The sequence below is a fragment of the Maricaulis sp. W15 genome, from assembly GCF_001924955.1.
GTDB classification, from domain to species: domain Bacteria; phylum Pseudomonadota; class Alphaproteobacteria; order Caulobacterales; family Maricaulaceae; genus Maricaulis; species Maricaulis maris.
Map to the genome: position 1 here is coordinate 1 of NZ_LQXG01000018.1, position 55,712 is coordinate 55,712.

General features: G+C 63.0%; 58 protein-coding genes (1 of these 58 running past the window's edge). 21 read left to right on the forward strand and 37 right to left on the reverse strand.

Going from position 1 to position 55,712, the window contains the following annotated elements:
• Positions 1–390: 390 nt before the first annotated feature.
• Both AWH62_RS11260 and AWH62_RS11265 read left to right on the forward strand, forming a co-directional pair.
• Positions 391–717, forward strand: a complete 327-nt coding sequence (locus AWH62_RS11260) for a hypothetical protein (protein WP_075190607.1) — start codon at positions 391–393, stop codon at positions 715–717.
• Positions 718–848: 131 nt separating this feature from the next.
• Positions 849–1,994: a PLP-dependent aspartate aminotransferase family protein gene (locus AWH62_RS11265; protein WP_075190608.1), complete on the forward strand. Its 1,146-nt coding sequence runs from the start codon at positions 849–851 to the stop codon at positions 1,992–1,994.
• Positions 1,995–2,021: 27 nt separating this feature from the next.
• On the opposite strand, the gene AWH62_RS11270 is transcribed toward AWH62_RS11265, so the two are convergent.
• From AWH62_RS11270 to AWH62_RS11280, 3 genes are read right to left on the reverse strand one after another with little or no spacing between them, the layout of a single operon-like run.
• A complete protein-coding gene (locus AWH62_RS11270; protein ID WP_075190609.1) occupies positions 2,022–2,651 on the reverse strand; it encodes a trimeric intracellular cation channel family protein in 630 nt (209 codons plus the stop codon).
• Positions 2,648–3,175, reverse strand: coding sequence for a hypothetical protein (locus AWH62_RS11275; RefSeq protein WP_075190610.1), 528 nt, complete (start codon positions 3,173–3,175; stop codon positions 2,648–2,650). Before AWH62_RS11275 ends, AWH62_RS11270 begins: the two co-directional genes overlap by 4 nt.
• Positions 3,172–4,050, reverse strand: coding sequence for an NAD(P)-dependent oxidoreductase (locus AWH62_RS11280; RefSeq protein ID WP_075190611.1), 879 nt, complete (start codon positions 4,048–4,050; stop codon positions 3,172–3,174). Before AWH62_RS11280 ends, AWH62_RS11275 begins: the two co-directional genes overlap by 4 nt.
• A gap of 61 nt (positions 4,051–4,111) precedes the next feature.
• On the opposite strand from AWH62_RS11280, the gene AWH62_RS11285 reads away from it, so the two are divergent.
• Positions 4,112–6,436: a penicillin acylase family protein gene (locus AWH62_RS11285; protein WP_083635161.1), complete on the forward strand. Its 2,325-nt coding sequence runs from the start codon at positions 4,112–4,114 to the stop codon at positions 6,434–6,436.
• Here AWH62_RS11285 and AWH62_RS11290 read toward each other — a convergent pair.
• Complete coding sequence (locus AWH62_RS11290) at positions 6,418–6,882, reverse strand: flavin reductase family protein (RefSeq protein WP_075190612.1); 465 nt, start codon at positions 6,880–6,882, stop codon at positions 6,418–6,420. The two genes, AWH62_RS11285 and AWH62_RS11290, sit on opposite strands and share 19 nt — an antisense overlap.
• Positions 6,883–6,982: 100 nt before the next feature.
• Here AWH62_RS11290 and AWH62_RS11295 point away from each other — a divergent pair, with 100 nt between their 5' ends.
• Positions 6,983–7,906, forward strand: coding sequence for a flagellar motor protein MotB (locus AWH62_RS11295; protein ID WP_075190613.1), 924 nt, complete (start codon positions 6,983–6,985; stop codon positions 7,904–7,906).
• On the opposite strand, the gene AWH62_RS11300 is transcribed toward AWH62_RS11295, so the two are convergent.
• Together AWH62_RS11300 and AWH62_RS11305 are read right to left on the reverse strand one after the other, a co-directional pair.
• Positions 7,903–8,385, reverse strand: coding sequence for an SRPBCC domain-containing protein (locus tag AWH62_RS11300; protein WP_075190614.1), 483 nt, complete (start codon positions 8,383–8,385; stop codon positions 7,903–7,905). The genes AWH62_RS11295 and AWH62_RS11300 overlap by 4 nt on opposite strands.
• Positions 8,378–8,716, reverse strand: coding sequence for a helix-turn-helix transcriptional regulator (locus AWH62_RS11305; protein WP_075190615.1), 339 nt, complete (start codon positions 8,714–8,716; stop codon positions 8,378–8,380). The genes AWH62_RS11300 and AWH62_RS11305 overlap by 8 nt, the downstream gene beginning before the upstream one ends.
• Before the next feature lie 256 nt (positions 8,717–8,972).
• On the opposite strand from AWH62_RS11305, the gene AWH62_RS11310 reads away from it, so the two are divergent.
• From AWH62_RS11310 to AWH62_RS11335, 6 genes are read left to right on the forward strand one after another with little or no spacing between them, the layout of a single operon-like run.
• A complete protein-coding gene (locus AWH62_RS11310; protein ID WP_233128311.1) occupies positions 8,973–10,781 on the forward strand; it encodes an SLC13 family permease in 1,809 nt (602 codons plus the stop codon).
• A 38-nt stretch (positions 10,782–10,819) separates the two neighbouring features.
• Positions 10,820–11,584, forward strand: coding sequence for an arginyltransferase (locus AWH62_RS11315; protein WP_075190617.1), 765 nt, complete (start codon positions 10,820–10,822; stop codon positions 11,582–11,584).
• Positions 11,585–11,620: 36 nt separating this feature from the next.
• On the forward strand, positions 11,621–12,742 hold the full coding sequence (locus AWH62_RS11320) for a TRAP transporter substrate-binding protein (RefSeq protein ID WP_075190618.1): 1,122 nt from the start codon (positions 11,621–11,623) through the stop codon (positions 12,740–12,742).
• Positions 12,743–12,744: 2 nt separating this feature from the next.
• A complete protein-coding gene (locus AWH62_RS11325) occupies positions 12,745–13,524 on the forward strand; it encodes a TRAP transporter small permease subunit (protein WP_075190619.1) in 780 nt (259 codons plus the stop codon).
• Positions 13,525–13,527: 3 nt separating this feature from the next.
• On the forward strand, positions 13,528–15,120 hold the full coding sequence (locus AWH62_RS11330; protein WP_075190620.1) for a TRAP transporter large permease subunit: 1,593 nt from the start codon (positions 13,528–13,530) through the stop codon (positions 15,118–15,120).
• Positions 15,121–15,130: 10 nt separating this feature from the next.
• Entirely contained in the window at positions 15,131–16,297 is a 1,167-nt protein-coding gene (locus AWH62_RS11335; protein ID WP_075190621.1) for an AI-2E family transporter, read from the forward strand.
• A 4-nt stretch (positions 16,298–16,301) separates the two neighbouring features.
• Here the strand turns inward: AWH62_RS11335 and AWH62_RS11340 are convergent, their stop codons facing one another.
• The 5 genes from AWH62_RS11340 to AWH62_RS11360 all read right to left on the reverse strand — a co-directional run bounded on the left by AWH62_RS11340 (position 16,302) and on the right by AWH62_RS11360 (position 22,167).
• Positions 16,302–17,120, reverse strand: a complete 819-nt coding sequence (locus tag AWH62_RS11340; protein ID WP_075190622.1) for a hypothetical protein — start codon at positions 17,118–17,120, stop codon at positions 16,302–16,304.
• A gap of 337 nt (positions 17,121–17,457) precedes the next feature.
• Complete coding sequence (locus AWH62_RS11345; RefSeq protein WP_075190623.1) at positions 17,458–18,477, reverse strand: M48 family metallopeptidase; 1,020 nt, start codon at positions 18,475–18,477, stop codon at positions 17,458–17,460.
• A gap of 3 nt (positions 18,478–18,480) precedes the next feature.
• Positions 18,481–19,032, reverse strand: a complete 552-nt coding sequence (locus AWH62_RS11350; protein ID WP_075190624.1) for a LemA family protein — start codon at positions 19,030–19,032, stop codon at positions 18,481–18,483.
• A gap of 75 nt (positions 19,033–19,107) precedes the next feature.
• Positions 19,108–21,384: a DNA topoisomerase IV subunit A gene (gene parC, locus AWH62_RS11355; RefSeq protein ID WP_075190625.1), complete on the reverse strand. Its 2,277-nt coding sequence runs from the start codon at positions 21,382–21,384 to the stop codon at positions 19,108–19,110.
• Positions 21,385–21,477: 93 nt separating this feature from the next.
• The gene (locus AWH62_RS11360) at positions 21,478–22,167 is read right to left on the reverse strand and encodes a glutathione S-transferase family protein (RefSeq protein ID WP_075190626.1); all 690 of its coding nucleotides are present in this window, start codon (positions 22,165–22,167) and stop codon (positions 21,478–21,480) included.
• A gap of 60 nt (positions 22,168–22,227) precedes the next feature.
• On the opposite strand from AWH62_RS11360, the gene AWH62_RS11365 reads away from it, so the two are divergent.
• On the forward strand, positions 22,228–22,668 hold the full coding sequence (locus AWH62_RS11365; RefSeq protein ID WP_075190627.1) for a MarR family winged helix-turn-helix transcriptional regulator: 441 nt from the start codon (positions 22,228–22,230) through the stop codon (positions 22,666–22,668).
• 74 nt (positions 22,669–22,742) lie between these two features.
• Here the strand turns inward: AWH62_RS11365 and AWH62_RS11370 are convergent, their stop codons facing one another.
• The 12 genes from AWH62_RS11370 to folK form a co-directional block, all read right to left on the reverse strand.
• The gene (locus AWH62_RS11370; protein WP_075190628.1) at positions 22,743–23,495 is read right to left on the reverse strand and encodes an SDR family oxidoreductase; all 753 of its coding nucleotides are present in this window, start codon (positions 23,493–23,495) and stop codon (positions 22,743–22,745) included.
• Between the two features lie 182 nt (positions 23,496–23,677).
• Entirely contained in the window at positions 23,678–24,370 is a 693-nt protein-coding gene (locus tag AWH62_RS11375) for a nucleotidyl transferase AbiEii/AbiGii toxin family protein (protein ID WP_075190629.1), read from the reverse strand.
• Positions 24,363–24,665: a hypothetical protein gene (locus tag AWH62_RS11380; RefSeq protein ID WP_233128312.1), complete on the reverse strand. Its 303-nt coding sequence runs from the start codon at positions 24,663–24,665 to the stop codon at positions 24,363–24,365. The genes AWH62_RS11375 and AWH62_RS11380 overlap by 8 nt, the downstream gene beginning before the upstream one ends.
• Before the next feature lie 19 nt (positions 24,666–24,684).
• Entirely contained in the window at positions 24,685–25,413 is a 729-nt protein-coding gene (recO, locus tag AWH62_RS11385; protein WP_075190630.1) for a DNA repair protein RecO, read from the reverse strand.
• Positions 25,414–25,566: 153 nt separating this feature from the next.
• Positions 25,567–26,511, reverse strand: coding sequence for a GTPase Era (gene era, locus AWH62_RS11390; protein ID WP_075190631.1), 945 nt, complete (start codon positions 26,509–26,511; stop codon positions 25,567–25,569).
• Complete coding sequence (gene rnc, locus AWH62_RS11395; RefSeq protein ID WP_075190632.1) at positions 26,504–27,190, reverse strand: ribonuclease III; 687 nt, start codon at positions 27,188–27,190, stop codon at positions 26,504–26,506. Before rnc ends, era begins: the two co-directional genes overlap by 8 nt.
• Positions 27,183–27,611 (reverse strand): holo-ACP synthase, encoded by a 429-nt coding sequence (acpS, locus tag AWH62_RS11400; RefSeq protein WP_075190633.1) that lies wholly within the window; start codon positions 27,609–27,611, stop codon positions 27,183–27,185. Before acpS ends, rnc begins: the two co-directional genes overlap by 8 nt.
• Positions 27,608–28,348 (reverse strand): pyridoxine 5'-phosphate synthase, encoded by a 741-nt coding sequence (locus AWH62_RS11405; protein ID WP_075190634.1) that lies wholly within the window; start codon positions 28,346–28,348, stop codon positions 27,608–27,610. Before AWH62_RS11405 ends, acpS begins: the two co-directional genes overlap by 4 nt.
• A 28-nt stretch (positions 28,349–28,376) precedes the next feature.
• Positions 28,377–28,961 carry an orotate phosphoribosyltransferase gene (gene pyrE / locus AWH62_RS11410; protein ID WP_075190635.1) on the reverse strand — a complete coding sequence of 195 codons (585 nt, stop codon included), beginning with the start codon at positions 28,959–28,961 and terminating at the stop codon, positions 28,377–28,379.
• Entirely contained in the window at positions 28,961–31,189 is a 2,229-nt protein-coding gene (locus tag AWH62_RS11415) for a bifunctional (p)ppGpp synthetase/guanosine-3',5'-bis(diphosphate) 3'-pyrophosphohydrolase (RefSeq protein WP_075190636.1), read from the reverse strand. Before AWH62_RS11415 ends, pyrE begins: the two co-directional genes overlap by 1 nt.
• A gap of 6 nt (positions 31,190–31,195) precedes the next feature.
• Entirely contained in the window at positions 31,196–31,567 is a 372-nt protein-coding gene (gene rpoZ / locus AWH62_RS11420) for a DNA-directed RNA polymerase subunit omega (RefSeq protein WP_075190637.1), read from the reverse strand.
• Between the two features lie 48 nt (positions 31,568–31,615).
• Complete coding sequence (gene folK / locus AWH62_RS11425; RefSeq protein WP_075190879.1) at positions 31,616–32,176, reverse strand: 2-amino-4-hydroxy-6-hydroxymethyldihydropteridine diphosphokinase; 561 nt, start codon at positions 32,174–32,176, stop codon at positions 31,616–31,618.
• Positions 32,177–32,209: 33 nt separating this feature from the next.
• On the opposite strand from folK, the gene AWH62_RS11430 reads away from it, so the two are divergent.
• Complete coding sequence (locus AWH62_RS11430; RefSeq protein WP_075190638.1) at positions 32,210–32,749, forward strand: NYN domain-containing protein; 540 nt, start codon at positions 32,210–32,212, stop codon at positions 32,747–32,749.
• Complete coding sequence (locus AWH62_RS11435; protein WP_075190639.1) at positions 32,746–33,408, forward strand: uracil-DNA glycosylase; 663 nt, start codon at positions 32,746–32,748, stop codon at positions 33,406–33,408. Before AWH62_RS11430 ends, AWH62_RS11435 begins: the two co-directional genes overlap by 4 nt.
• Before the next feature lie 41 nt (positions 33,409–33,449).
• On the opposite strand, the gene AWH62_RS17260 is transcribed toward AWH62_RS11435, so the two are convergent.
• Positions 33,450–33,683, reverse strand: coding sequence for a glutathione S-transferase (locus AWH62_RS17260; protein WP_075190640.1), 234 nt, complete (start codon positions 33,681–33,683; stop codon positions 33,450–33,452).
• Between the two features lie 73 nt (positions 33,684–33,756).
• Here AWH62_RS17260 and AWH62_RS11445 point away from each other — a divergent pair, with 73 nt between their 5' ends.
• Positions 33,757–34,764, forward strand: coding sequence for a GlxA family transcriptional regulator (locus AWH62_RS11445; RefSeq protein ID WP_075190641.1), 1,008 nt, complete (start codon positions 33,757–33,759; stop codon positions 34,762–34,764).
• Between the two features lie 14 nt (positions 34,765–34,778).
• Here the strand turns inward: AWH62_RS11445 and smpB are convergent, their stop codons facing one another.
• Together smpB and dapA are read right to left on the reverse strand one after the other, a co-directional pair.
• The gene (gene smpB, locus AWH62_RS11450; RefSeq protein ID WP_075190642.1) at positions 34,779–35,249 is read right to left on the reverse strand and encodes an SsrA-binding protein SmpB; all 471 of its coding nucleotides are present in this window, start codon (positions 35,247–35,249) and stop codon (positions 34,779–34,781) included.
• 11 nt (positions 35,250–35,260) lie between these two features.
• Positions 35,261–36,142 (reverse strand): 4-hydroxy-tetrahydrodipicolinate synthase, encoded by an 882-nt coding sequence (dapA, locus tag AWH62_RS11455; RefSeq protein ID WP_075190643.1) that lies wholly within the window; start codon positions 36,140–36,142, stop codon positions 35,261–35,263.
• Between the two features lie 145 nt (positions 36,143–36,287).
• Here dapA and AWH62_RS11460 point away from each other — a divergent pair, with 145 nt between their 5' ends.
• The gene (locus AWH62_RS11460) at positions 36,288–38,348 is read left to right on the forward strand and encodes a lytic transglycosylase domain-containing protein (protein WP_075190644.1); all 2,061 of its coding nucleotides are present in this window, start codon (positions 36,288–36,290) and stop codon (positions 38,346–38,348) included.
• 16 nt (positions 38,349–38,364) lie between these two features.
• On the opposite strand, the gene AWH62_RS11465 is transcribed toward AWH62_RS11460, so the two are convergent.
• On the reverse strand, positions 38,365–39,057 hold the full coding sequence (locus AWH62_RS11465; protein ID WP_233128313.1) for a YafY family protein: 693 nt from the start codon (positions 39,055–39,057) through the stop codon (positions 38,365–38,367).
• Positions 39,058–39,187: 130 nt separating this feature from the next.
• On the opposite strand from AWH62_RS11465, the gene AWH62_RS11470 reads away from it, so the two are divergent.
• The gene (locus tag AWH62_RS11470; protein ID WP_075190645.1) at positions 39,188–39,544 is read left to right on the forward strand and encodes a VOC family protein; all 357 of its coding nucleotides are present in this window, start codon (positions 39,188–39,190) and stop codon (positions 39,542–39,544) included.
• A gap of 18 nt (positions 39,545–39,562) precedes the next feature.
• Here AWH62_RS11470 and AWH62_RS11475 read toward each other — a convergent pair whose 3' ends face one another.
• From AWH62_RS11475 to AWH62_RS11495, 5 genes are all read right to left on the reverse strand, one after another.
• A complete protein-coding gene (locus AWH62_RS11475) occupies positions 39,563–39,934 on the reverse strand; it encodes a hypothetical protein (protein ID WP_143743031.1) in 372 nt (123 codons plus the stop codon).
• Positions 39,935–40,002: 68 nt separating this feature from the next.
• Positions 40,003–40,446 (reverse strand): helix-turn-helix domain-containing protein, encoded by a 444-nt coding sequence (locus tag AWH62_RS11480; protein WP_075190647.1) that lies wholly within the window; start codon positions 40,444–40,446, stop codon positions 40,003–40,005.
• Positions 40,447–40,657: 211 nt separating this feature from the next.
• Positions 40,658–43,642, reverse strand: a complete 2,985-nt coding sequence (locus AWH62_RS11485; RefSeq protein WP_075190648.1) for a hypothetical protein — start codon at positions 43,640–43,642, stop codon at positions 40,658–40,660.
• A complete protein-coding gene (locus tag AWH62_RS11490; protein WP_075190649.1) occupies positions 43,630–44,373 on the reverse strand; it encodes a hypothetical protein in 744 nt (247 codons plus the stop codon). The genes AWH62_RS11485 and AWH62_RS11490 overlap by 13 nt, the downstream gene beginning before the upstream one ends.
• A 98-nt stretch (positions 44,374–44,471) precedes the next feature.
• Positions 44,472–45,461, reverse strand: coding sequence for a threonine/serine dehydratase (locus tag AWH62_RS11495; protein ID WP_075190650.1), 990 nt, complete (start codon positions 45,459–45,461; stop codon positions 44,472–44,474).
• Positions 45,462–45,625: 164 nt separating this feature from the next.
• Between AWH62_RS11495 and AWH62_RS11500 the strand changes: the two genes are divergently transcribed.
• Entirely contained in the window at positions 45,626–47,269 is a 1,644-nt protein-coding gene (locus tag AWH62_RS11500; RefSeq protein ID WP_075190651.1) for a long-chain-fatty-acid--CoA ligase, read from the forward strand.
• A 64-nt stretch (positions 47,270–47,333) separates the two neighbouring features.
• Here the strand turns inward: AWH62_RS11500 and AWH62_RS11505 are convergent, their stop codons facing one another.
• Complete coding sequence (locus AWH62_RS11505; RefSeq protein WP_075190652.1) at positions 47,334–48,101, reverse strand: SDR family NAD(P)-dependent oxidoreductase; 768 nt, start codon at positions 48,099–48,101, stop codon at positions 47,334–47,336.
• Positions 48,102–48,256: 155 nt separating this feature from the next.
• Between AWH62_RS11505 and AWH62_RS11510 the strand changes: the two genes are divergently transcribed.
• The 4 genes from AWH62_RS11510 (at position 48,257) to AWH62_RS11525 (ending at position 52,414) form a co-directional block, all read left to right on the forward strand.
• Complete coding sequence (locus AWH62_RS11510; RefSeq protein WP_158025620.1) at positions 48,257–49,162, forward strand: AraC family transcriptional regulator; 906 nt, start codon at positions 48,257–48,259, stop codon at positions 49,160–49,162.
• A gap of 159 nt (positions 49,163–49,321) precedes the next feature.
• Entirely contained in the window at positions 49,322–49,525 is a 204-nt protein-coding gene (locus AWH62_RS11515; RefSeq protein WP_075190654.1) for a superinfection immunity protein, read from the forward strand.
• Between the two features lie 330 nt (positions 49,526–49,855).
• Positions 49,856–51,598 carry a S9 family peptidase gene (locus tag AWH62_RS11520; protein ID WP_083635181.1) on the forward strand — a complete coding sequence of 581 codons (1,743 nt, stop codon included), beginning with the start codon at positions 49,856–49,858 and terminating at the stop codon, positions 51,596–51,598.
• A gap of 126 nt (positions 51,599–51,724) precedes the next feature.
• The gene (locus AWH62_RS11525) at positions 51,725–52,414 is read left to right on the forward strand and encodes a phytanoyl-CoA dioxygenase family protein (protein WP_083635162.1); all 690 of its coding nucleotides are present in this window, start codon (positions 51,725–51,727) and stop codon (positions 52,412–52,414) included.
• A gap of 33 nt (positions 52,415–52,447) precedes the next feature.
• Here AWH62_RS11525 and AWH62_RS11530 read toward each other — a convergent pair whose 3' ends face one another.
• The 4 genes in view from AWH62_RS11530 to AWH62_RS11545 are tightly spaced (at most 45 nt apart) and all read right to left on the reverse strand, a layout consistent with a single transcriptional unit that may run on beyond the window.
• Positions 52,448–53,116 carry a nitroreductase family protein gene (locus AWH62_RS11530; protein ID WP_083635163.1) on the reverse strand — a complete coding sequence of 223 codons (669 nt, stop codon included), beginning with the start codon at positions 53,114–53,116 and terminating at the stop codon, positions 52,448–52,450.
• 40 nt (positions 53,117–53,156) lie between these two features.
• Positions 53,157–54,185 carry an L-threonine 3-dehydrogenase gene (gene tdh / locus AWH62_RS11535; protein WP_075190657.1) on the reverse strand — a complete coding sequence of 343 codons (1,029 nt, stop codon included), beginning with the start codon at positions 54,183–54,185 and terminating at the stop codon, positions 53,157–53,159.
• Positions 54,182–55,021: a hypothetical protein gene (locus AWH62_RS11540; protein ID WP_075190658.1), complete on the reverse strand. Its 840-nt coding sequence runs from the start codon at positions 55,019–55,021 to the stop codon at positions 54,182–54,184. The genes tdh and AWH62_RS11540 overlap by 4 nt, the downstream gene beginning before the upstream one ends.
• Positions 55,022–55,066: 45 nt before the next feature.
• On the reverse strand, positions 55,067–55,712 hold the 3' portion of the coding sequence (locus tag AWH62_RS11545; protein WP_075190659.1) for an NAD(P)/FAD-dependent oxidoreductase. 464 nt of this gene lie beyond the right edge of the window; only the last 646 of its 1,110 coding nucleotides appear in the window; the start codon falls outside the window, past its right edge; the stop codon is at positions 55,067–55,069.

The window sequence follows — 55,712 nt, forward strand, 5'->3', positions numbered from 1 at the left end:
CGACGCCGGAAAACCCAAAAAACTCGCCCTCATCGCCGTCGCCCGAAAACTCCTCATAACCCTCAACGCTATCATCCGAGACCAACGCCCATTCCAGGCCTGATCAAAACAGTTGCCCGCCATCCGTCCGGCCTTCGCCGGACATACTGCGGGGATGACAAGTGTACCGGGAAGGAAGGATTGCGCATGCCGTGCTCATCCCGTCGCAAATGACCTGCCGAGAGACAGCATCCCGACCCTTGCCAGGAATCAAAATAGAGTATGCCGAACCCCAGTAATCCACAAAATATAGCGGGATGACGCTTGTGTCACCCGTAACACAGGCCTACCGTCCGTCATGTGTTGTGGTTCACGAGCGTTGTTTCAAACAAGCACTCTGGGGAGACACACATGTCGCTGGACAAAATTCTCTATGCCGTCGCTGCACTCGCCGCGATTGTTTTCGCCTTCATCTCGTTCGAATTCACCGGGCTCATCCTGGCCATTCTCGGCCTGGCTTGCGGCTTCTTCGTGAAGGGTGATCATCGCCGCGGCCTGTTGATCGCCGCGATCTTCCTGATGGCCGGCGGGGCGGGCGCCCTCGGTGGCATTCCGGCCGTCGGTGAGTATCTGACCGCCATCTTCACCAATTACGGCGCCGTACTCGCGGCCGCCTCACTCATGGTTATCGTGATGGCAACAGCCGAGCGTCTCGTGCCAGGCATGTCGGGCGACTGAGACCCGTCAGCCAACCTGACATCCACAGAGCTCCGGGCCGTTCGCCCGGGGCTCTTTTCGTTGGGGCGCGATTGACCTCGCGCCCGCGCCTGCCTAGTCAGCCTTCACCGTTTTGGATCAGGTAACACCGCATGCCCAACGCCCCGACCCGCACCACCCTCACCGTCCAGGCCATGCACGCCATCGACCAGCTGACCGGCGCCGTCGTCCCGCCCGTCCATCCGGCAACGACCTATGCGCGCGGTTCAGACAATCAGCTGATCGGCGAGCAAGATTATCGCCGCCCCTCCGGTCCGACCGAGAAACAGGCGGCGCGGGTCCTGGCAATGCTGGAGGGCGCGCCGGAGGCAAAGCTCTTCTCTTCCGGCATGGCCGCCATCGCGGCGGTGATGGAGAGCGTGCCCACGGGCGGGCATGTGATCGCCCAGACCGAAATGTATTACGGCGCCAAATTGCTGATGCAACGGGCGGCGGAGAAGAAGCGGATATCGCTCAACCTCGTCGCCCCCGGCGACCTGCACGCCCTCACCGCCGCCGCCCGGCCCGACACCGATCTGATCTGGATCGAAAGCCCGGCCAACCCGTCCTGGGCGGTCGTCGATATCGCCAAGACGGCCGATATCGCCCATGCGGTCGGAGCGACACTGGCGGTCGATTCAACCTGCGCCCCGCCCTGCACCACCCAGGCCCTGGCGCTGGGCGCCGATATCGTCATGCATTCGGCAACCAAATACCTCAACGGCCATTCCGATGTGCTGGCCGGCGTTTTGGCGACGCGGGAGGTCAATGAGCGCTGGACCGAGATCGGCGAGATTCACTCCAAGACGGGCGCGGTGCCCGGTGCATTCGAGACCTGGCTTCTGATCCGGGGCCTGCGCACACTCTGGGTCCGCTTCGAGCGGCAAAGTACCAGTGCATTGGCCATCGCCGAGGCGCTGCAGGGCGCGGACGGGCTTGAGGCCGTCCTCTATCCGGGCCTGGCGGACCATCCCGGACATGCAATCGCGGCACGTCAGATGACGAACGGTTTTGGCGGCATGCTCTCGCTGCACATCGCAGGTGGCTACGAGGCCGCGGCCCGTTTTGCGGCGTCGACACGGATCTTCACCCAGGCGACCTCGCTGGGCGGCGTGGAAAGCCTCGTCGAACATCGCAAACCGATCGAGGGGCCGGACAGTCCGGTGGCCGACAATCTGGTGCGGCTGTCAGTCGGACTGGAGGACGCAGCCGACCTGCTCGCCGACATCCGCCAGGCGCTCCGTCACGGGCGGATTTAAAGCCTGTCGACCGCCTGCAACCCAGCCTTACTCACCCAGCTTGATCGCCGGCAGCGACCATTTGAACTGGATCGCGCAGCCGCGCAGGACCAGCGCCAGAAGTGCCGAGCCAAGCGTGACCAGGCTCGCATTGAAGCCCAGCGCCATGCCGCCGACATAGGCCGCCGCCCCGGCCAAGGCGGCGAGCGCATAAATGTCTTCACGCAGGACCAGCGGCACATCATTGACGATGATATCGCGCAGCAGACCGCCAAAGGCCGCACTCATCATCCCGGTCAAAAGCGCGATCGTCCAATGGGCGCCGGCGGCCAGACCGGCCTGGGCACCCAGCACGCAAAAGACCGACAGCCCGATCGCATCGGCCCAGATCAGGGCGGCGCGGCGGGTGGCGATGGCCTGCGCCCAGGGCGAGGTAAAATAGCCCAGCAGCGCGCCGAAGACGGCAACCAGCAGGTATTTCGGTTCGACGATCCAATAGACCGGCAATGAGCCGAGCAGGATGTCGCGCAGCGTTCCGCCACCCATGCCGGTCACCGCGCCGATGATCACCGCTCCAAACGGATCAAGGGATTTGCGTGCCGCCAGCATGCCGCCCGAATAGGCGAAAAAGCCGATGCCAGCATAATCGAGGACGATGAAGAGGAGCTCGATGCTCACGCGCTTTCAGCTCCCGCCTGCGCCCGCTTGAGCGCGCGGCGGGCCTTTTCCAGATCCAGCAGATCGGCGAGGTCACGGGCGCGCCAGGCCGCCGCCATCATCACGCCGCTGACCAGCATCCAGGCCCCGATGATGAAGATCAGCGTATCGAGACGGGCAAAACCGAGGCTTTCCCAAATGCCGGGGTCCAACTCGGAGATGCCGAATACTGCGGCCACAGGGATCGAAACAATGATAAGCGCCGTGGAGCGGAAAATACGCTCGGCCCGCTCGGCATTGAGGCGCGCCCAGTCCGCAAGGAAGATAATTTGCGCCTCATCCAGCCCGCCGAGCAGGCCGAGGCCGAGCTTCCAGTGCCGCGACCGCATCAGCGTACTCATCTGGTCATTGGTCACCTGATAGAGCATCCGCTTGGAAAAGCCTGCAAACACGATCAGGCGCCAGACGGCAAACAATTGGGTCAGCCGTTTCCACACGCCCATCACGACGGGATCATTGGCGATATGGCCCTGCGGTTCGCTCATGCCTCGCTCCCGCCTTTTGGACGCTCCAGCCGCGCAATCAGGCTCGACGTGTCCCAGCGATTGCCGCCCATGGCCTGCACGTCGGCATAGAATTGATCGACCTGGGCTGCGACCGGCAGCGTGGCGCCATTGCGGCGCGCTTCATCCAGCGTGATGCGGAGGTCCTTGCGCATCCAGTCGATGGCGAAGCCATAGTCGAACTTGCCGGCGACCATGGTCTCCCAGCGGTTTTCCATCTGCCAGGATTGGGCCGCGCCCTTGGAGATCGCGTCGATCACCAGGGCTGGATCAAGACCGGCGCGCTGGGCAAAGTGCAGGCCTTCCGACAGGCCCTGCACAATACCGGCAATGCAGATCTGGTTGACCATTTTGCAAAGCTGGCCGGACCCGGCCGGTCCGATCAGGGAAATCGCCTTGGCGTATGCGTCCATGACGCGTTCGGCAGCGGCAAATGTGTCCGCCTCACCGCCGCACATGATGGCGAGCTGTCCGTTCTCGGCACCAGCCTGACCGCCGGAGACCGGCGCATCAATGAAGCCGATACCGGCATCGCGTGCTTCAATGTCCAGCTCGCGGGCCAGTTCCGCCGAGGCCGTGGTGTGGTCAACCAGAACCGATCCCGGCTTCATCGCGGGTATCGCCTGTTCGGCGACAAGCCGTACATCGGGATCATCGCCAAGGCACATCAAGACGAAATCAGCGTCGCCGACCGCGGCCTCCACCGTATCAGCGGCAACGCCAGGATGCCGCGACGCCCAGTCCGTGGCCTTGCCGGCGGTGCGGTTCCAGACCGTCACCTGATGACCGGCAGCCGCGAGATGTCCGGCCATCGGGTAGCCCATTACGCCCAGACCCAAAAACGTACAGCGTGCCATTGCGCTCTCCCCAATCATCTCGCCCCTTGCTAGTCTTCTCGCGAATGGGGAGCAAGTCATCATGATCAAACGTGTTCTGCGCTATCTCGGCTGGGCGGTCGGAGGACTTGTCGCGCTTGTCCTCGTTGGCGCCCTGATCTTTGCCAACCGGCTCTATGCCTCCCTGCCCCAGACGACCGGCACGATGGAAATGGCCGGGCTTGAGGCCGAGGCCAGCATCGTGCGTGACGGGTATGGCGTGCCGCACATCTTCGCGCAGACCGATCATGACGGGTTTTATGCCATGGGGGTGGCCCACGCCCAGGACCGGCTCTGGCAGATGGAAATCACCCGCCGCGCCCTGCGTGGCAGACTGGCGGAAATCCTCGGCGAACCCGGTCTCGACACCGATATTTTCTTCCGCACGATGGGACTGGGCGCGGCGGCCGACACAGCCGTCGAAAATCTGCCCGCCGATGTCCGGGCCGCGCTGCAGGCCTATGCCGATGGCGTCAATGCGGTCATGGCAGCGCCCGGCTTCGTGCCGCCACCGGAATTCCAGATCCTGATGTTTGCACCGGAACCCTGGCAGCCGGCCGACACCGTTGTGGTTTACAAGGCGATTGCGCTCGACCTGTTCGGCAATGCGTTCCAGGAACCGGCAATGGCAGCCCTGGTTGACCATCTGGGCGAACAGCGCGCCGCCGAATTCATTGGCCGCTATCCCGATGACGCGCCGCGCTCGCTGAGCATGGCCGATATCGGTATCGAGGCGACCGACTTGCCGCCGGCGCAGGAGCCCGCGCCCATGGTGGGGCCTGAAGACACTGGTCGCGACGGCTCGAACAATTGGGTTCTGGCCGGGTCGCGGACCACAAGCGGCCTGCCAATCCTCGCCAATGACCCGCATCTGGGCCTCGCAGCTCCGGCGATCTGGTATCTGGCTCGCCTGACCACGCCGAACGGCTCCGTTGTCGGCGCCACCCTGCCCGGCACACCTTTTGTCACCCTGGGCCGCACCGATGAGATCGCCTGGGGCTTTACCAATACCGGACCCGATGTCGGTGACCTTCACCCGGTTACCGAAGCCGATGTAACCGGTCAGCGCGAGGAGCATATCCGCGTGCGCTTTGGCGAGGACGTGATCATCCAGCGCCGCGAAACCGCGACCGGCCCTGTGCTCGACCCGAAAAATTTCAATTATCCCGTGCCCGAAGGCAGCGATTTCTTCGCGCTTCAGTGGATGCTCGACGAACCCGATGACGCCACGACCGGCGTCGGCTTGCACATTATCGAGGCCGATGACTGGGACGGTTTTGTTGCCGCTGTTCGCGGCTTTGTCGCCCCGCAGCAGAACATGGTCTTCGCCGACCGCGACGGTGATATCGGCTTTTACGCACCGGCCCGTATCCCGGTCCGCGACGAGGCCGGCAATTGGGTCTCCACCATCCCCTTCGAGGAGCTGCCGCACACGCTGAACCCGGACCGCGGCTTCGTCGCCACCGCCAACAACAAGATCGTGCCGGACGATTACCCGCACTACATCACGTCGGAATGGTATGGCGTGTCACGCATCCGCCGGATTTACGAGGGCATCGAGGAGCAGCCCGTCCACGATCTCGACAGCATGCAGGCGCTGCAGATCGATACGGTCAGCGACACCGCCCGCCGTCTCCTGCCGGTCCTGCTCGAGGCCGAACCAAGCAGTGAAGCAGGCCGGGCCGCCCTCGCCCTGTTGGCGGACTGGAATGCCGACATGGCCGTCGATCGGCCCGAACCGCTGATCTATTCCGCCTGGATGCGACAGCTCAGCCAGGACATTTATGGCGACGAGTTGGACGCCCTGATGCCACGCTGGCACGGCGACCGGCGTGTTTTCATGATGGATGTCCTGACCGGCGATCTGGGCCATTGGTGCGACAATCCAGGCGTGGCACGCACCGTGACCTGCCAGGACCTGACCGGGCCGGCTCTGGATCAGGCGATGTCAGCAGCCATGGCCGACTATGGCGATGATTTCACGGCCTGGCGCTGGGGTGATGTGCACTATGCCCGCCACGCCCACCGGCCCTTCTCGGACTTCCCGGTCCTGTCGGACTGGTTCACCATCACCACGCCGGTGCCGGGCGACGGGTCGACGGTCAATGTCGCCCACTACTCTTACCGCTCGCCGGGATATGATGTGTTCCATGGCGCCTCCTACCGGGCGCTCTACGACATGGCGGCACCGGACGCGTCGCGCTTCATGATCACGACAGGACAGTCCGGCAATGTGATGTCACGCCATTATGATGATCTGGCCCCGCTGTGGGGACGCGGTGAATACATCACCATTCCGACTGGTTGGACGCTGGAGACCATGCCCGAAGGCCTGTCCGTGCTGACCCTTCAGCCCGGCTCGCAATAGGTCGAGCGGTAAAAGACCAGGGCGGGCGCGTCGCGGGGTTCGTCGAACGCCATCACCCGGCCGACCATGATGTCATGGTCGCCGCCGGGATGGACGGCGTCCGCCTGGCAGGTGAAGCGGGCCACGGCACCATCGATCAACGGCACCAGATCGCCGCTCCAACCGGTGCGGCAGGCGACGAGATCAGCTTCCAGCGCACAGGCATGCGCCAACCCGGCCTGATCGGCCGCCAGGACATTGATACCCCAATGGGTCGCTTGCTCGAAAATGCCGTAGCGCTCGGTCGATGTCTCGATCGACCACAAGACCAGCGGCGGGTCCAGCGAAACCGAGGCGAAGGAATTCACCGTCATGCCGAGCGCCTTGCCGTCGACAAAGGCGGTGACAATGGCAACGCCAGTCGGGTAGCGCCCAAGCGCGTCGCGGAAAGAGCGGCTGTCGACCACGGCAAGTCCTCATCTGTTCCAGATCGGTTCGGGTTTTGAAACCGGACCTTAACGCTAACGGTCTACAAGACGCCTAGGTAAGTAAACAAGGTGGGTGGACATGGCAGCCTCTGATCGGCCGATTGTCATCAAGAAAGTCATCAAGGGCGGCGGCGGCGGCCATCATGGCGGCGCGTGGAAAGTCGCCTATGCCGACTTCGTCACCGCGATGATGGCTTTCTTCCTGCTGATGTGGCTGATCAACACCACCACGCCCGAGCAAAAGCGCGGCATTGCCGACTATTTCGCGCCCGCCAGCGTATCACCGTCGAACTCCGGTTCCGGCGCCCCGCTTGCCGGCACATCGCCGGGTGATGATGGCGTCCAGGGCTCCGGCGACAGCTCGATGCGCCAGCGCCTGGCCCCGACTGCACCACAACTCAATGACCGTGACCGCCAGCAATCACCGGAGGGCTCGCCGGAAGCGGTCGAGAGCGAATCCACGGTGATGGCCACCGCCATGGCCGAAGCGCGCCAACGCCGCGATGCAGCCGAACTGCATTCAGCCGCCATGTCGCTGCGCCAGGCGATGCAGGACATGCCGGAGCTGGCAGAATTGTCCAATCACGTCCTGATTGACGAAACGCCGGAAGGCCTGCGTATCCAGCTGGTCGACCAGGAAGGTCGGCCGATGTTTGACCCGGGTGCCGTCACGCCCAATGAGCGGGCCATCACCCTCCTGCGCGCCGTTGCCCGGATCGCGGAACGCCTGCCCAACCGCTTGTCGATCGCCGGCCACACCGACAGTGCGCCCTCGGCACCGGGCGCGGACTACACGAATTGGGAACTCTCGGCCGACCGCGCCAACGCCTCCCGCGCCGTTCTGCAGCGCGCCGGCATCACCGATGACCGCATTTACGAGGTGCGCGGCAAGGCCGGCTCGGAACCACTCTATCCGGACGATCCCTACATGCCCGGCAATCGCCGCATCTCGGTCGTCCTTCTGCGTGAAGCGCCGGTCCTGCCCAGCGGGCATGAACTCTAGCCGCCAGAAAACTGCCCTGCGAGCTTGTCGAAGGCCTGCATCCAGCCGCCTTCACCCGCGCTGCCTGCCGGAACGCCGACGTGGACCATCGTCATCAGGGTCTGGTCGCCGCTTTGCGTCAGTTCGACGATGACCTCGGTGACGTCAGGACTGCCCTCCGGCATGCCCATGGATTGCGGTGACAAGATATTGCCCTCCGCATCACACATGCTTTCCGTGTAGCGCAGGCGGCGCGGCGCCGAAATTTCCGTGAAGACGCCTGTGAACCACAGGCTCATCGTCCGATCCGGACGCTGCATCTCCATACAGATTTTCCGTATTCCGCCGACTTCCAAGTCCATGTGAGCAAACGGAACAGAAAAGCCCATCGGCCCGTACCATTGCTTGAACAAGTCCGGATCGGTCCACATTTTCCACACCGTCTCAAGCGGCGCATCGAAACGCCGTTCGATTTTCACCCAGTCCTTCACATCAGTCATCGGCCTTGCCTTTCATGGTTTCAATGGCGCGGGTCATGGCGTCGAACCTTGCCTGCCAGATATGCCGGTATTGGTCGGCCCAGCCCGCGACCGCCTCAAGCGGCTCCGGCTCCAGATGGCAGGGCCGGAACTGGGCCCGTTTGCCCCGGGAGATGATACCGGCCGCCTCCAGCACGCGCAGGTGTTTGGAGATCGCCGGCAAACTCATATCGAAGGGCTCTGCCAACTCGTTGACCGTCGCGTCCTGCTCGGCAAGCCGGGCCAGTATCTGCCGGCGAACAGGATGCGCCAGGGCGCCGAACACGGCGTCGAGAGGGTCAGAATCAGCCATGCCCACAAATTAAACTAATTAGTTAATTAATCAATTGGTTTATTTTTACTGGGCGCGCCACAATGGCAACGAGGCCGGACAAGCCACGCATGCCGCCCCAGCAGCCCTGGCAGGAAAACCGTATCGACCTGCAACTCGTCACATGAAAGGCTTCGCAAGCGCCCAAGCCACATGCTAGCGTTTTGCATGGACATATCGGGTCCATGGATTCCAACAAATCGCGATGATTGAATCAGCGTCACTTGATGCGTGGCAAATGTGGGCAATTCTCGGCGGGTTATCGCTGGCGATTGCCTTTTATGTCTGGGACCGCTTCCCGATCGAGATCGTTTCGGCCTCGATCGTGGCAGTCCTGATGGCCTTCTTCCATCTCTTCCCGCTGGAGACGAGCAACCCCACGACAGCAGACCTGCTGGCCGGTTTTGCCAATCCGGCCCTGATCACCATTCTGTGCTTGTTGATCGTCGGCCAGGGCATTTTCCAGACCGGCGCCATGGAAGGCCCGACCCAGCGGCTGCTCAACGCCTACGACCAGCACCCCAAGGCGACGCTGGTGGGAATGTTCGCCTTCGTCTTCGTGATCAGTGCCTTCATCAACAACACGCCGGTTGTGGTGATGTTCGTGCCGATCCTCGTGGCGATCGCCAAGCGGATGGAGAAAAGCCCGTCCAAACTTCTGATCCCGCTGAGTTATATGTGCATTCTGGCCGGTATGACGACGCTGATCGGCTCGTCGACCAACCTGCTTGTGGCCGACACGCTGATGAATGTGACCGGCGAACAGCTGGCATTTTTCAGCCCGTCGATTCCCGGCCTTTTCCTGGCTGCGGTCGGCATTGTCTACATCATCTTCATCCTGCCCCACCTGCTGCCCGATCGCGCGTCGATGGAAAGCGAGATCGCCGGCGCAGGCGGCAAGCAATATATCGCGCAACTGGACGTCACCAGCGACCACCCGCTGGTTGGCAAGAAGCCGGTCGCCGGCATGTTCGCGGACCTGCCCGACATGACTGTCCGGATGATCCAGCGCGGCGAGCACGCCCTGCTCCCACCCTTCGACCAGATCGAGTTGAAGGCCGGGGATTTGGTGATCGTCGCTGCCACCCGGCAAACCCTGACAAACCTGCTGGCCAAGCGTGCCGATTTCATGCGCGGCATGCTGGAAGCCTCCGGTCCGGGCGACAATCCGACACCCGGCGACAATCTGGTGATGGCCGAAGCCGTCGTGGCGCCGGGGTCACGTGTCATTGGCCGCACCATCCAGCAGATCGGCTTTCGTCATACGACCGGCTGCGTTGTGCTCGGAATCCAGCGCCGCTCGCGCATGATCCGCTCGCGCATGGGCGAAATCCGCCTTGAGGCCGGTGACACACTCCTCCTGTTCGGCGCTTCCGGCTCGCTGCGCAGCCTGCGCGCCGACCGCGATCTGCTGGTCATGGAATGGGCCACCACATCGCTGGCCGATCCAAGACGCGCCAATTTCGCGCGTGCCATTTTCGGCGGGGTGGTGATCACCGCCGCGACCGGCATCCTGCCAATCATCCTCGCCTCCTTCCTCGGCGCCGTGGGAATGATCGTGGCCGGTTGTCTCAATACCCGCCAGGCGGCGCGCGCTTTTGACATGCGGGTCTACCTGTTGATTGGCTCGGCCATTGCACTGGGCACGGCCCTGCAAGTAACCGGCGGTGCTGACCTGCTGGCGACGGGCGTGGTTTCAGTTTTCGCGCCGTTCGGACCGATCGTCCTCATGTCAGCGCTCTTCCTGCTGGTCGCTGTACTGACCAATGTCCTGTCGAACAGCGCCACGGCCATCCTGTTCACCCCGATCGCGGTGGGTGCTGCCAACCAGATCGGGGCCGATCCGACACTCTTCGCGCTAACCGTGCTTTTTGCGGCCAACACCTGCTTTGCCACACCAATCGGCTATCAAACCAACCTACTCGTCATGGGGCCGGGTCATTACCGCTTTGCCGACTATTTGCGCGCCGGTACGCCGATGGTGGTTCTGTTCTGGATTGCTTTCACCGTCTATGTCAGCCTGCTCCATGTCTTCGGCATGGCTTAGGTCATGGTCGATCCTTCGAGCGGAAAGAGGCGAATGGCGTGACACACCCGTTTGCGACACGGCAAATCCCCTTCTTCCTGACGGCGTCCGGGCCGTGCCCCTATCTGCCGGGTCGGTTTGAACGCAAGGTCTTCACACGAATCGAGGTCAGTGAGGGTCCGGCTCTCAATGACGCCCTGACCCATGCCGGCTTTCGCCGTTCCCAAGGCGTGCTCTACCGCCCGGCCTGTGAAGCCTGCGATGCCTGCAAATCAGTGCGCATCGATGCCGAGGCCTTCGACTGGAAGCGGCGCTGGCGCAAGATTCTCAACCGCAATGACGATTTGCACGTATCGATCGATCAGCAGACCGCGACGATGGAACAGTTCGACCTGCTCTCACGCTATCTCGACAGTCGCCACGGCGATGGCGACATGGCCGGCATGTCGTTTGGCGAATACGTGATGATGGTCGAGGAAGGTGCCCAGCGCACCCATGTCACCGAATATCGTGACGGGCACGGCGTGCTGCGTGCGGCCGCCCTCACCGATGTCCTCAAGGACGGCTTGTCGCTGATCTACAGCTATTTCGATCCCGACTGGGATCGTCGCAGCCCGGGCGCCTACATGATCCTCGACGCTGTCCGCCAGGCGGAATTGGCCGGCCTGCCCTTCGTCTATCTAGGCTATTGGGTGAGCGAGAGCCGCAAGATGAATTACAAGGCGCAATACCAGCCGCTGCAAGTTTTGACGCCCTCGGGCTGGCAGCCGCATGCCGAACTCGCTAACCATGAGGACGAGGACGAATACGACGATTTCGACTGACCAAAAGCGTGCAGCGAAATCCCGGGGGAGACAGACATGGATCGACGCACATTCATCAGCGGCGGCGCCGTCGCTGCGGCCACGGTTGCCACGGCCTGCGGTGAAGCCGGGCAGGACACGTCCGGCGGCCCGGCGGCGCCGAACATCAATCGCGGCGTCACCCGCCTGCGCATGGTCACCACCTGGCCAGCCAATTTCCCGGGCCTGGGCACGGCCGCCAATAATGTCGCCGATTATATCAACCGCATGTCGGGCGGATCGCTGGAAGTGCGGGTCTATGCCGCCGGCGAGATCGTCTCGGCCTTCGAGGCCTTTGATGCCGTCTCCGAAGGCACCGCCGACATGTATCACGGCGCCGAATACTACTGGCAGGGCAAGTCGCCGGCCTTCAACTTCTTCACCGCCGTGCCGATGGGCATGACCGCTTATGAGATCATGGGCTGGGTCGAGACCGGTGGTGGTCAGGCTCTGTGGGACGAGTTGTCGGCCCAGTTCAACATCAAGCCCTTCCAGGCCGGCAATTCCGGTCACCAGATGGGTGGCTGGTTCAAGCGCGAGATCAATTCACTGGAGGACTTCCGCGGCCTGCGCATGCGTATCCCCGGCCTCGGCGGCAATGTGCTGCGCGAGTTGGGCGGCGCGGCGGTGACCCTGTCCGGCGGCGAGATCTATCCGGCCCTGCAATCGGGCGCGATTGACGGTACCGAATGGGTCGGTCCGTGGAATGACCTCGCCTTCGGCTTTTATCGCGAAGCGCCCTATTATTACGGCCCGGGCTTCCACGAGCCGGGCTCCTGCCTCGGTGTCGGGATCAACAAGACAGTCTGGGACGGTCTGGCCAGCGACCATCAGGCGATCATCGCCTCGGCCTGTCGCACGGCCAACAATATCTCGATCGCCGAATTCCAGTACCAGAATGGCCTCGCGCTCGACGTGCTGGTCAATGAGCACGGTGTCGAGCTGCGCCAATTCTCCGACGAAATCTGGACCCGGATCGGCGAAATCTCCGAACAGGTCGTCGCCGACACCGGCAATGCCGATGACATGACCCGCCGCGTTTATGAAAGCTATCTGGCGGCGCGTGACACCATGCGCAGCTGGGGCCGAATCTCCGAAATGCCCTACATGGTCCAGCGCGAGCGGGTCCTGGGCCGCTGATCATGCGCAAGGGTGACGGTCTTCTGCTGGCGCTGATCGCCCTGTCGCTGGGCCTGATGCTGGTCGACATGGCGACCGGCGGCAATGTGTCGGATTGGTCCCGCGCGCATCTGCCCGGGTTGGCCCAATCGGCCGGCGGCTGGATCGGCCGGATCGGTGTCTGGCTGTCGCCCCTCCTCCTGCTGCCACTGTTATCGGGCGTGCTGGGACGTTTTGTGGCATTGCCGACCTCGCTCTGGTCGCTCGGAAGCCGGGCCGTCGACCTGATCGACAGCCTGACCGAGCAGATCGCCGGAGCGGCGCGCTGGTTCGCGCTCGGCTTGGTGCTGGCAACCGCGATCATCGTCATCCAGCGCTATGTTTTCGGCTATGCCTCGACCAAGCTGGCCGAGAGCGTGATCTACATGCATGCTGGCCTTTTCCTCTTGTCCTCCGGCAGCGCGCTCCTGCATGGCGCTCATGTCCGGGTCGATGTTTTCTTCGCCAAGATGAGCGAGCGCGGGAAAGCCTGGGTCGATCTCCTGGGGACGTATCTCGCCTTGATGCCGATGAGCGCACTCATCCTGTGGTCCTCGACCGGTTATCTGGGGTCGACCTGGCGCATCCTGGAAAGTTCACGCGAAAGCGATGGACTGGCCTTCGTCTTTCTCCTGAAAACCGCCATCCCGCTCTTTGCCATCCTGATGATCCTGCAGGGGTTTTCCATGGCCGCCCGGGCTGCGATGACGCTGGCCGGACAAGCCTCGCCGGCCCTGCCGGCGACCGGCGCGCGGGAGGTCTGAGTCATGGCCCTGTTCATCGAACTCCTGCCCTTCGCGATGTTTCTCGCAGCCTTTGCCGCCCTTTTGCGCGGCTATCCGGTTGCCTTCACCCTCGCCGGCGTCGCCCTCGCCTTTGCCCTGATCGGCATGGCCATCGGCGAGTTCGACCCGATCCATTTCCGCGCCTTCCCGCAACGCATCTACGGCAATCTGATGGAGATGGACCGCTCCATCCTCGTCGCCGTGCCGCTCTTCGTCTTCATGGGCGTGATGCTGGAAAAATCCAAGATCGCTGAGGAACTGCTCGAAGCGATGGGCGCCCTCTTCGGCACGATGCGCGGCGGGCTGGGCATTTCCGTGGTCATCGTCGGCGGCCTGCTGGCGGCCTCGACCGGGATTGTCGGCGCGACGGTGGTGACGATGGGGCTTTTGTCACTGCCGACCATGCTCAAGCGCGGCTATGACCCGGCCCTCGCAACCGGCACGATTGCCGCCTCGGGCACGCTGGGCCAGATCATCCCGCCCTCCATCGTGCTGGTCCTGCTCGGCGATCAAATATCGAACGCCTACCAGGAAGCCCAGCGCGCCCAGGGCATCTTCTCACCGGACATTGTCTCGGTCGGTGACCTGTTCGCCGGCGCGCTCATCCCCGGCATCCTGCTGGTGACGCTCTATATCGGCTACCAGATCGTGATGGCGATCATGAAGCCCGACAGCGCTCCCGCCGCACCGGCGGAAGGCGAAGTCTCGATCGCCGGCCTGATGCATGCGCTGGTGCCGCCACTGGCGCTAATCATCGGCGTGCTCGGATCGATCCTCACCGGGCTGGCAACCCCAACAGAGGCGGCCGGTGTCGGCGCAGTCGGGGCAACCTTCATCGCGGCCGCGCGCAATGCCGGGCGCGACAGCAATCCCAGGCTTGGCCAGATCGTCAGCTATCTCGGCCTCGCCGCCCTGCTCGGCCTGATCGCCTTGGTCGTGTTTGCCAATATCGGCGCCGAGCGCCGCCTCTATGTCACGGATCTGGGGACGCTGGGCGGCCTTGTGACCGGCGTCCTGGTGACCCTCACCCTGCTCGGCGCCGGCTGGAGCCTGGTCCGGCTGAAGCGCTCCGGCGTGCTCGACGAGGTGATGAGCTCGACCGCCATGATCTCGGCCATGGTCTTCGTGATCCTGATCGGCGCCTCGCTGTTCTCGCTGATCTTCAGGGAGCTGGGTGGCGATGACACCGTGGCCGCTGCGCTCGAGGCGGTTCCGGGCGGCGTGTTCGGCGCCGTCGCCGTGGTCATGCTGGTCATGTTCATCCTAGGCTTCTTCCTCGACTTCATCGAGATCACCTTCGTGGTGGTGCCGATCGTCGCGCCGATCCTGTTGATGATGGGCGTCGACCCGGTCTGGCTTGGCGTGCTGATGGCGATGAATTTGCAGACCAGCTTTTTGACGCCGCCCTTCGGTTTTGCACTCTTCTATCTGCGCGGCGTGGCACCCAAAGCGGTCAAGACCACCGACATCTATCGCGGCGCCATTCCCTTTGTGATCATCCAGATCCTGGCCATCATCGCCGTCGCCATTTTCCCATGGCTGGCCACCGGCCTGCCGGAGTGGCTGTACGGATAGGAGAGCCGGCATGACCCCGCTCCGCAAACTGGAACTCCAGCGCGGCTTCATTGCCGCCCTCGCCCTGATCATTTCGGGCATCTTCCTGTGGATGATCCGCGACTATCTCGCGGCGCTTTTCCTGGCCGGCGTGGTGACGCTTTTCCTGGCCAGACCGCATGACTGGCTGTCCACCAAGCTGGGTGAGCGCCGCGGCCTTGCTGCCGGCCTGCTGGTCGCCGGGGCTGTCCTGGCCTTCGTCATCCCCGCCGCCATTTTGATGGGCATTGTCGCCGAGCAGGCGATCGATGTGACCGGCATGGTCACACCCTGGGTGCAGGACCAGGTCAGCCAGATCCGCCAGGACGGGCTGGACGGCCTGCCTGACTGGCTGCCCTTCCGTGATGAGATGATCGAATACCAGGCCTCGATTACCGCCCAGATCGGCAATCTGGCCGGCACGGTCGGCCGCGTCCTGGTCAATTCCCTGCGCGCCGGCACGGGCGGTTTCCTGGTCGCGACTCTGAACTTTTTCATTCTTGTCTACGCGCTCTTCTTCTTCCTGATTACCGGCCGCCAGGCAGCGCGCTCTGCCGTGACCCTGCTGCCGATGACTGTGGAGTCTCGTGACCTGTTGGCCGAACGTGCGGTCTCGACCATTCGCGCCACGGTGAAGGGCTCCTTCCTGATCGCGCTGGTGCAAGGCGGGTTGACCGGAGTCGGCCTGTTCGTGGCCGGTGTGCCGGGTTCGATCTTCTGGGCCGCGGTCGCCGCCCTGCTCTCCATCATCCCGATGATCGGACCGCCGCTGATCTGGATGCCGGCCGCCATATGGCTGGGTGCCACCGGCCACCCCTTCGCCGCCGCCGGTCTGGCTGCCTGGGGTGCCATTGTGGTCTCGACCTCGGACAATGTCCTGCGGCCCATCCTGGTCGGCAAGGACGCCAAGATGTCCGATCTGATGGTGTTGATCTCGACGCTCGGCGGGCTGACCCTGTTCGGCGCCGTCGGCATCATCATCGGCCCGGTCATCGCGGCCCTATTCACCTCGGTCTGGTTCATTTTCCGAGAGAGCTTTGCGGGGCTGCTCGAGGATGCGGAGGCGGAAGAGGAAACCCTCGAGGAAAACCAGGACGAGATCGCACCACCGGACAGCGGGTCCGGTCCCGACGCCTCGAACAAACCGGTGACGGACTGACCCGTCAGCTCTCGCCGGTCCGGTCGAAACCCGCCTCAACCTCGCGCAGGAAACGGCTGACCTCGCGCATGCTGAGCGAGGCCGCCAAGGCATCGCATTCCAGCCGGGCCGTGTCGGAGTAATAACCCCGCATGGCGGAAATCGCGGTGCGATGGGCCGCAATATCGCCGGGCGGCGCGGCCCGCAAAAGCGCCTTGAACTCGGACAGGGCTTCGCGATCACTCGCGGTCGGCATTTCCAGCGCCGCAAACAAGGCGTCGACATAGTCAAGATAGAGTTCAGGCCGATTGCCGACGTGGTCCGGTGCGTGGCCGTCGAACAGATGGCCATAGGTTTCGCCATAGGCCTGACCAACCGGATTGGTATGGGCATAGCTGTCGCCCAGCGCATGGATCAAAAAGCCGGTCTGCCAGGAGGCCCGGGCTTCGGACCGGTTGCGCGCTTCAATCATGTTGGCCAGATCGAGCCGGCGTTGCGCAACGGCGGCCGGGTCCCCGCCATGCAGCGAATGCAGGACGGCATTGATCCGGTGCCGATAACCCCAGGCTCCGAATGAGGCCCAGACGCTGACCTGCGGCGCCGCATAGCGCATCGCCAGATCGTCGGCGGCCTGGTTGAAGAAGGCCAGCCGGGCCGCATCTTCGGAGCCATGCCCGGCGAGACGGGCAATCACATAGGTCGTCTCCTGATGCCCGTCACGCTGGTATTTCGGCTGAACATGGGCCTCCAGGCAATTGGGATTGAGGCTGCGATAGCCCGGCGTCGAGCAGGCCGCGAGCGCGGTGAGTGACACCAGTGCGGCCGTGCGAAGCAGAAATTTCATGTGGTTCGTCCCCCGGGCGTGAAGCGCCCTTTCGGGGAGGTTAGAGGGTGGGGCCGCTTCTGCCAAAGGATTGCCGCCTACTGCATGAAACACGTTCCCAACACTGCACCCATGGTCCAGCCATTTCGGTAAGTTCGCACTGCGCAGCGTGCAGGACTGATCCATAGATCGCTTGTCAGCCAGCAAGCCGCATCCTGTTTTCCAGCTCAAGGGTGAAACCGCGAAGCGGCCGCTGCGCGGCCCTTGACCTGGAAAACAGGATGCGGCGACGTCTCGGCAAGCGATTTAGGGACAGTTGCGCGCCCGGGCGCGATCAATGAACCATTTCTGCCTCGCCCTAGACCTCAGGCACAGCACTCACCGGCACGCGCCGCTTGCCGCCGGCGTGTTCGACCAGCATCTCGATGCGTTTTTCAATCGGCGGGTGGGTGGCGAAAACGCCCATGAAGCCGGACTTCGGATTTTCGATAAACATCTCGCGGACTTCGTCCGGTGAGTCCTCGATGTCGGAATTCCCGGAAATCTTCTCCAGCGCCGAGATCATGGCGTCAGGATTTCGGGTCAGCTCGACGGCGCCGGCATCGGCCATGTATTCGCGGCGGCGCGACAGGGAAAAGCGGATCATGATAGCGAGGAAATAGGCCACGGCGATGATCGCAATGGCGATCACGATGACCAGCCCGCCGCCGCGTCCGCCCGAACGGCGGTCGCCACCTGCGCGCATGCCCATCCAGAACATGCGGCGAAACATGATCTCGGCGACAAAGGAGATGATGCCGACAAAGATGATCGAGATGACCAGCAATCGCACATCCTGATGCCGGATATGCGAAAGCTCGTGAGCCAGGACGGCCTCCAGCTCGGCCTTGTTGAGCCGCTGCATCAGACCGCGGGTCACAGTGACCGTATATTGCCCCTCGCGGACACCCGAGGCGTAGGCATTGAGCGCACCGCTTTCGATCACGGCCAGTTTCGGCATGGTCAGCCCGCGTGAGATGCACAGGTTTTCCAGCAGATTATAGAGTTCCGGCTCGTCCTTCCGCGTCACCGAATGCGCACCGGTCGCGGCATTGATCATGGCCTGATGGCCAAACCAGGCGATGATGAACCAGACACCGGCAATCCCCAGTGACCAAGCCGCGATCATCGGCAAGCGGGAGATTTCCGACGTCAGGAAATTAGTCCCGCCCCCGTCCTTGCCGGCTTGCGGATAGGACGGGTCGCCAAATCCGGTCATCAGGATCGTCAGGGCATAGCCAATGGCGATCAGAAGCACCGGAAAGGCGGCGAGCAGGAAAACCGACCGCAGATTATTGTTCCAGATATGGGTGCGGAGCCCTGTTGCGCCGCCCAACATGACTTAGAACTGCACCTTCGGAGCGCCGCGTTCGGCTTCACCGACTTCGAAATATTCGCGCTGTTTGAAGCCCATCGAATTGGCAATCACCACGGCCGGGAATTGCTCGGTCGAGGTGTTGTACTCGTTGACGGCGTTGTTGAAGAAGCGGCGGGCGGCAGCGATCTTGTTTTCCAGATCGGACAGCTCGGCCTGGAGCTGCATAAAATTCTGGTTGGCCTTGAGGTCGGGATAGGCTTCCGACAGGGCGAACAGCTGGCGCAGCGCACCGGACAGCATGTTCTCGGCGCCGGCCAGATCCTTCACCGAGGTCGCATCAATCGCGGTCTGGCGCGCCTTGATGACGTTTTCCAGCGTCTCTTTCTCATGGCTGGCATAGCCCTGGACGGTGCTGACCAGATTGGGCACGAGATCATGGCGCTGTTTCAGCTGGACATCGATATCGCCCCAAGCCTGGTTGCAGGTCTGCCGCAGCGCGACCAGCCGGTTGTAGACCATGACCAGAAACACGCCGAGGGCGATGATCACGAGCAAAAGAATGAGGCCGGTATCCATGCCTGTCTCTCCTTGAGGGGCAAAACTGAAACAAACCCAACGCCCGGACCGGGCGCTGCGCTTTCAAATCACTACCTATTCCGCTTTCGCCTGTGAAGCGAGGAATTCCGAACCGCGGGGCGAAAAACGGAGCGAGCGCGGGAAACCGCGCGGCGCCATCTTGCCAGCCTGGGCCCGTTTGGCGGTCCATAACAACCAGTCATCCAGATTGAAGCGGCGACCGGCACCGTCGAGCCAGGTCAGCCCGTCTTCGGCATTGAACACGGTGGCGTCGGCCAGCTTGGCCCCCTTGCCGCCCAGAAGGCGCACCCCCTTGCCGCGGCTCATGACCGGGATTTCCTCCAGTTCGAAGACCAGAAGCTTCTTGTTCTCGCCGATCAGGGCGACGCGATCGCCAGTCGCCGGAATACACAGGAAGGCCTCGTCGCCCTCAGCCAGGTTGAGGATCTGCTTGCCGCCCTTCTTCAGGGCCAGGCAATCCTTCTCTTGGACGCGGAAACCGGAATTGCCATCGGATGCCACCAGAAGCGTGCGTTCGGGGTCATATTTGAACAGGCCGATCGGGGCGGCATCGTCAGGCAGGTCGACATGCAGTCGCACCGGCTCGCCATGACCGCGACCACCGGGCAGTTTGGACGCTTCCAGCGTGTAGAATTTGCCATCGGTGGCGAACATCAACAATCGGTCGGTCGTCTCGCATTTGACCGCGAAGGCGGACTTGTCGCCCTCCTTGAACTTCAGCTCGGTGACATCGTTGATATGGCCCTTCAGCGCCCGCACCCAGCCGCGCTCGGACAGGACGGCGGTGATCGGTTCGCGGACCACAAAGGCTTCAATCGGCGCTTCACCGGATATTTCGGGCGCCTTGTCGAACACGGTGCGACGTTTGCCCAGAGGTGTGGTCTCGGCATAAATCTCGCCCAGATGAACCACTTCGCTGCGGACCTTGTCCCATTGCAGCGCGGTCGACCCGATCAATTCTTTCAGCGTCTTGCGCTCGCCGCGAAGATTCTCGTCCTCCTTGCGGATTTCCAGCTCTTCCAGCTTGCGCAAGGCGCGCAGGCGCATGTTGAGGATGGCTTCGGCCTGACGCTCGGTCAGCTCGAAATGGGCCATCAGCTTGGCCTTGGGCTCATCCTCGAAGCGGATGATGCGGATCACCTCATCGAGATCGGCATAGACGATGAGATAGCCGGCCAGCACTTCCAGCCGATCCTCGACCTTGGCCAGACGCGTCGTGGCCCGGCGGACCGCGACCTCGCGGCGATGCTCGAGCCAGATTTGCAGCACTTCGCGCAGACTCATCACCCGTGGCACGCCGTTCGGGTCGAGCACATTGAGGTTCAGCGAGACGCGGGTTTCCAGATCGGTCAGCTTGAACAGGCTCTCCATGAGCATGTCCGGATCGACCAGCTTGGATTTCGGCTCGAGCACGAGGCGGATATCCTCGGTACTCTCATCGAGCACATCATCGAGCAGCGGCAGTTTCTTGGCGTCCATCAACTGGGCGATGCGTTCGACCAGCTTGGATTTTTGCACCAGATACGGGATCTCGGTGACCACGATGCGCCACATGCCGCGGCCGATATCTTCCTTCTCCCACTTGGCCCGCACGCGGAAGCCGCCGCGCCCGGTCTCATAGGCGGAACGGATCGCTTCGGGCGGTTCGACAATCGTGCCGCCGGTCGGCAGGTCCGGCCCCTTGATATGTTTCAGCAGCGCTTCGGTTTCGGTCTCCGGATTGTCGATCAGCGTCATCGCGGCGGCGCAGATCTCGGCGACATTGTGCGGCGGAACCGAGGTCGCCATGCCGACAGCAATACCGGTCGAGCCATTGGCCAGGAGGTTGGGGAAAGCGCCGGGCAGGACCAGCGGTTCACGCTCGGAGCCGTCATAGGTCTCCTCGAAATCAACCGTGCCCTGGTCGATATCCTGCAGCAGCAGTTCCGCCGCCTTGGTCAGACGGGCTTCGGTGTAACGCATGGCGGCCGCGCCATCGCCGTCGATATTGCCGAAATTGCCCTGCCCTTCGACCAGGGGATAGCGCGAGGCAAAATCCTGGGCCAGGCGGACCAGCGCCTCATAGACCGACTGGTCGCCATGCGGGTGGTATTTACCGATCACGTCACCGACCACACGGGCCGACTTCTTGAACGCCTGGTCCGGGTTCAGCTTCAGCTCACGCATGGCGTAGAGAAGACGCCGGTGGACCGGTTTCAGGCCATCGCGGGCATCGGGCAGCGCCCGCTGGGTGATCGTCGAGAGCGCATAGGCGAGATATCGCCGGGACAAGGCCTCGTCGAATTTCTCTTCAATGATATGCCCGCCGTCGGGATCAAAATGATCGCCCATCGTCCACCGCCTCGTGATTCGGAGACGATCAGTATAGCGAACCGGGCTTGCGTGGCAGGACCCAGTCGCAGGCTTTGCTGTGGGGAACCGGTATCAGACCGCCTCTAGCTGCGCGCCCAGCAGAGTCGATACATAACTCTCACGTTGGACGAGAAATTCCCGCAAACGAACCGGGTAATCGCCCGCTACGGCATCGCGCACAGAGGAGCGGTCCGCCAGCGCCTGACGCCAGCGCGTCACCGGGCCAAGACCGGTGAAAACACCGAAATCACCGATCGCGTCGAATATGTCGAAATAACGGAAGATTGGCGCATAGACCGCATCAACGAGGGAAAAGTCCGGCCCGGCAAAATACGGACCTTCGCCCAGCACACCGGCCAGTCGCGCGAAATTCAGCGACAGCGCATCCGCCTTGTCCTGAAAACCCTGTCGGTCCGGCGCGTTGTAAAGGCCGGCAATGAGCGCAAGCTGGGCGGAGCCGAATTCGATCCAGGCGCGGTGGCGGGCCCGGTCCAGCGTGTCGCCTGGATGCAGTCGCGGTTCGAACCTGTCTTCCAGATATTCGAGGATCACGGCCGATTCAAAGACCGGCACCCCGTCGACCAGCAGGACCGGTACCTTGCCCAACGGTGAAATGCCCAAAAACCAGTCAGGCTTGTTCGCAAGGTCGATATCGACCCGTTCGAAGGGTATCCGCTTCTCGAAAAGTGCAATGGCCACCCGTTGGGCATAGGGGCAGAGTTTGTGGCTGATCAACCGGAGTTGCGGCTTTATGGTGGACATCGGACTTCCCTTTCATGCAGATGCATGGAAAATAGGATGCGCGAAACTATATGCAAGTGCATGGAACAGAAAATTTCATCTTCAATTGCCAAAATTGGCGCCTGGGTTGCGCTCAACCGCGCCTGGACACGCATTTCCGGCGCGGTGGAGGCGCAACTGAAACGCGCCGGCCATCCGCCGCTCGCCTGGTATGACGTGTTGTGGGAGCTGGAAAAGGCCGATGCTTGTTGCCTGCGTCCGATCGAGCTGGAAGCCCGCCTCCTGATCCGGCAGCACAATCTCTCCCGCCTTCTCACCCGGATGGCGACGGCCGGCCTGGTCAAAAAACTCAGCTGTCCCGAGGACGGGCGCAGCCTGCGTATCGAGCTGACGCCGGCCGGACGGCAAACCCGCAAGGCCATGTGGGAGGTCTATCAGCCCGCCCTGGATGCAGCGCTGGAGGGGCTGGCGCCCGCCGAAGCGCGGCAACTCGCCGAACAGCTTGACCGTTTGGGCAAGTAAGCGCGCCGGCCAAGGTGCGAACACGGCCGCCGGTGACGGGAGGCTGGCGCGTACGCCGGTCTCCCGCCCCTGGCTCAGGCTTTCAGGATCGAGTTTCCGCCGTCTGCAAGGAAAGCGGTGCCGGTCACAAAGCTTGACTCCTCGCTGGCCAGGAACAGCGCCGCCCGGGCAATCTCGATCGGCTCGGCCATCCGTTTCAGGGCGTGGAAACTCGCGATCTGCGCGTGATAGTCCGGATCATCGCCCGCCATCGCGGTTTTCGTACCGCCGGGCAAGAGCGCATTGACCCGCACCCCGGCCTGCCCGAGCTCCACGGCCAAAGTCTGCACCAGGCCGATCAGGCCCGCCTTGCTGGCCGCATAGGCCCCCATGCCGGGTATGCCGATGGTGTGACCGACGAATGAACCGGTAAAGGTGATGGAACCGCCGCCGCGGGCCAGCATCGCCGGCACCTGGGCACAGGCCGCCAGGTGCGCACTGTCCAGATTGACTGCAAGCGTCTCGCGCCAGCCGGCTGCGCTGACCTCATGGGCCGGCCCCATTTCTCCCAGCGTCCCGGCATTGTTGAACGCAATGTCCAATCCGCCGAACCGGTCGCTGGCACGATTGACCATGGCGGCGTGGAATTCCGGGTCGACGACGTCGCCGACAACGCATTCCGCCTCGCCGCCGGCCTCGCGGATCCGCCCGGCAACGGCATCGAGTTCAACCGCCCGGCGCGCCCCCAGCACAAGACGCGCGCCCTCGCTGGCAAAGAGTTCCGCGGCCGCGGCACCAATGCCGCTGCTGGCCCCGGTAATGATGGCGGTTTTCTGTTTCAGTCGCATGCTCAATCTCCTGTTTGCGAACAAACGGAGTTGACCACCCGCCCCGGCGCCTCCCGACCCGATCCTTGTGATCACCGCGCATTTTACGTTTCTTGCGCCTAGAGCCGCCCCGCCCGCGGCAATTGCTTGTCGATTAGGCCTGGGCGCCGCGTTCAGGAAAACAATCGGTTACCAAGCGCCGTTCAGGCTTGCACGACAGGTCCACCGAATGTGTCCATGATTTCATCAGTGAGGCTAAGGTCCATGGCCATGTCTTGCATGCACATGCGGAGCCATTCAGGGTTTCGTATACCGGCCACAGCCGCATCGTAGGCGGCATCGATCGCCGAGCCATAGGCCGCGCGCGCTTTCGTCCACGCGGACTCGGGAATCGCCCCCCAACGGGACATCATCAATCCGAGGTCGATAATATCCCGGCTTCTCACGGCGCGGTCGGCATACCGGTCCGCATTGGCCAGCAATTTCTCGCAATACAGATCCTCGCGAGCCAATACCGGGACATCGAGTTGCCCGGTCATCGCGCCTGACAGGTCCACGCGGCCCTCGCGGATAATTTCGAACTTGATTTTGATGCCATCCACATCAAGCACAGTTCTGATCCCGTATTGATCGGCGCGTAGCTCGCAAAGCATGTCAATGCGCGCGCCCGGGTTCAGGAGCGGGGAAAATTGCCCCTTGAAGGTGAGTTCACGCAACCGCCGATACCCTTGCGCCGAAGCGCACCGAAAATCGACATCGACGCTTTCGCGATATTCGTCCAGCAACAGAACAATTGCCGTTCCACCGCCAAAATAACATTCGGCATCCTGCAGCAGGTCCGAATTGAATGCGGCAAGAAGCTTGGCGATCGCGTTGTGGTGAGCGCGCTTATACATTCATCGCGCCGTTGCCATAGCGGGCAACGAGGGTATCCAGCATCCGGTGTTCGTCGACAGTCAGTGCTTCGGGCACCACAAAGCGCCAATTCCGTTCGTAGATCGCAAGCGCATCCGCCCCGTCCAAAACCGCGTCAGCGGGACGGTTCCAGCAGAGTTGTTCCAACTGCGGATAGTCTTTAACCCGGACTTGCATCATCTTCCCTTTGCAGCCCTCAACATAAGCGATCTTGATGCCCGTTTCCATAGGCGGCTGTTTCACCCCGTAACGGACAGATTGAAGACCATCCTCCATTGCCCGGGAAGCCCCGCCCCTAAAGCCGCCCGACCCGCTCCAATTCCGCCATCAAGCGCCCCCGCGCTTCCGGCAATTGCTTGTCGATCGGCCACAGGACCCGGCGTTCCAGGAAATAGCCGGTGAGCGCCAAACCGCGCGCAATATCGCCCTCGCCGATCTTGCCGGACCCGGCCATGAAGGGCGGGAGTTCGAGGAGTTTGGGGGCGTAGGGGGCAGCTTCCTCACGGCAGACGGCGCGGCCGGTGCGCGGCGAGATATGGGTCAGACCCTCGGTGACGCCGGTCACGGCACAGGCCGACATGTCGAGCCCATAGCCTAGGTCGGACAGAAGCCCTGCCTCCCAGCGCACATAGAGGGCCGGCCAGATATCGGGATTGTCGAAAGCGTTCAGCAGCAGCTGGAAACCCTGGTGGACACGCGGATGGGCTTCGCGCTCCGGCAGGCACATCACGGCAATGGCACAAGCGGAATTGAGGCCGGCCAGCGCGGTGCGATCCTCCATCACCATGCCGGCGGTGAGATCATCGGCCTCGATCTGGAACATGCCCAAATGTTCCGACAGGCGGGCACGCCAGTTGACGGTGATCTGATTGCCCGGCTGCAGGATCGGCCGCATCGAGCGCGAGCGCGCTCCGCGCACCAGCCCGGCATGACGCCCCTGCTCCGCCGTCAAAACCTCCACGATTGCCGATGTCTCGCCATGCGGCCGCACCGCCAGCACTATGCCCTGATCGCGCCATTCCATGGGGTGGTTGTAGGTGAGTCTTGTCGCGGAGACACCGTGATTTCCCCCTCACCCGGCCCTGCGGGCCACCCTCTCCCATGGGAGAGGGACAGTATTCCTTCTCCCCGGGGAGAAGGTGCGCGCAGCGCGGATGAGGGGGATCAGCGCTGCTGTTCAGACATCGAAATCCAGACCCACATCCTTGTAGTGCGAGCGCCGTGCCATCCATTTGGCATCGACCTTCACATTGAGGAACAGGTGGACCTTGCAGCCCAGCACCTCTTCCAGCTCCTTGCGGGAGGCTTCACCGATTGATTTGACGGCGCTGCCGCCCTTGCCCAGCACGATGGGTTTTTGGGTTTCGCGCTCGACGATGATGGATTGCTCGATCCGCAAGGAGCCATCGCGCAGCTTCTTCCACACCTCGGTCTCGACCATGGAGGCGTAGGGCAATTCCTCGTGCAGGCGCAGATAGACTTTTTCGCGGGTGATCTCGGCAGCGAGGATGCGGGCCGGCAGGTCGGCGACCTGGTCGGCGGGGTAGTGCCAGACGCCTTCCGGCATTTGCTGCGCGATAAATTCGCGCAATTGCGGCACGCCCGAGCCGGTCTTGGCGGAAATCATGAAGACCTCCGAATAAACCCCTGTTTCATATAACTCTTGCGACATGGCCAGAAGCTGGTCGCGCGGCATGAGATCGACCTTGTTGAGGACAAGGATCGCCTTCTGTTCGGTCTTCTTCAGGCCTTCCGTGACCCGGTCATCATCCTCGACCATGCGGCTGTCACCGCTCTTGGCGCCACCATGGATCATGCGGGCACGAGCACCGGCATCGACGACATGCATGATGGTGTCGGCCTCACCGGCGCCGGACCAAGCCGCCGCCACCATGGACTTGTCGAGCCGGGTTTTCGGCGCGAACACGCCGGGCGTGTCGACAAGGACGATCTGGGTTTCACCGGCCAGGGCCACGCCGCGCACGGCAAAACGGGTCGTCTGGACCTTGTGGGTGACGATGGTGACCTTCTCGCCGACCAGCGCGTTGACGAGAGTGGACTTGCCGGCATTGGGCGAGCCGATGACTGCGGCAAAACCGCAGCGTTTTGGAGTATCAGACATGCTGTCCTTCGCGTTTCAGCAATTCCTCGGCGGCGGCCCGTTCGGCGGCCTGCTTGGAACCGCCCTCGCCCACAGCGGGCGCTAGGGGGGTGACCGTGACCTGCACGGTGAAAACGGGTCGGTGATCGGGACCCGAACGTTGCGTGAGCTGGTAGCGCGGCACGCCATGACCGGCCCGGGCCGCCCATTCCTGCAGCGCCGACTTGCCGTCACTGGGCTTGGCCTTGAGCGCCTCGATGCGCGCGCCCCAGTGATGATCGTAAAAGGCCTGCACCGCCGGACGCCCGCCATCCAGATAGATCGCCGCCATAAGCGCTTCGCAGGCATCGCCAAGGATCGAGGTCTTGTTGCGACCGCCACCCTTTTCCTCGGACCGCCCGATCCGCAGCGCGGCGCCGAGATCGACCTCGCGCGCGACATCGGCACAGGTTTCCTTGCGCACCATGGAATTGAGCCGCGGCGCCAGGGCGCCCTCATCGGCCTTGTCGAAGGACTTGAACAGCGCTTCCGCCGTCATCAGGCCGAGGACGCGGTCGCCGAGGAATTCCAGCCGCTCATAGGTCGGAATGGTCTTGCGGCCCTCGGCGTAGCTGCCATGGGTCAGGGCGCGCTCGATCAATGACTTGTCACGGAAGACATAGCCGATACGGGCTTCCAGATCAGCAATCGGATCAACCATGGGCGAGACCGTCGAAATGATGGCCGACCGGCCGCGCTTCCAGCACCACGAAGGCCTGGGCCCAGGGATGGTCGTCGGTGATGGTGATATGGGCGATCGGTTCATGACCGGGCGGGGTCAGGGCCCGCGCCCGTTCCAGCGCCCGACCCTTGAATTCCAGTGTCGGCTTGCCGCCGGGCAGATTGACCACGCCGATCTCTTTCCACGACACGCCGCGCGCAATCCCGGTCCCAAGCGCCTTGGCACCGGCCTCCTTGGCCGCGAAGCGCTTGGCATAGCTGGCCGCGCGCATGCGGCGCTTGTCGGATTTGGCTTGCTCGATCTCGGTGAAGACGCGCTGGATGAAGCGGTCACCGAAACGCTCGATCGATTTCTCGATACGACGGATATCCATCAGGTCTGAGCCGAGGCCGATGATCATGAGGCCCGCGCCTCTTCAATCAACCCGCGCATGGTCCCGACCGCTTCGCGCAGACCCCGGAAGATCGCCTCGCCGATCAGGAAATGCCCGATATTGAGCTCGATCACTTCCGGGATGGCGGCAATCGGCTTGACAGTGTCATAGGTCAGGCCGTGACCGGCATGGACTTCCAGACCGCGCTCATGGGCCACGGTGGCGGCCGATTGCAGGCGTTTGAGGTGATGGTCCACCTTGGCGGTGTCGCCAGCAAGGAAAGCCTCGCAATAGGCACCGGTGTGAAGTTCCACGACGGCTGCGCCCATGGCTTCGGCGACCGCGATCTGGACCGGATCCGGCTCGATGAAGAGCGAGACGCGGCAGCCGGCCTCGCCGAGCTGACGGACATAGGGCGCAATCGTGTTGTGGCCGGCCGCCACATCGAGGCCGCCCTCGGTGGTACGCTCCTCGCGCTTTTCCGGCACCAGGCAGACCGCATGCGGCCTGTGGCGCAGGGCGATGTCGAGCATTTCCGGCGTTGCCGCCATTTCCAGATTGAGCGGCAGGTCGATCTCGGCCATCAGCCGGTCGATATCGGTATCGGTGATGTGGCGACGGTCTTCGCGCAAATGCGCGGTGATGCCGTCGGCGCCCGCCTCGGAGGCCTGACGCGCCGCGCGCACCGGATCGGGATGCTCGCCGCCGCGGGCATTCCGGATCGTGGCCACATGGTCGATATTGACGCCGAGACGAATGCTCACGGCCTGCTCCTGTTTTGTCCTGCCAGCCTCAGGCGAGACCGCGGCTGCCCGGCTTGATGGCGGGAATGGCTTCCAGTTCCGGCGGAAGCTGGTCGGCGGGGTAAGCGGGAACCTTGTATTCAGTCAGCGCGATCAAGGGCACGCCGACATCGGCCTCGCCGCCGGAGCGGTCCACGAGGCAGGCCTCGGCGATCACTGTAGCACCGGTCTTGTTGATGGCTTCAATGCATTCGCGCGAGGACAGACCGGTCGAGACAATGTCCTCGACAACCAAGACCTTGTCGTCCTTGCTCAGCTCGAAACCGCGGCGCAGGGTGAACTCGCCATTCTCGCGTTCGACATAGAGGCCTTTGAGACCCAGTTGCCGCGCCATTTCATAACCCGGCACGATGCCGCCCGTGGCCGGTGAAACAATCACCGTCGGGGCATCGCCCAACTGCTCGCGCACCTTGGCCGCCAGCGCCTTGCAGAGGCGTTCAGTGCGAGCCGGCTCGGAGAAGACGCGGGCCTTTTGCAGGAAAACCGCGCTGCGCAGGCCGGAAGACAGGATGAAATGGCCCTCGAGCAGGGCACCGGCGGCGCGGAATTCGGCCAGGACTTCGTCGCGTGTCATCAGTCATTTATCTCCTCGACCTCGGCGCGCGCCCGCTCGGCCGAGACAACCGTCTCGCACATGCGGATCGCGGCCAGGATATTTGCCAGATGGCGGGTATCGAACACTTCGACGTCAAATTCCATATCGAAGAAGTCCGACGAGCGGTTGCGGGTGGTCACGCTGGCGATATTGCCGCGGTTCTCCGACACCGTCTTGGCAATCTCGGCCAAGGCGCCCGGTTCGTTGTGCATGACCGCCTTGATACGCGCCATGGACACCGCATTGTCCTCGGCCTCAGCGGTCCAGGCCAGATCGAGCCAGTCATCCATCGCGCTTTCCTCGAACTGGGCAAGGCGTTCGCAATCGATGGTGTGGATCTCGATACCCTTGTCCTTGCGCAAAAGACCGACGATCCGGTCCCCGGGCAGCGGCGAACAGCATTCGGCAAAGTGCAGGGTCACGCCCTGGGTCAGTCCGCGACCACGCACATAAAGCCGGGCCTGGGAGTCCTGGATGAGGTCACGGCCCACCGTGTCCGGGCGTTCGTCGAGCCGGCCCGGGAAAGCGGCGTTCAGAAGATTGCCCGACGAGATCCGGCCGCGCCCGAGCGTCTCGTACATTTCATGGACATCCTTGACCTCGAGCCGCGCCAACGCGTCCTTGAGGTCGGCCTCGATCAGCGTCCGGCCTTCGCGGCGGAAGGCATGTTCGGCCATGATCTTGCCGATCCGCTGGAACTCCTCACGCTCGCTCTCGCGGATCAGGCGGCGGATGGCGGCGCGGGCCCGGCCGGTGGCGGCGAGATTCTCCCAACCGGCCGGCGGTTGACGAACGCCGCCCTTCACGATCGACACAACATCACCATTGCGAAGCCGGGTCCGCAGCGGTCGTTCGCGGCCATTGACCTTGGCTGCCACCGTGGTGTGACCGAGTTCTGTATGGACGGCATAGGCAAAGTCGAGCGGCGTGGCGCCGACCGGCAGCGAAATCAGGTCGCCCTTGGGCGTGAAGCAATAGACCTGGTCGGCGAACATTTCGAGCTTGGCATGCTCGAGAAACTCTTCCGGATCGCCGCCCTGGTTGAGGATTTCCACGAAGGGACGCAAGCGTTCCAGCGGATCGCCACCGGCTGCCTGGGCAGCATCTGCGTCATAGGTATAGGTCGAATTCTTGTAGCGCCAATGTGCCGCGACGCCGCTTTCGGCGATCGCCTCCATCTCCTCGGTGCGTATCTGCAGCTCGACCCGGACATTCTTCGGCCCCATCACCGTGGTATGCAGGGAGCGGTAGTTGTTCGGCTTGGGCAGGGAAATGAAGTCGCGGAAACGCTCCGGCACGCAGCGCCACGCCTGATGGATGACGCCCAAGGCCCGATAGCAATCATCCGGCGTGTTGACGATCAGCCGGAAGGCGTAAATGTCGGCGATTTCCTCGAAGGTCAGCCCTTTGCGCTCCAGCTTGCGCCAGATCGAATAGGGCCGCTTCTCGCGCCCGAAAATGCGCCCGTCAATGCCGGCCTGGGCGAGACTGTCGGTCATCGCCGCCGACACCGCGGAGACTTCCTCCGCATGGGCATCGCGCAAACGTTTCAGGCGGGTATTGATCGATTCATGGGCCGCCGGATTGAGATGTTCAAAGGCCAGATCTTCCAGCTCGACACAGACCCGGTTGATGCCGATCCGACGAGCCAGCGGCGCGTAGATCTCCAGCGTCTCCAGCGCGATCCGCTCGCGTTTGTCCTGACGGGCAATGGCGTCCAGCGTGCGCATATTGTGCAGGCGGTCGCACAATTTGACGATCAGGACGCGGACATCGGCCGAGATGGCGACGACCAGTTTCTGCAGATTTTCCGCCTGTTTGGTGCGCTTGGAACGCAGTTCCATCTGGCCCAGCTTGGTAACGCCGTCGACCAGGCCCGCCACCTCCTCGGAGAAGGCGTCGGTCAGATCTTCCAGCGTCGCCGGCGTATCCTCGACCGTGTCGTGGAGCAGACCGGTGCAGACCGTCGCAACATCCATGCGCAGCTCGGCCAGGATCACCGCGACCTGGGCAACATGGGCAAAATAGGGTTCGCCCGACTGGCGGCGTTGCGGCCGATGCGCTTCCTCGGCAAAGTCATAGGCACGCCGAACGAAGTCGGCATCGACTTTGGGAAAATACCGGCGGATACGCGCTATCAGCTCGTCCGCGCTGGGTATGGCGGGCGGCGACGATTCCAGATCGGGTGACGTCGCGCCGGGGGTCAAGACGCTTTAGAGGCGGCCGTCAGGCGCGCCATCCCGGTCGTTTTGCAGCGCCTTGAGCATCTCGGCCTCGTCCAGCGGCACGGGCGGTGCCGGCAAGGCTTCGAGCGGCTGGCCACGCTCTTCGCGGGCCGCATCTTCCTCGTCTTCGCTCGGCAGCACGCGCTGCAGACCGTTGATGAGGCTGTCCTTCAGCGCATCCATGTCGAGTGTTTCGTCGGCGATCTCGCGCAGGGCAACGACCGGATTCTTGTCATTGTCGCGATCAATCGTCAGCTCGGAACCGGCCGAGATGTTGCGGGCACGATGTGCCGCCATCAGGACCAGACGGAAACGATTGGGAATTTTGTCAATGCAGTCTTCGACGGTAACGCGAGCCATGCGCGCGAACTCCTTGAACCAGCGCTAGAGGTTTTGGAACCGCGTTACCTAATCCCCTCGCCCTGCAAAAGCAAGGCTGTCGGGTGAGAGTTTTCCGGCCTCTTGCAGCTTGTATGTTGCGGTGCGATCCGCCTGCGGCAATGCGGCGATCAGATCACGGATGCTGCGCTTGCTGGCCGGGTCGGACCAGTGCGGCGCGATCTCGGCCAGCGGCAGGAGGACAAACGCTCGTCCGGTCGCGCGCGGGTGCGGGACCACCAGCCCGTCGGCGTCATTGATCTCGGCACCGCACCAGTCGATCAGGTCGAGATCGAGTGGCCGCGGAGCATTGCGTTCACCACGGGCCCGACCGAACTCGGCCTCGATCGCGTGCAGCGTGTCGAGAATTTCGCGTGCCGAACGGTCCGATTCAACCTCAACGGCCGCGTTGACATAAGGCGGATCGCTCGGATCCGGCCAAGCCGGGCTATGCCAATCTGACGACGCTGCGACAACCACCAAGCCGGCCTCGGCCAGAGCCAAACGCGCACGGGTCAGCGTTTCGCGCGGGCTACATGCGCCCAGTGGAAGGTTGGCGCCGAGCGCGATATAGATCGGGGCAGATTGCATTTCGTCCTTCACAATATTTCCTAGGATATTCCCATGCCATTTTACCCTGACGAGCGCATCGGCCTGTTTATCGACGGCGCCAACCTGTTCTCGACCACCAAGGCGCTCGACTTCGACATTGATTTCAAACGCCTTCTCGATGAGTTCCGCAAGCGCGGCAAGCTCATCCGGGCCAATTACTACACCGCCCTCCTCGAGCAGGAGGACTATAATCCGCTGCGACCGCTGGTCGACTGGCTCGACTATAACGGCTTCTCGGTGATCACGAAGCCGGCCAAGGAATACACTGACGACCATGGCCGCCGCCGCATCAAGGGCGACATGGATATCGAGCTGGCCGTCGACATGCTGCAGGCGGCGACCTATCTCGACCACATCATCCTGTTCTCCGGCGACGGTGATTTTCGCTACGCTTTGGCGGCGGCCCGGGCCAAGGGTGTCCGCGTCTCGGTCGTGTCGTCGCTGAAAACCAGCCCGTCGATGATTTCCGATGATTTGCGCCGAGAAGCCGATGCCTTCATCGAGCTGGACGACCTGCGGGCGATGATCGGACGGGCCCCGGCCAGCTCGTGAGCGCGACCGTCCCACCCGAAGCACCGCTGGACTGTCCGCTATGCCCGCGACTGGTCGCATTTCGCGACGCCATCGCGATCGAACATCCCGACTGGCACAATGCACCGGTTGAATCATTCGGTTCGGATCAGGCCCGCCTGTTGATCATCGGGCTGGCGCCGGGCCTGCGCGGCGCCAACCGTACCGGACGCCCCTTCACCGGCGACTGGGCCGGCGATTTGCTCTACGCCACGCTCGACCGGTTCGGCTTTTCGCGCGGCACCTATGCCAGCCATGCCGATGACGGTGTGGAGCTGGTCGACGCCATGATCACCAATGCCGTGCGGTGCGTGCCGCCGGAGAACAAGCCGGTCGGCGCCGAAGCCAATGCCTGCCGCCCCTATCTGACCAGCCGGATCGCGGCGATGCCGAAACTGGACGCCATCCTCTGCCTCGGCAAGATCTCGCATGACAACACGCTGCGCGCGCTCGGCCTGCCGCTCAAGACCGCCGTGTTCGGCCATGCGGCGACGGCCGACCTCGACGGCCCGAACGGTCCGGTCCGTCTTTTCGACAGCTATCATTGCTCCCGCTACAACACGAATACCGGGCGTTTGACCGAGGCCATGTTCGACGCTGTCTTTGCCGATATACGGGCCTGGCTCGACACCAGACCCTGATTTTCTGCCGCCTGTTTATTGTTAACGTCCAGGCGCCTGTATCAAGCCTTATCGGCGATGGGCACGTCCTGGCCTTGACCTGGAGTGGCAGAATGTCCGGGTCCCGCTGCGCGGCAATTGTCAAACATCGAGATCGCCGCTTCGAACTTGTCACGACAGCCGGGATTGCAGAACCCGACCAAGGCGCCACGATAAATCGTGAGCGCATCCGCTGCGACCGGTTGGCCCGACCACGGACATGTCGCATTGATGACATCTTCCAACGCTAGCGTCATCGCGTTAACCTTTCATCCTGTTTCCAACTGTTTCTGCTGGATAAGCTGGCGGGACAATGGCATAAATGACCACATGCTCCCCTTTTCTGCCAAACCGCAACAAATCGAAAGCTGCATCGCATTTCTCACCTATCCGGGTGTGAAACTGCTGGATGTGACTGGTCCGTTGCAGGTGTTCGAGGACGCCAACCAATTGCTTGGCCGGGCCGCTTATTCGACGCCGATTGCATCCTATTATGGTGGCCCGATCGAGACCGATGCCGGTGTGCTGCTCAACACACGTCGCCTGGCGGGTGTCGGACTGGACGAGTCCGACACGCTGATGATCGCGGGCGGCGGCGGTGTGCACACCGCCTGTCGCGATACCCGCCTGGTGCAAGCGATCCAGCGCGCGGCAGAAAAGGCCGGACGCGTCTCATCAACCTGTACCGGCGCCTTCCTGCTGGGTGCGGCCGGCCTGCTCGATGGCAAGCGCGCCGTCACCCATTGGCGCCATTGCGGGCAGTTGGCGGACAACTATCCCGATTGCGACGTCGATCCCGATCCCATCTTCATTGAAGACGGGCGGGTCTGGACCTCGGCCGGTGTCACCGCCGGCATCGACCTCGCCCTGGCGATGGTCGAACGCGATCACGGTCGCGAGCTGGCGCTGGAACTGGCACGCTCACTCCTGGTCTATGTCAAACGCCCCGGCGGCCAGTCACAATTCTCCGAGGCGCTGAAACAGCAAAAACGCTCGGCGACCGGCCGGTTCGACGCCCTGCATTTCTGGATGAAGGACAATCTGACCGCCGATCTCAAGGTCGAAGCCCTCGCCGAACGCTCCGGCATGAGCCCGCGCAATTTCGCGCGTCTCTACACCGAAGATACCGGCATGACGCCGGCCCGCGCCGTCGAGCAATTCCGGGTCGATGCGGCCCGTGCGATGCTGGAAAACCCCAATGTCTCGATCAAGACCGTCGCCAACCAGACCGGCTTTGGTAATGACGAGCGCATGCGGCGCTCCTTCGCCCGCCTGATCGGCGTGACACCGCAGGCTTATCGCGAACGCTTCGCGGTCGAGGTCACTGACTTGGTCTGAACGGCGATGTGCGGCTAGCCGTAATTCTTCATCAGCCGCGACTTCTGCTTGTTCCACTCGCGATCCTTGATCGTCTGGCGCTTGTCGACGTTCTTTTTCCCCGTCGCCAACCCGATCTGGAGCTTGGCCAGGCCGCGCCCGTTGAAATAGAGACGCAAGGCGACAATCGTTCGGCCCTGCTGCGTCGCTGCACCGGTAAGCTTGGCAATTTCCTTGGCCTTCAACAGGAGTTTGCGGTGCCGTTTGGGTTCGTGGTTGAAACGGTTGGCCGGCCCGTAGGGCGGGATGTCGGCATTGATCAGCCACAGCCCCTCCCGCTCCGGGCTGACATAGCTCTCGGCGATATTGGCGCGGCCCTCGCGCAGGGATTTGACCTCCGACCCCATCAGCATCAGGCCGGCTTCGAAGGTCTCTTCAATCTCATAGTCAAAACGGGCGCGCCGGTTAACGGCGACAGGTCCGGTCTCGGATTTCGGTTTGCTCATGGCGCTTTCAATCAGGCCTGGTCAAGCAGGCCGGCATGGACGAGCGCTGCCCTCACCGCCGCGTTCGAGGCCTCATTCGGCTCGGTCATTGGCAGGCGCAGCTCAGTATTCATGACACCCAGCACCGACATGGCATATTTCGTCGGCCCGGGGCTGGAGGAGGTGAACAGCGCGTGATGCAGTGGCATCAGGCGGTCATTGAGCGTCCGCGCTGCCTCCCAGTCTCCGGCCAATGTGGCGTCCTGGAACTGCGCACACAAGTCCGGCGCCACATTCGAGGTCACCGAGATCGCACCGACACCGCCGGTCGCGTTGAAGCCGAGCGCCGACGGGTCATCGCCGGACAACTGCACGAAATCCGCGCCGGCAAGGCGCCGATGGGCCGATACGCGCGCCATGTCGCCGGTCGCATCCTTGATGCCGACCACCCGCTCCAGCTGCGCGATCCGGGCCACGGTCTCGGCCAGGATGTCGACCACGGTGCGACCGGGCACATTATACAGCACGATCGGCAGATCGACGGCGTCGTGGATAGCCTTGAAGTGCTGGTAGAGGCCTTCGGCATTCGGCTTGTTGTAATAGGGCGCGACCACCAGGCCGGCATCGGCGCCGATCTCCTTGGCACGGCGCTGGTTCTCGATCGCGACGGCAGTGTTGTTGGACCCCGTTCCCGCAATGACCGGCACCCGGCCAGCCGCGGTCTCGACCACGATCTCGACGACGCGCATGTGTTCTTCAAAGGTCAGCGTGGCGCTTTCCCCGGTTGTGCCACAGGGGACCAGGCCATGCGTACCGGCAGCAATCTGGCGCTCGGCCAGCGCCGCGACAGCAGCCTCGTCAACGGCCCCATTCTTGAATGGGGTGACAAGCGCAGTAATGGACCCTTTGAACATGTTTCATTCCCGGATACGGCCAAATCAGCGCGCGACCATATCGACCGCGTCGCACACGGCCAAGTGTTCTTGTCAAGGCTGGACAGGCGACAGGATTTGCTGTGATGATATGCGTCCCAGTCGATCAGAGAGTGTCCCGTTTGCCATGATCGCACGTTGCTTTGCCGCGCTTGTGTTGATTGCCGTTTCGGTTCCCGCCGATGCGCAGATTCCGACGCCTCGTATCCGTCCGGAACCGCTGAATTTTTCGCAATATCTCTCGGATGCGGACTTTACCCGTTTCCGCGAAGGTCTTGATGCTGCCGACGATGAGGACTGGCAGCGTGTGCGCGAGCTGCGCCTGGAACTGACCGACACGGCTGCGCGCGACATCCTGTTGTGGCGGATCGCCCTGGGCGATGCCCGCTCCAGTTTTCTCGAACTCGACCTCGCCCTGAGCGAACTCGACAATTGGCCGCGCGACAGTTTCATCCGCTCCGAGGCCGAGTCGAAGATTTCCACATCCGGCCTGACAGCCCCCTTCATCGTGTCCTGGTTTGAAGACACGCCACCGACCACCGGGCGCGGCAGTATCAGCTATGCCGAAGCGCTGATCGGGGTCGGACGTGTCAGTGAAGGCGAGAACCTGCTGCGCGAGACCTGGCGGTCAAGCTATCTGGCCAGCACGGTGCAAAGCGACACCTATCAACGTCATAGCGACCTGTTCACCGAAGAGGACCACATGGCCCGGATCGACTATCTGATCTGGTCCAACCAACGCACCTTGGCGCGCCGCGTCCTTCCGCTCCTGTCCGGCAGTAATCGCGATCTGGCCGATGCCCGCCTGCGCCTTGCCGGTCGACAAAGCGGTGTTGATCGCGCCGTCAACCGTATTCCGGCCAGCCTGTCCAACGACCCCGGACTGGTCTTTGAACGGGCACGTTGGCGCCGCCGTTCGGGGATGCGGGATTCGACCCTGCCCCTGCTGCTGCAACTGCCCGACAGCCACACCGATGTCACCGCGCTCGAACTGATGTGGACCGAGCGCAAGCTGATGATCCTGACGCTGATCCGCGACCAGGAGTTCGACACGGCCTACCAGCTGGCGCGCGCCCATGGCATGAATTCCGGCGCCGATTTCGCCGACGCCGAATTCCTCGCCGGCTGGCTCGCCCTGGTCCATCTCGACCGGGCCGACGAAGCCCTCGCCCATTTCACGCGGCTGCGCGACAATGTCTCGACCCCGGTCAGCCAGTCGCGCGGTTCCTACTGGATGGCGCGCGCGCTCGACACGCTCGGCCGCTCTGACGAAGCAGCCATTCTCTATGCCGAAGCCGGTCAGCATTCGACGGCCTATTACGGCCAGATCGCACTGACGCAGCTGACCGATACCAGCGGCCAGCTCAGCCTGGAACGTGATCCGGAACCGACGCCTGAAACCATTGTGCGTTTCGAGGCGCGTCCGCTGGTACGCGCCATGCGCCTGCTCGCCGAGCAGAATGAGGAATATTATTTCCGCCTGTTCAGCTATCGCCTGGACGATCAGCTGACCGATCCGCAAGAGGCCGTGCTGCTGTCACGCCTGGCCAGCAATTACCTCTATCTGCGCCAATCGGTGCGCGCCGCCAAGGCCGCCCGCCTGCGCGGCATCATCCTGCCGCAGAGCGCCTATCCGACCATCACCCTGCCGCCACAGACCAACGCCCGCGCCCAACGCCCGGAAGACGCCCTGACCCTGTCCATTATTCGTCAGGAAACCGAGTTCGGGCAGCACGCCATCTCCGGTGCTGGCGCCCGCGGCATGATGCAATTGATGCCAGCGACGGCCCGGGCAACAGCCCGCGACCTGGGCGAAACCTATCGCTTCAGCTGGTTGACCGATGATCTCGACTATAATCTCACCCTCGCCATGCACCATCTGGCCGAGGTGGTGGACGATTATGACGGCTCCTATGTGATCGCCCTGGCCGCCTATAATGCCGGCGCGCACCGGGCCAATCGCTGGATCCGGGATTATGGCGATCCGCGCGACCCCGATGTCGATCCGGTCGACTGGGTTGAGAGCATCCCCTTCTCCGAGACCCGCAATTACGTCCAGCGCGTGATGGAAAACCTGCAGGTCTACCGCTCGCGCCTCAATGACGACGCTGCGGTGCCGCTATTGATCGAGGATGATTTGCAACGCGGCGGCATGCCGGTGCGGATCATGGTCGACCCGGACGAGTAGACGGCGCGTCCACAGGTCAAACCAGCAGATCATTGCCATCCAGCGAGGACGCGAACGCGTCCTTCGGCAGCAGGCTGAATGGCGTGCCAGTCCGTCTGGCCGACAGGATCCGGTCGCATCGGAACACACGCGACGCGTCCCGGAGATGATCGAAGGCGACCACATACCAGACCGGGTATTTCAGCAGGAGATAGTGAGGTTCGATCTGCCGTTCGGACGCCTTGCCGTCTTCGCGCCGGTATTTGATCGCCAGAATTTCCTGATCCATGAAAGCCTGATGCAGGGCCTGCACAACGCTTTTCGGCGGCGCAGCGACACCCGACTGGACATAGGTAGAGGCCGTATCGCCAATCAGGATCCGGGACTTCATCCGGGTCACCTTGTTGCGTTTTTCCGGAGAGAAGGACGCCACAAGCTGTCGCCGCACCGATCCCAAACTGGCCAGAAACATCGGCGAGCGCATCTGTTCGGACACCTCGATACTGATCAGCAGGTCGACAGCTTCGGCATAGGCCAGGTTCAACCGGCCGACACCCCAATTGCGGTCAAGCCGCACGCCGCCACCGCGCCCGCGGTCTGCGTCGATCGGCAGACCCTGCTCGCGCATGAGCAACAGGTCGCGGGCAATCGTGCGCTCGCTGACACCATGCTGCCGAGCGAGATCCCCGACCGTGCACAGGCCGTCCTGCTTCAGCTGAACGGCAAGCATGTCGATCCGCCGCAGCCTGTCTTTCGAATTCGAACGCGCCATCAAACAAATAAGACATAAAATGTCCTATTTGGCGATACACCTCGGGTCAGACACCAGGACGGTGCCTTGGCAGACAGGAGCGCAAGACATGCAAATGAATTATTTCGTCGTCGGCACGAACGACAAGGACGCCGCGACCCGGTTTTATGATGCGTTTTTCAAGGAGTTCGGCATCAATCAGGTGATGTCGAATGACAGGATGACCTACTGGCAGAGCGACAGCTTTGCCTTTGCAGTCGCCACGCCGTTCGACGAACAACCCGCAACCCATGGCAACGGGACCATGGTCGGCTTCGCGCTCGGATCCGTCGACGCCGTGAAACGTCTCCACAGCAAGGTCCTTGAACTGGGGGGGCGCTGCGAGGGTGAACCCGGCGAGCGCGGACCGATGTTTTCGGCCTATGTCCGGGACCTCGACAACAATAAGCTTTGCTTCTCCGCTTGAGGCTGTCAGGCGGCGGAGTCAGTCCGCCGCATCCTCACCGGTCACCAGTTTCGGGATCGAGCTGATCGCGAAGATCGCCGCCAGCACACCAGTCAGACCGATCAGGCCACGTTGCAGGATGAAGAGGTCGCTCATCGTCACCGCCGCCCAAATCGCGGCGGCGGCCCAACCGCCGGTGATGAGAATGATCACCAGGGACTTCACCCGGACGCTGACATTGGCCAGCAAGGTCAGCACACCCAGTGCCAGGAAAGCGGTCCCGATTTCGCGATGGAGCGGCATGCGGTCGGCAATGTCGAGCAGACCGGCACGGATCACCACACCGACGGCAATGAGAGCGCCCCCGGCAAGCGTAATGCCGATCCGGTCCATGATCGAAAGACGAGCCATGCAATCTGTTAGCATGGCTCGTCGCGAAACAGGTGAAAATTCGGCGCGATTATCCAATCACCAACAATTCAGGGCTGTTCCTGGTATCGGGTCACGATGTCCAACAGGACAACCGGGAAGGCGTGCCCGACGATTCCCACCGTCCACCAGATCATGGGCCATTTCATCACGAAACCGCCCATGCCGAGACTGATCCCCGCGAAAATCACCATGCCGAGCACATAGCTGGCCAGATGGATCCAGAAGGACAGCTGCAGCGCCGCCCGCCCCTTGGCTTTATGTTGCCGAATCCGCTCGACGGCCTCCGCTTCCGGGTCGACACACAACGCCAGCGCCTCGACATTGAACGCCGCTGCCAGCGCCATCAGCGAGTCGCGGGAGGCCGGCTCGCCATTCTCGATACGCTGGACGGTGCGCAGCCCGATGCCCGCCAGCTCGGCGAGGTGTTCCTGTGACCAATGACGCTCCTCGCGCCAGCGTTTGATTTTGGCGGCGTCTGCCTTGAAAGCCATGCTCGTCTCCTGAAAGGCTGTGTAATCCGATTGGCTCGAAAAACCAGACCGACCGCCGGCTGGCCACGCCAGACATGCGTCACAGACACGCCAAAGCCCCGCCATCATGCCGCCAACGCGCCGAACGGCACAAACTCACTGCCAGGAGCGTTACGGACGGTCGGTCGGGCAATGTTCACACCGTTTGGCCGGCAATTGCAGCGCTGAACAGTCAGTCATGGACCGCGTTGCGGATGGCATCGCCGATCGGGTCACCGATACCACTGATCTCGATCAGGACGCCGGCTTCGGTATTGACCAGGGCCTCCGTCACGGCAGGCAGCGTACCGCCCGCAATCCCCTTGACGGCATCGGTGGCCCGGTCGCCCATCGCACCCGTGATGAACCCTTTTCCAAAGGCGGAGAAATATTCGGCATAGATGTCATCGGGATTGATCTCACAGCCTTCTGCCGCCTGGGCCTGGGCATCAGCCTCCAGCTCGCCGGTCTCTATCGCGTCCGTGACAAAGCCCAGCATCACCGTGGAAAAGCACCAGAGGCGCAAATTGGTGTCGAGTATGCCGACCAGCCCGCCCAGCTGGGCGCCGCTCACCCCCATCGGGGATCCGATTCCACTGGCTGTAATCCCCAGCACGGTGAGCATATTCCGAATGCGCTGGAATTCGGCGATCGCCTGTCGCGCCCGCGCACCCTTCGCGTCGGGATCAAACAAGCGTGCCTGAAGCATACCGTCCCGACTGATCAGCCATCCGGCTCGACCATCGGCTGTGGCCAGCAAACTGCCCCCCTGATTGGCAAGAGTCCGCCCGACTGCCGCCGGCCAAGCGTCCGGAATCGCCGTGTCGGGATTGATCAGGACGAGTTCATCGCTATCCACCATCTGCGCATTGACACCCGGACCACCCAATACCTGTGCCTCGGCAACCGCGAGTGCCAGACCGAGCCGCGGCGACACGCGGCCATCGGCATGCCGGGCATGCCCGTCATGCAAGACATCCAGACCGCGCACCAGATCCGCGTTTTCGGCATCATGAACATCAACCACAGCCGAGCGCAGGGTCACCAACGGGTCCAGGCGACTCGCACGCTCACCCAATAAGCGGTCGACCTGCCCGACCAGCCCGTTGATTGCGGCCAGCGCATCCAGACTCGGACCCACCGGGGCCGGCAAGCTGCCTGCCGTGCCGGCATCCGGCGCCAGTTGCGTTTCCAACTCGACCCGCCATTCAGCAAAATACCGGCGATACAAGGCTTCGAGGGCAAATTGACCGCCGCCCGAGAAGATGGCGCGACTCCCCAGCAATTGCTCCTGGCTGTCATCCCGCGCCAGCTCGATCAGCGTCCGTCGCCCGCCGAGCGTTTGACCACCGCGCATCACCTGCAATTCCAGACGGGCAGATGTCAGGACGGTCGTCTCCGGCACCGGATACGCGCCATCAACGGCCACACCGCCCTCGACCAGCGAGAGCTCCACGCTCTGAATCGCATCGGCAAGCCCCGGCGGGGCGGTGTATCGGATTTCCAACTGGGTCCCGAAGGCGCGCCGGATCGAGGCGGCTGTCGCGTCCGGCTGATCGTCGGGCGGCAGCGCCCAGACCTGATCGAAGACAGGCTGGAACCGGCCTGTTTGCGATTCAGGCACGACGCCAAAGACCCGCCCGGGCAGCGCCTCGACCGCGGCCTGAAACGCCGCCTCGGCATCGCCCAGCTCGCCATCCGTCATGACCAGGAAGACCACCTCCCCCCGGGCTTCGGCCGCTGCCAGCCGCAGCGCCGCCGGTAAATCATCGCCGTCGCGGACGACCAGACCGGAATTATAGGCGAGCACCGCATCGCGCCGCTGAAAGTAGAGCTGGTTGCCCGCGGCCAGAACCGGCTCGCCGGCGGCGGAGACCGCGACGAAAGACTCCATCCGTCCCATGGACTCAACCAGGGCACGTCCGAGCAAGCCGGCCGAGAACAAGTGCCCCTCATCAATCATCGAGGGCGACACATCCGTGATGAAGACAACCTGCGGCGCGCGCCGCGGCTGCGCCAGGATGCGCGGCGTCACAGGCGCGCCATCGACCATCAGGCGAAGATGCGGCGCATACCAGTATGCCCCGTCCGGGGTATCGGTCTGGACCGTCAGGCCAACTTCCGGCCAGTCGGCCGTATCAATCCCGGTCAGCGTGGCCTGTGTGATCGCCGGTGCGGGTGGCAAGCCTGCGGCCAGGTCCGGCGGTCCCTCACCCGGGACCGGCAGCAAATCACCGCCGGTGGAAAAACTACGCCCGGCAACGGGGTCGCCGACCCCCGAAATGACCGGGCGCCAGGCCGGCACATCGACCGCGCCCGGCGCGCTATCCAGGAATGACCCGAGCTGGGCTGCCGGGAGGAAACGAAGAATCGGTTCATCCGCCATTCGGCCGGCCCAGTCGAGCAGGCGCTGGCGAGATCCACCCGGCGTCACCAGATCAAGCGCCAACTCGATAGGCGTGAGGCCGGGATCAACATAGGCGGAGGCAGAACGGGGGCGCGCGAGGTGCGGAAAGACCGGATCCGCGACCAGCCATTCTCCATCAACCTGATACTCGACCCAGACCCAATCAGGATTCGCCCGCTCGACACCGTTCACGATCGGCACACGGAGATAGGTGTCCAGAAGGGCTTCGGCTTGTTCCAGCTCAGCGCGCAGATTGGCGGGGATGGCGCTAGCGTCGGCCAAGGCAGACTGTCGGGCAGCCGCCTCGTCGACATCAAGCGCGTCATAAAGCGCGGAGAGACTGTCCCGGCGATCACTCTCGACGGTGCCAAGCACCGGGTCCGCATCAGGCCAATCAGCCCGCTGCAGCCGGACAGGATAACCCTGCACGTCCAGCAACGCCGCCAGCAATATGGCCTGATCGGCTGAATTGCCGCCGCGCAGCACAAGGACATCGTCAGGAGACAGGCCGCGCCCGGCATAGGATTGCAGCCAGACCCGATCGCGCACAAAGGCGAGCATCGCCTCCGGCGTTGCCAGCTCGGGCGCCGCTTCAGCCACGGTCAGGCCCGGCGCGGCATAGTCTGCTTCCGCCGCACGCAGAAGCGCCAACAGGTCGCGCTGACGGCCGGCCTGCCCGCCACCCATCAACACCAGGAGCAGCAAACCGAGCGTGATCACTACCGCGATACCGGCCCGGACCGGTGTCACATGTCGCGTCAATCCGTCCATGACCGCACCCCCGCTTCGGTGCGGACATACACATCCGTCACCGTCTCGATATAGCTTGTTTCACAACTGGTTGAGAGATTGTTCCGTATTCGGGAGCCGCCGATCCGAACCTGACCCGTGTCTGTGTAGCCGAAGAAAACGGCGTGGACCGGATAAGGTGTCTCCCATTGATCGGGACAGGTTTCGCGGATGCGTTCGGGAAACCGGATAACCGCGACAAGGTCGATCAGATTTGGCGCGACCTGTCCGAGAAGCCAGTCGTCCCCAAACATGTAGCGCCATATCTGGTAGTAATCATGGTCGGCATCGACATGGGTAAAGCGCATTGCCAGCTCACCACCGCGACGCTCATGATAGGCAATCAGCTGGAAGCCGCCTGACATCTCCCAGATCCCCGACAGGTCGGTGAACCGCAAGCCGCAGGGATCAAATATCTCGATCCCGGACTCGCCGGCATCTGGGTCGCGGACATTCAAAGGCGGGCCGTAAGTCCCGAACGGACAAGGCCGGTCAGAGTTCGGTTCAATCGGACCGGCCGCCCGGATCTGGTCCAACAGCGCCTGCTCGGCATCGGTCAGGGGTGGTTCGGTCGACGGCTGGATTTCGGCCGACCCGTCGCCAGAGGGGGCAACGGATTCTGGGGAAGGCTGGGCAAAGGCCGCGGACGCGCTACCCTGAATGACCAGCGCAGCAGCAATCCCAAAGGCGTACCCGGTTCTCGACACAGGCATGCAACCTCCCCGATTTTCGGACGAAGGTTAACAAGCGGGCCGGGTAAGCGCAAACAGGGCCCGGTCAGGTCTGACCGGCACATGTATCATGTGTGCCATCAAGCCCGGTCGAGGGCTTTTTGAAAGACTACAGCATCCACATTGCCGCCGGTTGCGAGCACGCAGACTGTCTTGCCGGCAACATCCATCTTGCCGGACAGCACAGCCGCCAGCGCCGCGACACCGCCGGGCTCGACGACGATTTTGAGGTGCCGCCACGCAGCCGCCATGGCATCAAGCGCCTCGTCATCGGAGATCGCGGCGCCAGCGCTCAGCTGGGTTGAATTGAGCGCCCAAGTCAGGGCGCCCGGCGTCGGCGTGATAATCGCATCACAGATCGAGCCGGTAAGCTTGGTATTGGTCTCGCGCTGGCCGCTGGCGAGCGAGCGCTTGTGATCGTCAAACCCCTCCGGCTCCGCCGACCATATCGCGACTTCCGGGAAGGCGTGGGACATGGCCAAGCCGACGCCGGCGATAAGACCTCCGCCACCGGCGCAACACACCACAATGTCCGGCGTTTCTCCGAGCGCCTGCAATTGCTGTGCGGCTTCAAGACCGGCCGTGCCCTGCCCGGCAATGATGTAGGGGTCCTCATAAGGCGGCACGAGAATGCGCCCCTCGGCCTCGGCGATCGCCAGCCCCATCGCTTCGCGGCTCTCGGTAGCGCGGTCATAGGTCACCACTTCGCCGCCCCAGAACAGGACCCCCTCCACCTTCGAACGCGGCGCATCGGCCGGCATCAGGATCTTGGCGGTGGTGCCGTTGAGCTTGGCTGCTGCCGCGACGCCCTGGGCATGATTCCCGGAGGAATAGGCCAAAATGCCGCGTGCTTTCTCGGCGTCATCCAGCCGGGAAATGCGGTTGAAGGCGCCGCGAAACTTGAACGAGCCGGTGCGTTGCAGGCACTCGGCCTTCACAAACAGGCGACAACCCGTCTCGGCGTCGAGCCGGTCATTGCGCAAAAGCGGCGTGGCGACCGCATGCCCGGCCAGCCTGCCCGCTGCATCGAGAATATCGGCATGGGTCGGCAGGTTGACGGGATGGGTCACGGGCAGAACTCCTCGACAGATCGCAGCACCGGGCGGCGCCTCATGTGCAAAAAACGCATAAGCAATTCAAACCGATTGAGCAAAGGGATTGCGCCGTGGCCCGTTAGACCGTTTGATTGGCAAAACACAAAAACGGACCAACGGTTGATTATCAGGGGAAATACATGACTTTGCGCGCACACATGATGGACTGTCCGCTCATGATCTCGGACATTCTGGTTCACGCGGCAAAATGCCATGGCGATCAGGAAATTGTCACGCGGCTGCCGGAGAGCGGCCAGATCCATCGCCAGAATTACACGACGACCTACAAGCGTACGCAGCAGCTGGCCAACGCCCTGCAAAAGAAACTCAAAATCCGCGAGGGCGACCGCGTCGCCACCATCGCCTGGAATTCGCACCGCCATTTCGAGCTTTACTACGCGATTTCCGGGGTCGGCGCCGTCGTCCACACCGTCAATCCGCGCCTTGATCCCAAGCAGCTGATCTGGATGCTCGACCATGCGCAGTCCAAGACGGTGTTCTTCGACAAACAATTCGCACCGCTGATCGACGCCATCTCGAAAGCGTGCAAATCGGTCAAGAACTGGGTTCTGATGACCGACAAGACCCATCTCGAGGGCGTCCAGACCAAGTGCAAGAGCTATGAAGAGCTGATCGCCGATTATCCGGCCGATTTCGACTGGCCGGTCTTCGACGAATATGCCGCCGCCGGCTTGTGCTATACGTCCGGTACCACAGGCGATCCCAAGGGCGTTTTGTATTCGCACCGTTCGACCGTCCTGCATGCCATGGCATCAGCCGCCGCTGATGTGATCGGCGTTGGCGCTCGCGGCACGATTTTGCCGGTCGTGCCGATGTTCCACGTCAATGCCTGGGGCATTCCCTACGCCGCGCCGATGAATGGCGCCAAGCTGGTGATGCCCGGCGCCCAGATGGACGGCGCCTCCATTCACGAACTGATCGAGGGCGAGAACGTCAATTACGTCGCCGGCGTGCCGACGGTCTGGCTCGGCCTGCTCAATTATCTCGAGGCCGAAGGCAAGCGCATCGACAGTGTCGAACGGGTTCTGATCGGCGGTTCGGCGCTGCCCGAAGCCCTGCTGCGCGCCTATGAGGACAAGTATGGTGTGGTCATGCAGCAAGGCTGGGGCATGACCGAAATGAGCCCGCTGGGTACGGTCAATGTCCTTCTGCCCAAGCATGAAGGTCTCGATCGCGAGGAGATCGTCAAGGTCAAGCTGAAACAGGGCCGCCTCGTCTTCGGTGTCGGCATGCGCATTGTCGATGATGAAGGCAAGGAACTCCCCTGGGACGGCGAGTCCTCCGGTCATGTCCAGGTCCGCGGGCCATGGATCGCTTCAGGCTATTATCGCGGTGCCGGTGCCGAAAGCTTCACCGAGGACGGCTGGTTCCAGACCGGCGATGTGGCGCATCTCGACGGCAGCGGTTTCATGACCATCACGGACCGCTCCAAGGATGTCATCAAGACCGGCGGCGAATGGATTTCCTCGATCGATCTGGAAAACGCCGCCATGGGTCATCCCTCGGTCGCCATGGCCGCCGCCGTCGGCATGCCGCACCCGAAATGGCAGGAACGTCCGCTGCTCGTCGTCCAGCTCAAGCCGGGTGCCGAACCGGATGCCGCCTCGATCATCGACTATCTGCGCGGCGAGGTGCCCAAATGGTGGCTGCCCGACGCGGTCGAGTTCATCGAGGAAATGCCGATCGGCGCGACCGGCAAAATCCTCAAGACCAAGTTGCGGGAAATCTACAAGGATTATGAATTCCCGACGGTTGACGCATAGGTCCTGACACCGCACTCGACATGATGAAGCCCCGGCCAAGCGGCCGGGGCTTTTTCGTTGGCCGTCAGAGGCTTTGGCCACCGGACACTTCAATGCGCTGACCGGTCATCCAGTCAAAACCACCCGACATGAAGCCGGCGACTGCGCTGCCGATATCGGCCGGCAGACCGACCCGGCCCAAGGCCGTCACCGACGCGATATGGGCATTGACCTCGGCATTGTCGCGCACCAATCCACCGCCGAAATCGGTCTCTATCGCGCCGGGTGCCAAGACATTGACGGTAATGCCGCGATCCCCGAATTCGACCGCCTGGTAACGTGTCAGCACTTCGACCGCGCCTTTCATCGCCGCATAGGCGCCAAGCCCCGGGAAAGTGAACCGGGTCAAACCGGTCGACACGTTGAGGATCCGACCGCCATCGACCAGCATTGGTTCGAGGTGTTGGGTCAGGAAAAGCACGCCCTTGAAATGCACGTTCATCAAGGCATCGAAATCGGCTTCGGCGAGATCGCGGATCGGGGCATTGGCGCCCATGCCGGCATTATTGACCAGCCCGTCGAAATCCTTGCGGTTCCAGACTTGGTCCAGCGTCTCGACAAGTCGCTCGGAAAAATCCGGAAAGCTCGCGACATCACCGACATCGAGTTGCAGGGCCGCAGCCTTGCGCCCCAACGCGCGGATTTCGGACAGGGCGGCGTCGGCGTCCGCCGCCTGCTGGCGATAGGTGATGATGACGTCAAGCCCGGCCCGGGCCAGATGCAGGGCCGCGCTGCGCCCGAGCCCGCGACTACCGCCGGTGACCAGAATGATGGGGGTGGGATTGGAAGACATGTGAACTCCTCGGTTGCTGCCCACCGACCTACGCCCGACCGGTCGCCCCTGCCTGCCCCATCCTCGCCAATTCTTGCCTGATCCTGCAATTTGCCGTCGGCCCGGCTTGTCCATCGCCCATCGGCGCAGTAGGCCGGTCCGGGAAGGACCGGATGATGACCGATATCGCCACGCTGTGCCGTGACATGCTCGCTTACGCTGACAAGAACGGCTTCTCAGATCAGCCATCGCTGTGCAATGTCGCCGGTCTGACCCTGGTTCGCGTTCGCCAACCGGCCGAATTTTCGGCCATCCGTTACGAACCCATGTTCTGCCTTGTCCTGCAGGGCGCAAAGCAAGCCTGCCTTGGCAATGCGCTCGTCACCTTCGCGGAACGGGACAGTCTGATCTGCAGCATTGACCTGCCGACCGCGGGTCGTGTGGTCACGGCATCACCGCAGGCGCCCTATCTCGCCCTGGCAATCCCGATCGATACCGGTCTGCTGCGGGAATTGTCAGCCGAGCTGGAGACGACCGGCGCATCCCCGCAGGACCGGCCCCGCCCCGACCCGCACAGCAGCGCCCTCGCCGTCGGTCCTGTCGATGACGCGCTGCTGGATGCAATGGCGCGCCTGTTCGCCCTGCGCGAAGACCCGGCCGGTGCCCGCAGCCTGGCACCACTCATCATACGGGAAATCCATTTTCGATTGTTGCGGGCCGAAAATGGCGGCTTGCTGCGCCGCCTGATGCAGACCGACAGCCATGCCGAGCGTATCGCCAGGGCCATCCATCGCATCCGGCGCGATTTCGCATCGGCCTTGAGCATTGACGCGTTGGCGCGTGAGGCCGGCATGAGCGCGTCGTCCTTCCATGCCCATTTCCGTGCCCTGACCGGCACGACGCCGCATCGCTATCAAAAAGCCATGCGGCTGATGGAGGCGCGGCGGCTTCTGGCCGAGGGCAGCGACAGCATTTCCGCGATCGCCTTCGCGGTTGGTTATGAAAGTCCGACCCAGTTCAGCCGCGAATACCGCAGCAAATTCAACCGCTCCCCCCGCGAAGACCGTCGCCTCGCCGGGTGAGGCTGACAGCCATCGCGCCACATCCTTTCTGACCCGGGACTTAAATCGGATTAATCCCCCCTGCCTTTCCCTTGTGCCCCCCGCGCCGTCGACCTACATTCATATCGAAATTCGATAAGCCCCTGAACAGACGACCGAGGGGGCAAAGGAGACAGGACAATGGAGGTTTACGTCATGGGTGGTGAAGTCGCGGTGATTGGTCTGCTGGCCTATTTCCTGCCGACCCTGATCGGCCTCCTGCGCGGTCACGACAACACGTTCGCGATCTTCCTCACCAATCTGCTTCTGGGTTGGACCTTCATCGGCTGGATCATCGCCTTCATCTGGTCGTTCACAGCGATCCGCCGGCGCGTGCGGGCCTAGAGGTTTCCCCAAGACCTCGCTCACGGGTTGACCGCCCAGCCTCACACCCAACGGTCAGCCCTGGCAAACGCGCCTACCCCAACCGGCCCCAAACCGGACAATGCTTCGCCCGGATCGCCCCCAACGATCCGGGCGTTTTTTGTCCGGAACGCGCCACTCATTTAGACCGATTTCGAATTAAAACTTGCGTTCATTTTGATCATTAGCTAATTATCGAGTTGTAAACGGGCTCCAACCGTCCCCGGCCAACGGGCCCAACCATCCATCACAACCGGCTGCCCGCCTCATTGCAGGCGAATGCATCCGGCTGGCCAAATCCCGGAGGGCCAAATGCCGATTATCCGAACCATCACCCCCTGGCTGACAGGTCTCGTGATCACATTCCTGATCACGATGGCCCAAGCCTCCGCCGACAACAGCCCGAATATCCCCCCATCCGGCGACTGGCTCGGCGTCCTGACAACGCCCGGCGGCGAATTACGCTTGTTGATCACCGCCACGGAACAGCCCGATGGCAGTCATCGTGGCGAGCTGGAAAGCCTCGACCAGGCGCCCGGCCAAAAAATTCCCATCGATGAGTTTGCGATCGATGCCAACGCGATGCGCTTCGCCATCACCGCAATGGGCGTGTCCTACAGCGGCGAATGGAATGAACAGACCCGGCGCTATGAAGGCGAGTTCAGCCAGGGCATGAACCTGCCCCTGGCATTTGCCCGGCCCGAGACTGTCGAGGTGACAGTCATCGACGGCATGGACGGTGTCTGGGAAGGCATGCTGACACGCGGCGAGACCGAACTGGCTTTCACCCTCAATATCGAAACCGGCGAGGACGGCACCCAGATCACGCTCGATTCCGTCACCCAGGCGGCCTATGGCATCCCGGTCACGGAGTTCACCCGTGACGGTGACGCAGTCGGCTTTCGCATCCCGGCCGCCAATGTGACCTATCGCGGCACGCTGGATGCGGGCGGCGACATGCTGACCGGTCAATGGATCCGCCCGGGCTTTCCCGACGCAGAGGTCAGCTTTCAGCGCACGGCCAACCTCGTGACCGGTCCCAACCGCCCGCAGGAACCGGTCGGCCCCTTCCCCTACCGCGTCGAGCCGGTCCGCTTCGACAATCCGGAGGCCGAGGGTGTGACCCTTGCCGGCACGCTGACCCTCCCGGCCGGTGACGGCCCCTTCCCCGCCGCCATCCTGATCTCCGGTTCCGGGCCGCAGGATCGCGACGAGACCGTGTGGACCCATCGCCCCTTCGCCGTTCTGGCCGATCATCTCACCCGCAATGGCATCGCCGTGCTGCGCTATGATGACCGCGGCTTTGCTGAATCAACTGGCGATTTTGCGTCCTCGACCTCGATGGATTTCGCCTCCGATACGGAGGCCGCGCTGGCCTGGTTTCGGGCCCGGCCGGAGATCGATGCCTCCGCCATCGGGCTGATCGGACACAGCGAAGGCGGGCTGATTGCCCCGGTTGTCGCCGCTGATAATGACGCAGTCGCCTTCCTGGTCTTGCTGGCCGGCCCCGGTACGACCGGCGAGCAGATCATTCTGGACCAGTCATTGGCCGCAGCCCGCGCCGGTGGCCGCAGCCAGGAAGAGCTGGACGTGCTGGCCCGCCTGATCCCGCAAATCACCGGCACGGTGAGCGCGGCAGCGGATGAAGAGGCAGCCCGCTCGGCACTGAACGCACTGTTTACCGACGAGACCCTCGCCCTGCTCGGCGCTGCACCGGCGCAGCGCGAACTGCTGGTCAGCCAGAATGTCCGCGCCTGGCAACGCAACTTCCTGCGTCACGACCCGGCCGCCTATCTGCCGCAGGTTGATCAGCCGGTGCTGGCCGTGAACGGTTCGCTCGACCTCCAGGTTCTCCCCGGCCCCAATCTGGCCGGGCTGGAAGCGGGCCTGTCCGGCAATCCCGACATCACGGTGCTGGAGCTGGAGGGTCTCAATCACATGTTCCAGACGGCGCAGACCGGCACCATCGCCGAATATGCCGAGATCGAAGAAACCTTCGCCCCACACGCGCTGGACCTTATCTCGGACTGGATCGCGGCGCGTTTCTTGGACTAGCACCGCATAAGCCGCACGGCGCCTGGACCTACAGGTCCGGGCGTCTGTTGGGCGAACAATGGCCACTGCGACATCTGCTAAATTTGGCCTACGCCCGCCCAGCCCTTCACGGTACAAGCGGTGTCGATGTCAGATTCTTCCCATCCTTCACCTACACAAACAAGCCAAGAGAATATCTCCGCCGGCGAGGTTTGGCTTTTGCGCCAAGTGCTTTCACAAAGCGCACTTCACGCAATGCGCGAGATGGTCGGGCACCATGATCAACCCGGCAGACGGATTGAGGAAAGCGCGCCCCTCTACGAGAGCAAAGGCATCGCGGCACTCTGCAAGCGCATCCGCACCATATGGCCGAAAATGCGGCCGGTCCGCATGATTTCATTCAACAAGATAGCCGACACAAACTGGGCGGTGCCGTGGCATCAGGATCGCGTCATCGCAGTTCACGACCGAGTTGATATCAACGGGTTCAAAAACTGGTCACGGAAGGACGGTGTCTGGCACTGCGAAGCCCCGGAATCGGTATTGGCTCGCATGCTCTTTGTCCGCCTCCATCTGGATGATGCGGCAGAGGCCGATGGCGCGATGGAGATCGCATTGGACAGCGCGCGGCATGGCCGGGTTTCTGCCGATAACGCCGAGGCAATCGCTCGATCCTGCCAGACCACCACCCCTCAATGTGCGGCGGGCGACGCGATCGTGCTACCAATGCTCACGCTGCACCGATCCCTCGCATCCCGCTCACTGCGGCCGCGGCGCGTAATTCGCATCGACTTTGCCGACCTAGAAGTCCCCGGCGATCTCAACTGGCGGACCTGACCGCGCTTGCCTGCAACCGTCAGGATTCCCTCATCAAAGCCAGGTCGTGATCTCGTCCAGTCGCTTCTTGACCAGGGCGTGCTCTGGCACGGTCGCATCCTCGGCCGGATAGCCGCCGACGATCAGCATGTAGGGTTTTTCCCCGGCCGGGCGTTCGCAGACCTCGTTGAGGAAGCGCATCGGATTGGGCGTGTGGGTCAGCGTGACCAGGCCGGCCTCGTGCAGCGCCGCCAGCAGGAAACCGCAGGCAATGCCGACGCTCTCGTGGATGTAGTAATTCTTCTTGTCCTGGCCGATCTCCTCACCACCGCGCTTCTGGGCGAAGACGGCGATCAGGACCGGCGCATGTTCGAGGAAAGGCTTGCTGGCATCGGTGCCCAGCGGCGCCAGCGCATCGAGCCATTCCTGCGGTGCCTTGCCATTGTAGAAGGCCGCTTCTTCCGCCTCGGCCGCCTCACGCAGGGCCCGACGCTTGGCCGGGTCGCTGAGCACAACAAAATGCCAGGGCTGGTGATTGGCACCTGAAGGCGCCGAACCGGCGGCGATGATGGCCTGTTCGATCACCGCACGCTCGACCGGCTTGTCGGAATAATCCCGCACCGTGCGCCGGCGCAACAGGTTCTGCGTGAACCGGCTGACCCGCTCGCGCATCTCGGCTTGCGGATATTCAATGTAGTTTTCAAGCGGTACGCGTTTTTCCATACCCATCAGGACCCTCCCCGGCCCAAGCGAGGTGACACACTCAATCCCAGTCCAGAACCACCTTGCCGGACTTGCCGGCCCGCATGGCGTCGAAACCCTTCTGGAACTCATCGGCCTTGTAGCGGTGGGTGATGATGCGCGAAACGTCGAGACCGCTCTCGAGCATGGCGATCATCTTGTACCAGGTCTCGAACATTTCGCGGCCGTAAATGCCCTTCAGCGTGATCGCCTTGAGCACGAGCTGGCCGAAATCGACCTCGATCGGCTTGGACGGCAGGCCGAGCATGGCGACCTTGCCACCCATCACCATATTGTTGAGCATCGAGCCGAAAGCCTGCGGCGCGCCGGACATTTCCAGACCGACATCAAAGCCCTCGGTCATGCCGAGCTCTTTGGCCACATCCTCGATCTTCTCTTTCGAGACATCGACCGTGCGGATCTTCGGCGCGACCTGGCTGGCCAGGTGCAGGCGATGGGTGTTGATATCGGTCAACACGACATGTCGGGCACCGACATGGCGGGCAATGGCGGCGGCCATGATGCCGATCGGTCCGGCGCCGGTGATCAGCACATCCTCGCCGATCATGTCGAACTGCAGCGCTGTGTGTACCGCATTGCCGAGCGGATCGAGGATGGCGCCGATCTCGTCGGGCACATCCTCGGGCAGCGGCACGACGTTGAAGGCCGGCAGCTTCATGTATTCGGCAAAGGCGCCGGGGATATTGACCCCGACACCGCGGGTTTCCGGGTCGAGATGGAAACGTCCGGCGCGGGCGGCGCGGCTGGTGACGCCAACCACATGACCTTCGCCGGAGACACGCTGGCCGACCTTGACCCGGGTCACGTTCGAGCCCGTGTCGACGATCTCGCCGGCATATTCATGGCCGACCACCATGGGCGTCGGCACATTCTTGGCCGCCCAGTCGTCCCAATTGTAGATATGGATGTCCGTGCCGCAGATGGCGGTGCGTTTGATCTTGATCAGGACATCATCCGGACCGATTTGCGGCTCCGGCACGTCCTCCATCCAGATGCCTTCTTCCGGCTTGGCTTTGACCAGGGCTTTCATGCAGCGTCCTCACCTTGTGGCGTCCCCGTCTTGGCGGGTTTGTCGCGAAGATACATCACCGCGGCGATGGGGAAAGTCAGCATCATCGGAATGAGCAGTATGCCCATCAGTTCAGCAACATGTCCGTTCGAGCCGCTGATCCAGGTCGCCGCGATGGACAGCGCGCCAACAGCCGCGGGAATGGCCAGGATGCGGCGCCGATCCATCCACAGCATGGCGGCCAGCCAGGCGGCATAGGCAGCGATCAGCCCCCATTTGATCCAGGTGTCGATGCGCAGCATCTCGACCCGCACCGGCAGAAAACTGTCAAAGGCGTAGGAAACCAGTTCGACTTCCGTGCTGGCTTCATCGAAATAGCCGCGCGGCAGGCAATCGCGCAGGACGACATCATCGCGCCCGTCCGCCGGTTCGATGTCGGAGCTGCACAGCGGATTTTCGATCTCGGCAAGAATGCCGTTGATGGTGGCATTTTCCTGCCAGTCGGCCGGAATGGTCGCCAGCGCCAGCCCGACCCCGACCGCGGCGAGAAATCGCCCGCGCAGGGCCATGCCAAGAAAGAACACCGCCGCCATACCGGCATAGGCGACCGGGAAGAACCAGTCGAGAAACTGGACCTCGACCAGCCAGGCGCGCAGCGCCGCCGCCCCCTCGCCCTGCAGAAAGGCAATATCCCCAACATCCTCGGCGAACTCCAGGGCGAGGATCGGGGTTTTGAACCCCTCGGCCATCGGCGCACTGCCCAGATCGGGCGGAGCGCCGAACAACGCCAGCGGGAAGGCCAAGGTCGCCAGGGTGAGAACCAGTGTGGCCACAAAGGCCCAGCGTGCAGGTGTCATATCGCCTCCCGATCCGGCGTCATAGTGGCCTGTCGCCGGGCCGGATCAAGCGGATAAATGTTCCGCCACCGTTTCCCCGATCGCCAGCGAGGCGGTCAGGCCCGGACTTTCAATCCCGAACAGGGCCATCAGGCCGGCAACGCCATGGCTTTCCGGTCCGTCCATCCGGAAATCCGGCTGCGGCTCACCCGGCCCATGCAGCTTGGGGCGAATGCCGGCATAATCCGGCATCAGGCCCCCGTCCGGCAGCGACGGCCAGAAGCGCCGCGCGGTCGCATAAAACGCCTCGGCCCGCGCCGGATCGACCGTGTAATCCTCGGCTTCGACGAAAGCCAGGTCCGGCCCGAACCGCGCCTGCCCGCCCAGATCGCGGCGGTAATGCGTGCCCAGCGCGCCGGGAATCGGCAGCGGATAGACCAGCCGCGAGAACGGCGCCTTGCCCGACAGGGTGAAGTAGACGCCCTTGCCATAATGCAGCGGCGGGATCCGCTCGGCCGGCATGGTCTCGATCATCGCCGCAGCCGCCTGTGCGCCCAGCCCGGCCGCGATCACCAGATAGCGTGTCGTGACCTCGGTCGCATGCTCGCCGCCCGTCCGCACGACAAAGCCGCCGCCCTTGAGCGGCGTCGCGCCGGCAAAGGGCGTATTGACGGCGATGGCGCCGCCATGCCCGGCGATCTCGCCGGCCAGC

Excerpts from the sequence above, each read along its gene's own strand:
- AWH62_RS11260 (WP_075190607.1), top strand. The coding sequence starts at position 391 with ATGTCGCTGGACAAAATTCTCTATGCCGTCGCTGCACTCGCCGCGATT.
- AWH62_RS11265 (WP_075190608.1), top strand. The coding sequence starts at position 849 with ATGCCCAACGCCCCGACCCGCACCACCCTCACCGTCCAGGCCATGCAC.
- AWH62_RS11275 (WP_075190610.1), bottom strand. The coding sequence starts at position 3,175 with ATGAGCGAACCGCAGGGCCATATCGCCAATGATCCCGTCGTGATGGGC.
- AWH62_RS11280 (WP_075190611.1), bottom strand. The coding sequence starts at position 4,050 with ATGGCACGCTGTACGTTTTTGGGTCTGGGCGTAATGGGCTACCCGATG.
- AWH62_RS11285 (WP_083635161.1), top strand. The coding sequence starts at position 4,112 with ATGATCAAACGTGTTCTGCGCTATCTCGGCTGGGCGGTCGGAGGACTT.
- AWH62_RS11295 (WP_075190613.1), top strand. The coding sequence starts at position 6,983 with ATGGCAGCCTCTGATCGGCCGATTGTCATCAAGAAAGTCATCAAGGGC.
- AWH62_RS11300 (WP_075190614.1), bottom strand. The coding sequence starts at position 8,385 with ATGACTGATGTGAAGGACTGGGTGAAAATCGAACGGCGTTTCGATGCG.
- AWH62_RS11305 (WP_075190615.1), bottom strand. The coding sequence starts at position 8,716 with ATGGCTGATTCTGACCCTCTCGACGCCGTGTTCGGCGCCCTGGCGCAT.
- AWH62_RS11310 (WP_233128311.1), top strand. The coding sequence starts at position 8,973 with ATGTGGGCAATTCTCGGCGGGTTATCGCTGGCGATTGCCTTTTATGTC.
- AWH62_RS11320 (WP_075190618.1), top strand. The coding sequence starts at position 11,621 with ATGGATCGACGCACATTCATCAGCGGCGGCGCCGTCGCTGCGGCCACG.
- AWH62_RS11325 (WP_075190619.1), top strand. The coding sequence starts at position 12,745 with ATGCGCAAGGGTGACGGTCTTCTGCTGGCGCTGATCGCCCTGTCGCTG.
- AWH62_RS11330 (WP_075190620.1), top strand. The coding sequence starts at position 13,528 with ATGGCCCTGTTCATCGAACTCCTGCCCTTCGCGATGTTTCTCGCAGCC.
- AWH62_RS11335 (WP_075190621.1), top strand. The coding sequence starts at position 15,131 with ATGACCCCGCTCCGCAAACTGGAACTCCAGCGCGGCTTCATTGCCGCC.
- AWH62_RS11340 (WP_075190622.1), bottom strand. The coding sequence starts at position 17,120 with ATGAAATTTCTGCTTCGCACGGCCGCACTGGTGTCACTCACCGCGCTC.
- AWH62_RS11345 (WP_075190623.1), bottom strand. The coding sequence starts at position 18,477 with ATGTTGGGCGGCGCAACAGGGCTCCGCACCCATATCTGGAACAATAAT.
- AWH62_RS11350 (WP_075190624.1), bottom strand. The coding sequence starts at position 19,032 with ATGGATACCGGCCTCATTCTTTTGCTCGTGATCATCGCCCTCGGCGTG.
- parC (WP_075190625.1), bottom strand. The coding sequence starts at position 21,384 with ATGGGCGATCATTTTGATCCCGACGGCGGGCATATCATTGAAGAGAAA.
- AWH62_RS11360 (WP_075190626.1), bottom strand. The coding sequence starts at position 22,167 with ATGTCCACCATAAAGCCGCAACTCCGGTTGATCAGCCACAAACTCTGC.
- AWH62_RS11365 (WP_075190627.1), top strand. The coding sequence starts at position 22,228 with ATGGAACAGAAAATTTCATCTTCAATTGCCAAAATTGGCGCCTGGGTT.
- AWH62_RS11370 (WP_075190628.1), bottom strand. The coding sequence starts at position 23,495 with ATGCGACTGAAACAGAAAACCGCCATCATTACCGGGGCCAGCAGCGGC.
- AWH62_RS11375 (WP_075190629.1), bottom strand. The coding sequence starts at position 24,370 with ATGTATAAGCGCGCTCACCACAACGCGATCGCCAAGCTTCTTGCCGCA.
- AWH62_RS11380 (WP_233128312.1), bottom strand. The coding sequence starts at position 24,665 with ATGGAGGATGGTCTTCAATCTGTCCGTTACGGGGTGAAACAGCCGCCT.
- recO (WP_075190630.1), bottom strand. The coding sequence starts at position 25,413 with ATGGAATGGCGCGATCAGGGCATAGTGCTGGCGGTGCGGCCGCATGGC.
- era (WP_075190631.1), bottom strand. The coding sequence starts at position 26,511 with ATGTCTGATACTCCAAAACGCTGCGGTTTTGCCGCAGTCATCGGCTCG.
- rnc (WP_075190632.1), bottom strand. The coding sequence starts at position 27,190 with ATGGTTGATCCGATTGCTGATCTGGAAGCCCGTATCGGCTATGTCTTC.
- acpS (WP_075190633.1), bottom strand. The coding sequence starts at position 27,611 with ATGATCATCGGCCTCGGCTCAGACCTGATGGATATCCGTCGTATCGAG.
- pyrE (WP_075190635.1), bottom strand. The coding sequence starts at position 28,961 with ATGACACGCGACGAAGTCCTGGCCGAATTCCGCGCCGCCGGTGCCCTG.
- rpoZ (WP_075190637.1), bottom strand. The coding sequence starts at position 31,567 with ATGGCTCGCGTTACCGTCGAAGACTGCATTGACAAAATTCCCAATCGT.
- folK (WP_075190879.1), bottom strand. The coding sequence starts at position 32,176 with ATGCAATCTGCCCCGATCTATATCGCGCTCGGCGCCAACCTTCCACTG.
- AWH62_RS11430 (WP_075190638.1), top strand. The coding sequence starts at position 32,210 with ATGCCATTTTACCCTGACGAGCGCATCGGCCTGTTTATCGACGGCGCC.
- AWH62_RS17260 (WP_075190640.1), bottom strand. The coding sequence starts at position 33,683 with ATGACGCTAGCGTTGGAAGATGTCATCAATGCGACATGTCCGTGGTCG.
- AWH62_RS11445 (WP_075190641.1), top strand. The coding sequence starts at position 33,757 with ATGCTCCCCTTTTCTGCCAAACCGCAACAAATCGAAAGCTGCATCGCA.
- smpB (WP_075190642.1), bottom strand. The coding sequence starts at position 35,249 with ATGAGCAAACCGAAATCCGAGACCGGACCTGTCGCCGTTAACCGGCGC.
- dapA (WP_075190643.1), bottom strand. The coding sequence starts at position 36,142 with ATGTTCAAAGGGTCCATTACTGCGCTTGTCACCCCATTCAAGAATGGG.
- AWH62_RS11460 (WP_075190644.1), top strand. The coding sequence starts at position 36,288 with ATGATCGCACGTTGCTTTGCCGCGCTTGTGTTGATTGCCGTTTCGGTT.
- AWH62_RS11465 (WP_233128313.1), bottom strand. The coding sequence starts at position 39,057 with ATGCTTGCCGTTCAGCTGAAGCAGGACGGCCTGTGCACGGTCGGGGAT.
- AWH62_RS11470 (WP_075190645.1), top strand. The coding sequence starts at position 39,188 with ATGCAAATGAATTATTTCGTCGTCGGCACGAACGACAAGGACGCCGCG.
- AWH62_RS11475 (WP_143743031.1), bottom strand. The coding sequence starts at position 39,934 with ATGGCTCGTCTTTCGATCATGGACCGGATCGGCATTACGCTTGCCGGG.
- AWH62_RS11480 (WP_075190647.1), bottom strand. The coding sequence starts at position 40,446 with ATGGCTTTCAAGGCAGACGCCGCCAAAATCAAACGCTGGCGCGAGGAG.
- AWH62_RS11485 (WP_075190648.1), bottom strand. The coding sequence starts at position 43,642 with ATGGACGGATTGACGCGACATGTGACACCGGTCCGGGCCGGTATCGCG.
- AWH62_RS11490 (WP_075190649.1), bottom strand. The coding sequence starts at position 44,373 with ATGCCTGTGTCGAGAACCGGGTACGCCTTTGGGATTGCTGCTGCGCTG.
- AWH62_RS11500 (WP_075190651.1), top strand. The coding sequence starts at position 45,626 with ATGACTTTGCGCGCACACATGATGGACTGTCCGCTCATGATCTCGGAC.
- AWH62_RS11505 (WP_075190652.1), bottom strand. The coding sequence starts at position 48,101 with ATGTCTTCCAATCCCACCCCCATCATTCTGGTCACCGGCGGTAGTCGC.
- AWH62_RS11510 (WP_158025620.1), top strand. The coding sequence starts at position 48,257 with ATGACCGATATCGCCACGCTGTGCCGTGACATGCTCGCTTACGCTGAC.
- AWH62_RS11515 (WP_075190654.1), top strand. The coding sequence starts at position 49,322 with ATGGAGGTTTACGTCATGGGTGGTGAAGTCGCGGTGATTGGTCTGCTG.
- AWH62_RS11520 (WP_083635181.1), top strand. The coding sequence starts at position 49,856 with ATGCCGATTATCCGAACCATCACCCCCTGGCTGACAGGTCTCGTGATC.
- AWH62_RS11525 (WP_083635162.1), top strand. The coding sequence starts at position 51,725 with ATGTCAGATTCTTCCCATCCTTCACCTACACAAACAAGCCAAGAGAAT.
- AWH62_RS11530 (WP_083635163.1), bottom strand. The coding sequence starts at position 53,116 with ATGGAAAAACGCGTACCGCTTGAAAACTACATTGAATATCCGCAAGCC.
- tdh (WP_075190657.1), bottom strand. The coding sequence starts at position 54,185 with ATGAAAGCCCTGGTCAAAGCCAAGCCGGAAGAAGGCATCTGGATGGAG.
- AWH62_RS11540 (WP_075190658.1), bottom strand. The coding sequence starts at position 55,021 with ATGACACCTGCACGCTGGGCCTTTGTGGCCACACTGGTTCTCACCCTG.